Here is a 56,110-nt window from a genome sequence, read left to right as displayed (position 1 = left end):
CTGGATCTGCAAGCTCGCTACCGTTACATGTGGGACGTGGCTGACCTGCACGCCGACAACGGTGCCAACTACAAGTCCAACCAAAGCATCGCCACCGTGGAAGCCGTATGGCACCCGTTCCGTTCTTCCTACGTAGCTCCGGCTCCGGCTCCGGTTGTTGAAGAAGCTCCGGCTCCTGCTCCGCAAGTCGTTGAGAAGAACTTCGCCCTGAACTCCGACGTGCTGTTTGCCTTTGGCAAAGACAGCCTGAAGCCGGAAGGCACCGCTGCCCTGAACGCTCTGTACCAACAGATCGTTGAGTTCCAGCCGAAAGACGGCAACGCCGTAGTTGTTGGTTACAGCGACCGTATCGGTTCTGACGCTTACAACCAGAAGCTGTCCGAAGCCCGTGCCCGCACCGTTGCCAACTTCCTGGTCAGCAAGGGTATGGCTGCCAGCAAGGTTGCCATCGAAGGTCGTGGCGAAGCCAACCCTGTCACCGGCACCAAGTGCAACGGCGTCAAGGCCAAGAACGAGCTGATCTCCTGCCTGTCCCCGGACCGTCGCGTAGAAGTTCGCATCTCCGGCGTTCAAGAAGTTCAGCAATAATCTGACCCGGTTCAGATAATGCGAAAAGGGGGATGCCACGGCATCCCCCTTTTGTTGTCTGCACTTTGCTGACTGATAGCCCCGCTGGCGTCACCTTCTGTCTCAACGCCTCATTCTCATCGTCTCATTCCCGCCAGCCTCTCCCCCACGCCTCGGGCCCATCGCTGCTTATCTGTGCAGAAACTTGATCAAGCCGAGTCAAAAGAATACAGTAACCCCGCTTGTAAGACATTGGATGAACTATTAAAAGTGCTTAATTGCCCGGTTAGTTGTCCATGAAGCAACGGCTTCATGAGAATCCAGGTTACCATCCATTTTTTATTCAGGCCGCCCGTGATCCGTTCACGGAATCGCAGCATGAAATGTCATCTGCGATCGGTATAACAAGAGAGTGCAGTACGCCCATAGCACGGCAACTCAACGAGGATAAAATGATGAAAATGAAAATGGCACCAACCCTGATTGCTCTGGCTATTGCAGCCATGGGAACTTCCACCGCCCAGGCGGCCGACGATTGGTACACAGGTATGGGTGCCGGTTGGGCATATGGCCATGATCTGGATTCCTTCGGTCTGGATGCCGACAAGGATGCCACCGCGCTGTCCCTGTTCGGTGGTTACAACTTCACCGAAAACTTCGCCGCAGAACTCGGCTACCTCTACGCCGGCAAAGCAGGCGTCGACGGCGTCGACTTCAAGACTCAAGGCGCGACGCTGTCCGGTATCGCCCGCCTGCCGCTGAATGACATCTTCTCGGTGTTTGCCGAAGGTGGCGCCTACTTCAACCACGTCAACGGCAACGGCGAAAGCGACAACAGCACCTCGCCGCTGGCTGGCCTGGGTCTGAGCGCCAAGCTCTCCGACCTGCTCGATCTGCAAGCCCGCTACCGCTACATGTGGGATCTGGGTGACGAGCAGAAAACCTGGCAAACCGACATGAGCGTCGCGACCCTGGAACTGGTGATGCACCCGAATCGCACCTCCTATGTCGCACCGGTTCCGGCCCCGGCACCCGAGCCGGTACCTGAGCCCGTCATGGTCGACAAGAACTTCTCCCTGAGCTCTGACGTGCTGTTTGCCTTTGGCAAATCCACCCTGAAGCCGGAAGGAACCGCCGCCCTCAACACCCTGTATCAGCAGATTGTTGATGTTCAGCCCAAAGACGGCAGCGCCGTGGTGGTGGGTTACACCGACCGCATCGGCTCCGATGCCTACAACCTGAAGCTGTCCGAAGCGCGCGCCCGCACCGTGGCCGACTTCCTGGTCGGCAAGGGCCTGCCGGCTGGCAAGGTCGCCATCGAGGGTCGTGGCGAAGCCAACCCGGTCACCGGTACCCAGTGTGACGGCGTCAAGGGCAAGACTCAGCTGATCTCCTGCCTGGCCCCGGATCGCCGCGTCGAAGTCCGCGTCACCGGCGTACAGGAAGTCCAGCAATAAGCTGATCGACTCGCATCCAGCAAAGGGGCCACACGGCCCCTTTTTTTATTGCCCTTTTTCCCCGCCATCCGCGCAGGCCGGCGCTGCCATCTTTGCCTGCTTCCTCACAAATTCCCTATATGCCCGCGTCACTTAAGTGGTTAAACCTCTTATATCGCCTATACATAATGGTGGCTATACATAGCAAAGGGCTGGGAGCCCTATAACACCCAACATCGACGAGGAAACGCGATGAACATAAGACTGAAACCGGTATGGATTGCATTGGCATTGGCGACCACGGCGGCGCAGGCGGCCCCCGTTCACGACTGGTATGTCGGGGCTGGCGCAGGCTGGGCATGGGCCCATGACCTCGATGATTTCAGCAAGGACATCAGCAACGATGACACTGCCTACAACGCCTTCGCCGGCTACAACTTCACCGAAAATCTGGGGGCCGAGCTGGGTTATCTGTCGGGGGGTAGCTGGGATATCAACGGGAACAAATTCAGCAATCAGGGGGCAACCCTGTCGGTCCTGGGCCGGCTGCCCTTGAATGACATCTTCTCGGTATTCGCCGAGGGTGGTGGCTACATCTACCACGTCAAATCCATCAACGGCAGCGAGGACAACCTGGCGCCGCTGGCGGGGCTCGGCATGACCGCCAGACTGAGCGACTGGATCGACATCCAGGCACGCTATCGCTACATGGTGCGGGTGGGTGATGACTCAGACAATGACAAGCTGGGCAGCGGCACCCAGCGCTGGGTCAGCGACATCAGTACCGCCACCCTGGAGCTGGTATTGCACCCGAACCGCACCGTGCACATGGCGCCTGTGGCAGCCCCCATGGTGGCTGCGCCGCCGCCCGAGCCGGTGGACCAGACCTTCAACCTGAGTTCGGATGTGCTGTTTGCCTTCGGCAAGGCGGAGCTCAAACCGGAGGGCATGACCGCGCTGGAGGATCTGTATCAGCAGATCGCCGACGTCAAACCCAAGGATGGCAACGCCGTGGTGATGGGCTACACCGACCGCATCGGCTCGGATACCAACAACCAGGCGCTGTCTGAAGATCGGGCTCGCACCGTGGCCGACTTCCTGATCGGCAAGGGGCTGCCCGCCGACAAGGTCAGCATCGAGGGCCATGGCGAGAGCAACCCGATCACGGGCAACCAGTGTGACGCCGTCAAGGCGAGGGCCGCCCTCATCGACTGCCTGGCCCCGGATCGCCGGGTCGAGGTGCGGGTCACGGGTGTACACGCCCCCGCCGCCGCACCCGCTGCCAGTACCGAGCCCGCGGCCATGGAGCCAGCAGCCGAACAACCGGCACAATAAGAGCAAGATCCACACCGGCCTCACCCACCGCTGCCGTGCACAAAAAAGGGATGCCTGCGCATCCCTTCTGCTTTTTTGTTCCTGCCCTCTTAGAAGGAGGTGCGGCGATAGCGCCGGTATTCCGGCCGCCAGAAGTTCGCCTCTATGGCCTGGTCGATCACCTCATCCGGTGTCTGCACCGCCTTGCCCTGCAGCATGGCGGTCTTGGCCACCATCCTGGCGATGTAGCGGGAGACCTGGTGGATGTCCGCCAGATCCGGCAGCAAGGAACCCTCCTCCCCCTTCACCAGCGGCGAGCACTCGGCAAGCGCCCGGCTGGCCGCCATCAACATGGCATCGGTCACCCGGGTGGCCCCTGCGGCGATGACACCGAGCCCGATCCCCGGGAAGATGAAGGAGTTGTTGCACTGGGCGATGACATAGCGCTTGCCCTTGTGCTCCACCGGCGCGAACGGGCTGCCGGTCGCGACCAACACCTGGCCATCGGTCCAGCGAATGAGATCCGCCGGAGTGGCCTCCACCCGCGAAGTGGGGTTGGAGAGCGGGAAGATGATGGGGCGGCTGCAGTGCTTGTGCATGGTCTTGACCACCTCTTCGGTGAACAGACCCGGCTGACCGGAGACCCCGATCAGGATGTCGGGACGGCCGTGCTCCATCACCTCCAGCAGGGAGATGTTGTCCCCCACCGGCCAGTCGGCGATGCGCTCCACCGGCTGGGACAGCTTGCGCTGGAACGGCAGCTGGTTCGGGATCTTGTCGGTGATGAGACCGAATCGATCGACCATGAACACCCGGCCTCGTGCCTCGGCGTCGGTCAGCCCTTCGGCCTTCATCTGCGCCACTATCTGTTCGGCGATGCCGCAACCGGCGCTACCGGCACCGAGGAAGGCGACCCGTTTCTCGGAGAGTTTGGCGCCAGAGGCCTTGCAGGCGGCGATGAGGCTGCCGAGGGTGACGGCGGCCGTGCCCTGAATATCATCGTTGAAGCAGCACAGCTCATCCTTGTAGCGGTTGAGCAGCGGGGTGGCATTGCCCTGGGCGAAGTCCTCGAACTGCAACAGGATCTCGGGCCAGCGGCGTTTGACCGCCTGGATGAAAGCATCGACGAAGTCGTCGTACTCCTCGCCGGAGATGCGCGGGTGGCGCCAACCCATGTAGAAGGGGTCGTTGAGCAGTTGCTGGTTGTTGGTACCCACATCCAGCACCACCGGCAGGCAGTAGGCGGGAGAGATGCCGCCACAGGCGGTATAGAGCGACAGCTTGCCGATGGGGATGCCCATGCCGCCGATGCCCTGATCGCCGAGACCCAGGATCCGCTCGCCGTCGGTGACCACTATCACCTTGACGTTTTGCTTGGTGGCGTTTTGCAGCATGTCATCGATCCTGTCCTTGTCCGGATAGGAGATGAACAGACCGCGGGCGCGGCGATAGATGTTGGAGAACTCCTCACAGGCCTTGCCCACGGTCGGGGTGTAGATGACCGGCAGCATCTCGGTCAGATGGTTGGTCAGCAGGCGGTAGAACAGGGTCTCGTTGGTATCCTGGATGTTGCGCAGATAGATGTGCTTGTCCATGTCGTTGCCAAACGCCATGAATTGGCGGTAGGCCCGCACGGCCTGCTCTTCGATGGTTTCGATGTTCTGGGGCAGCAGGCCTTCGAGGTTGAAGCTGCTGCGCTCCTCGCTGGTGAAGGCACTGCCCTTGTTGAGCAATGGCGTCTCCAGCAGGGCCGGACCGGCGTAGGGGATGTAGAGAGGACGTTTCTGATTATTATCTTCTTCAAACATGGATCTGTACCTTGACTGTGTGGCCCGCCGATCCTATGGGCTTGGGCCAATAATTTCAAAGAGTTTGCACATCCGTTGCAAAAGGTTTGCGACCCAGTCGACGAAAGGCCCCCGGGGTCTGACCAGTGAGGCGGCGAAAGCGGTTCGCAAAATTCGCGCCGTCACTGTAACCGACCCGGCTGGCAAGCTCGGAAAGGGGCCAGTTGGTGTAGAGCAGCAACTGGCGTGCCTTGTTCATGCGCAGCTGGGTGAGCCAGGCCATGGGACCCATGCCAAACAGCTGCCGGCAGAGCCGATGCAGGTGCGGCACCGAGCAGGCCATCTGGCTGGCGAGCATGGCCACGCTCCAGGGCTCGTCGAGGCGCGCCTCCACCCGCCGAAACAGCGCCTGCAGCCTGAGCTCGGGGGTACCGCGCACCTCCCCTTGCAAGGCTCTGTCCAGCAGCGCCAGCAGCAAGCTGAGCAGCTGGGGCTGCAAGGGCGATCGCACCCCCTCCCCCTGCATCAGGCTGAGCAGATGATAGAGCTGCTCCCCCTCCTCCCCCTGCCAGATGCGGTGGCCGAGCCGGTGCAGATGACGCCAGCGTGGCACGTCGTCCAGCAGGATCCAGCTGGTCCGCCACTGTTCGCCCACGAGCCGCAAGCCCCCCGGCACCGCCGCAGGCAGGAACACCAACGACGCCGCCGGTATCGGCTGTTCACCCGTCCCGGTCAGCAGCACGCCGCCCTCGTCATGGCTCACCATCAGGATGTGGAACTCAGGCCGGTTGCGGCGGATGAGGTAGTGCTCCCGGATGTGGGAGAGACCGGTCAGGAAGATGCCCGCCTCGCCGAGCAGGGGCAGGCCCTCGCGCCCCAGCATCCGCTCATCGCAGCTGGGGGCTATCTCCAAACATTCGCTGGCAAAGCTCATGGCACCTCAACAGGATAGTTTTGCACAAGAAAACCGAGAGTCACTCACAGTGGGACTGGCCTCATGGTCCCCTATCATATCTCCGTAAAGTGTCATCTTTTACCTACCCGGTTAATTTATATGAATTATTGGCAAGCTATTTTAAAACAAACCACCGATCGCGAGTTCATGACCCGATTGTGGCGACTGGCCCTGCCAGTGTCGCTGCAATCCATGATGTTCTCCCTGCTGGGTCTCATCGACATCATGATGGTGAGTCAGCTTGGCACCACGGCCGTGGCGGCGGTCGGCTTGGGTAACCGGGTCTTCTTCTTCAACCTGCTGGTGATAGCGGGGCTCTCTGGCGGGGTCTCGGTGTTGGCGGCGCAGTATTACGGCCGGGGCGAGCTGGCCGGGGTACGCCGCTCCCTGGCGCTGGCGCTGGTGGGGGCCCTGTTGGTCAGCCTGCCCTTCGCACTCATCTATGTGCTCTCGCCGGGCAGCGTGCTGGGCTTTGCCAGCCAGGATCCGGTGCTGCGCCCCCTGGCCGACGAGTTCCTGATGATCACCGGGGCCACCATCCTCTGCACCGCCATAGTGGTGCCGCTGGAGGCGGCGCTGCGCTCGGTGGGCAACGCCGTGGCGCCGACCCGGATCGGCATCATTGCCATCATCGCCAATGTCATCCTCAACTACGCCCTCATCTTCGGCAACTTCGGCTTCGAGGCCATGGGGGTCGCAGGATCGGCCTGGGGCACGACCCTCTCCCGGCTGCTGCAGACCGCGCTCCTGCTGATCTATGTGCTGCGCCAGGAGCCCAGGCTGGTGCCGCGCAAACCGGACTGGCTGGCGGCCTTCCAGCGCAAGGAGGTGGTGCGCTTCACCCTGATCGCCCTGCCGCTGCTGCTGCACGACGGGCTCTGGGCCTTCGGCATGCTGCTCTATGGCTTCCTCTACGCCCATCTGGGTACCGACTCCCTGGCCATCATGACCACGCTCGGGACGCTGGAGAGCATCCTCATCTCCCTGTTCTTCGGACTGGCGGTGGCCTGCTCCACTCTGCTCGGCCACCGGCTCGGGGCCGAGGAATATGATGCCGCCTGGCAACACTCCCAGCTGTTCCTGCTGCTGGCTCCCGTCGGCGCCATGCTGGTGGGGCTGGTGGTCTGGCTGTTGCAGGCCAATCTGCTGCAATGGGTGGGCAACCTGCCGCCCGAGCTGATGGGGGAGGCGGGTCAGGTGCTCGGCATCATGTGCCTCGGCATGCTGCTCAAGGTGTTCAACATGGTGGGCATCATAGGGGTGCTGCGCTCGGGGGGAGACGTGAACTACAGCATCTTCATCGACATCGTCGGCATGTGGTGCATCGGCCTGCCGCTCGCCTGGACGGCGGTCAGCCTGCTCGGCTGGCCCCTCTCCTGGGTGGTGGCGGTGGTGTTGCTGGAGGAGTTGTGCAAGGTACTGCTGGTGCAACGCCGCATTCGCCAGCGCCGCTGGCTGAAAAACCTGGTGATGGGCTGACGGGAGGGGCAAAAAACGGGGTCATATCAATGACAGAAAATCCCCCTTTGCAGTATGCTTGGCCCCTCTTCAATCAGCGACAGGAGCCCTCCTGTCAGTAGTCGTTTAAGGAGACGAGCATGCAACCAGAAAAAGAGCTGATCACCGAGACTGCCCTGCTGGAGATGGCCAACGGTATCATCAAGGGCCACGAAGACTTCATCCACGGCATGCGCGCCGATTCGGTGGAGCAGAAGGGAGAGATCCTGGTGTTCAAGGGGGAATTCTTCCTGGCCGAGGATGGTACCCCCGACCGGCAAGACCATGGCGGTGTTCAACATGTTCAAGCTGCTGGCCCAGCAACTGTCAGGCAAATATCGCCTGGTCTAGGCGCCAGAGCCCCTTGCCAAGATGCCACCACCTTAGGTGGCATCTCTCTTTCTGACCGCGGGCGGTCAACGACGCTGACACCTGTCTCAACAAGCCTGTCGCTAGGCGTGGAAGGCTCTGCCCAGGTTCTCCAGCCGCGCCGCCAGCGGTGGCAGACATTGGCTGCTGCGAGTCAGGGCCGCGATGTTGCCTGCGTTGCACTCGGCAATCTTCTGGACGGTTTGCAGGCGATAACCGATGTCTACCGAGACCCGGGACTGCTCCTGAGTGGTGGCCGCGATCAGCGCGTTGAAGCGGTTGATGTTGGCGATGTCATCCGCCACCACGTGCAGCATCTGCGCCGCAGACTGGCTGGCGGACACGCAGCGCTGCACCCCCTCGCGACTGTCGTGCATAGCGCTGGCCGCCTGCCGGCTGCCTTGCTGAAGCCGCTCGATGATCTGCTGGATCTCGCTGGTGGAGACCGAGGTCTTCTGGGACAGGTTGCGCACCTCCTCGGCCACCACCGCAAAGCCGCGTCCCTGCTCACCCGCCCGCGCCGCCTCGATGGCCGCGTTGAGTGCCAGCAGGTTGGTCTGTTGGGCTATGTCATGGATAACCTCCAGCACCCTGCCAATCTGCTCGGTCTGATCGACCACTGACTGCACCGTCCTATCGGTGACATCGATGCTGCTCGCCAGCGCCAGTATGTCCTCCCGGGTCTGATCCACCGTCAGCCGCCCTTTCCCAACCTGATCGCTGGCCTCACCAGCGCACTGCAGGGTGTGGTCAACATGTCCGGCGATCTCCTCCATGGCCGTGAGCATCAAGCCCATGGCGCCGCTCATCCGCGACACCTCGTCCAACTGGTGCTGGGCGCCGTCCTCCAGGGTATGGCCCGCCCGGGACAGATCATGGCTCAGCTCCCCCAGGCTGCGACTATCCCGTGCCACACCGTCCACCAGGTTGGAGACCTGCTCGAGAAAGTGATCGAAGCGCTGCCCGGAAGAGAGCTTGAGGCCCGCCGCCTGCGCATCCGGGTTGACGCCCTGGTTGAGCTGATTGGCCGCCACCAGCACCTTGTTCAAGACCTCCTGATTTTCGGTGGCATCGATCAGGCTGAGCCGCGCCAGATAGATGAGGATCGCGCTCTCCACCACCACATAAAACGCATGCAGGAAGATCATTCCCCAGCCGCCATGAAACTGCATCACATAGACCGGAAAGCCCTGGTGTTGCAGCACATGAAACAGCACGTGATGCACCGCGATCACCGCCGCCGCCACCACGATCGGCAGCCAGTCGCGGTAAAAGGTCAGCACCGCCAGCAACACGAAGATGCCGAAGTGGATCTCGATGACCCCCCGTGCCTGATTGATGTGCAGCGCCGCCATCACCATCAGTCCGACCCCGATGAGGCAACGCATCCAGCGGGTACCCGCCAGCACCCGGTAGAGCGCGGTCAACAGCGCGCAGACCGAGCCGCCCACCAGCACGGTTTGCAGCCATGTATCATGCCAAAATGCTAATCCAGCCGAACAAAATAACGTAAACCAAAGCAAACCCAGCATGATGCGATCACCTTTACGGTAATGAGTGCTGAAGTCGACGGCTGATATCATTCATTTTCCCCTTGAAAGCCAGAAGTCTCATCCTTGTAGCGCTGACCGGCGTCATGCCGGCCAGCGCAGACCACCCAGTACCGGCGCTAGCCGGGCACTGTTGAGTTACACAATAGCAGCCAATTAACAACACTCTCATCATTAACATCGGCGTCCGCTCCCTCTCCTCCCAGCACCAGCGGGCAAGGACCAGCCGACCGGACGACCCGGCGAACAGCGCCCTGTGGCAAAGGGATCCATCCAAGGACAACTATTGAGGAGAGATGAATCGAAGGGGAGAAAAGAGAGGGAGGCTATTGAAGGGCAACAGAGTGCTGGCCAGGGGATCGGCCACTCACGCCACGACGCTGCTAAATGTTCAGCGGCTGGCCCGGCCTCAGTCAGGGGATCGCGGTTGCGACAGGCCTGTCATCAGGATGTAACCCTAGGCCACGTCCATGTCGGCCGGCTTGGACGGAAGATCGTTGTCCCCTGCCACGCAGTTGCGTCCCGCCATCTTGGCAAGATAGAGACACTCGTCTGCCCGATTGAGCAGATCCTCGATGCTCTCCCCGCGCCGGGCCAGGGTCAGGCCTATGCTCACCGTCACCTCCAGCAGTTCGTCCGAGGTGGGGCTCTTGACCAGCCGCGCCTCCACCGCGATGCGCAGCCGCTCGGCGACCCGCTTCGCCTTGTTCAACTCGCCGCAGTTGGGCAGCATGACGGCAAACTCTTCGCCGCCATAACGCCCGAGCACCATGCCGGGTTCCAGTTGTTCGGCCAGGGTCGCCGCCACTTCCTTGAGCACCGCATCCCCCGCCAGATGGCCGAAGTTATCGTTGATCCGCTTGAAACGGTCCAAGTCCAGCAACAACACGGCAAAGGGCGCCTGCTTGCGGATCATGGTGACCCTGGCCTTCTCCAGTCGCTTCATCAGCAGGCGGCGGTTCATCATGCCGGTCAGCTCGTCGGTGGTGGACTCCCGATAGAGTTGCAGCAACATGTTGAGCTGTCCGCACTGCACCCAGGCACTCGCTACGGTGAACAGCGCCAGCAGCCAGAGCTGATTGAGCGTTTGCAGGCTCCACAGCGGCTGATCGTGTATCCACCAGTTGCCCGCCAGCATGGTGATCAGGATGCCGCCCGCCAGTTGCAGGCTCAGTAAAAGCGGGATGGGGAAGATGGCAAACAGGCTGATCAGCAGGTAGGGGAACACCAGATAACCCGCCTGCGGCTCCTGCTCCGGGCCGAAGCTGCCAAGGCAGATGAGGGAGAACAGCATCATCACCGCCATCAGGTAGCCGAGCGCCAGCTTCATCCGTTCGCGCTTGAAATGGATGAGATAGGAGAAGGGAATGAGCGGGGAGAGGGCCAGCAGGCAGAAGACGCGCGCCTTGAGCAGGAGGTCAAACTGGATGCCGGGCAGGGTCAGCCAATCGATCAGCGCCCAAGCGGGGAGGCCTATCATCAGCAGACAGGTCAGCAGCCGCAGCCGCACCGTCATGAACCCCATGCGGGTCAGGGTAAAATCTTCGGAGTGAGCCCGGGCACTCCAAAACTCCGACAGCTTCAGCATCCAGCGCCTCCACATAACAACTGAGGGCTCATTCTACACCGTCACGACCAGGATGCATCTGCACTAGACCCATTAATAACGAGAACGGCCTCACACAAACCGGCGGATCATAATCGCCGCGCGCAAACGTTTCAACCCATCAAAAAATAAACCTTTTTCCGCTCAATTAGCGCTGGTCAGCCTCATTTCAGCCACTACAATAGCGCCCAATTTTCTCCCCCTCCCCACAAGATCCGAGGTATTTATGGAACAGGCAGCCGTCTCGCGCGCCCCCGTCGAGACTCATCCCCCCAGGCGACCCCACAGCGAGCTGGTCTACGGCATAGAGGATGTCCCGCCCCTGCCCCAGACCCTGTTCGCCGCCCTGCAGCATATGCTCGCCATGTTTGTCGCCATCATCACCCCGCCCCTCATCATCGCCAACGCCCTCGGCCTCCCCGCCGCCGACACCCGCTATATCGTCTCCATGTCGCTGGTCATGTCCGGCATCGCCTCCTTCATCCAGACCCGCCGCTTCGGCCCCCTCGGCTCCGGCCTGCTGTCGGTGCAGGGCACCAGCTTCAACTTCCTCGGCCCCATCATCGCCTCCGGCCTCGCCCTCAAGCAGGCGGCCATGCCCACCGAGGATCTGCTGGGCACCCTGTTCGGCACCATGCTGGCGGCCGCCCTCACCATCGTCGTGATGAGCCGCTTCCTGCATCTGGTCAAACGGATCATCACCCCGCTGGTGACCGGCATAGTGGTGCTGCTCATCGGTCTGACCCTGATCAAGGTAGGTCTCATCAGCATGGGCGGCGGCTACGGGGCGCTGGCCGATGGCAGCTTCGCGAGCCACAGCAACCTCTTCCTCTCCCTGCTGGTGCTCGGCCTCATCGTGCTGCTGCAGCGCAGTCGCAACCCCTGGCTGCGCCTCTCCGCCATCATGCTCGCCATGCTGGTGGGCTACGCCGCCGCCCTGTTGCTCGGCAAGGTGAGCGCGCCAACCTTCGAGGGGCCACTGGTGATGGTGCCCATTCCGCTGCACTACGGCCTCGGTTTCGACTGGCAGCTGTTCGTGCCGCTCGCCATCATCTTCGTGGTGACGGCACTGGAGGCCATCGGCGACATGACCGCCACCTCCGACATCTCCGGCGAGCCGCTGGACGGGCCGGTCTACATGGCGCGGATCAAGGGCGGCGTGCTGGCCGATGGCGCCAATTCCATGCTGGCGGCGGTCTTCTCCACCTTCCCCATGTCCACCTTCGCCCAGAATAACGGCGTCATCCAGCTGACCGGGGTGGCCAGCCGCCACGTCGGCCTCTTCATCGCCGCCATGCTGGCCCTGCTCGGCCTGTTCCCGGCGGTGGCAAGCCTGGTGCAGCAGATCCCCGAGCCCGTACTGGGCGGCGCCACCATCGTCATGTTCGGCACCATCGCCGCCGCCGGGGTGCGCATCATCTCCCGCGAGGAGCTGGACCGCCGCGCCCTGATGATACTGGCGGTGTCGCTGGCCATGGGGCTGGGCGTCGCCCAGGTGCCCGAGGTGCTGCAACACCTGCCGGAGCTGGCCAGGAGCGTGCTCTCCTACGGCGTCGCCACCGGCGGCCTCACCGCCATCATCCTGAACCTGTTGCTGCCCATCCGCGCCAAGACTCAGCCCTGAGTCACCTCCCGCAGAACGCGCTAGCAACATGACAAAGCCCCGCCGTGCGGGGCTTTACCTTGTCCCTGCTGGCGGGTACTGTGCTGGCACCCATTGCCGCCGGATGCCGTCATGCCTTACTCCCTGCTGCCTGCCCTGCCCGCCAACCATACACCCGACCAGATATTGGCCCAGGAGCAGCAGTGGCTGCGGGACTGCGCCCGCGACGGTCTGGCCCGCGCCCACCTCTGGCAGGCCCCCCAATGCCTCATCGTCACCCGCAAGGATGTGCGGCTGCCCCGTTATCAAGCAGCCCGCAAGCAGCTCGCGGGCGAGGGCTGGCCGGTTTATGTGCGCGACAGCGGCGGCACCGCGGTGCCCCACGGCGCCGGCATCCTCAATCTGTCGCTGTTCTTGCCCCGCACCACCACGGATCTGGCCCACTATTACCGGCTGCTGGGGGCGCCGTTGCTGGGTTTGCTGGGGGAATATGGCCTCAAGGGCAACTACGACTTCGTGCCCGGCTCCTTCTGCGACGGTCAGTACAATCTGGTGATCGGGGGCCGCAAGGTCACCGGCACCGCCCAGCGCTGGCTGGCGCCGGGGCAGGATCATCAAGGCGCCGTGCTGGCTCAGGCCATGCTGCTGGTAGCGGGAGATATCGATGAAGGCACCCGCATGGCGAGCCGCCTCTATGAGCTGGCGGGCGGGGAGCTGCGCTTTTTACCTGGCACCTCCACCACACTGGCGCAAGTCATCCATTGGCAGGGCAGCGATGAGGTGTTGGTGGAACAAGTTCAAACCCGGTTGAAGAGTCTGCTGACCGACGACTGACGCCGCAGCGACCCAAGCCAACCGGATAAAAAAAGCCACGACCCAAGGTCGTGGCTTTTTTCTGACGTAGTGCCGATACAGATTCAGGCGGTCTGCGGCTCGGGTTCGACTTCGCCATCGCTATCCCGCTTGAAATAGGCGCGGGTCTCGGCGATCACCACGTGGCGCAGGCCGATGAGGCCGATGAGGTTGGGCACCGCCATCAGGCCGTTGACGATGTCCGCCAAGAGCCAAATCATGTCCAGATGGAGGAAAGCACCGCTCGCCACCAGCACCAGATAGATGAGGCGGTAAGGCTTGATGGCCTTGACCCCGAACAGGTACTCGGTGCAGCGCTCGCCGTAGTAGTTCCAGCCGAGAATGGTGGTGAAGGCAAAGAACAGCAGCCCTATGCTCACCAGATACTGGCCGATGTGGGCATCCAGCCCCTGGGCGAAGGCCTGGCTGGTCATGGCGGCGCCGCTGAGATCCCCGCTCCAGACGCCGGTCACCACCAGGGTCAGGCCGGTCATGGTGCAGATGATGATGGTGTCGATGAAGGTGCCGGTCATGGAGACCAGCCCCTGCTCCACGCAGGAATTCGTCTTGGCCGCCGCCGCCGCGATGGGGGCCGACCCCAGACCTGACTCGTTGGAGAAGACTCCCCGCGCCACCCCGGACTGGATTGCCAGCATGATGCCGGCACCGACGAAGCCACCGGTGGCCGCATGGCCGGTGAAGGCGCTGTTGATCACCAGAAGCACCGCCTCCGGCAGGACGCCGGCGTTGTTCACCAGCACCCCGGCGCAGGCCAGGATGTAGAAGATGGCCATGAAGGGCACCACCTTGCTCGACACGCTGGAGATGGACTTGATGCCCCCCAGGGTCACCAGCGCCACTATCAGGGTCAGCACCACGGCGGTCGCCTCGCGGGGCACCGCGAAGGAGAGGCTCATGGCGTCAGAGATGGCGTTGACCTGGGGGAAGGTGCCGATGCCGAAAAACGCCACGCCAATGCCAAACAGGGCGAACAGCTTGGCGAGCATTTTGGAGCCGAGCCCCTTCTCCAGATAGTACATGGGGCCGCCCGCCATCTGGCCGTTGGCATCCTGCTGGCGATATTTCACCGCCAGCAGACACTCCGCGTACTTGGTGGCCATGCCGAACAGGGCCGCCATCCACATCCAGAACAGGGCACCAGGGCCGCCGAGCTTGATGGCGGTAGCGACCCCGACGATGTTGCCGGTGCCTATGGTAGCGGAGAGTGCGGTGCAGAGGGCAGCGAAGCTGGACACGTCCCCCTGCTTGCCCTGGCCCTGATCGCGACCAAACACCAGTCGCAGGGCGAGCGGCAGGCGCACAATCTGAAGCAGACCCAATCGCCAGGTGAGGTAGACACCGGTCCCGACCAGCAGGATCAGCAGGGGTGGACCCCAGATAAAAGTATCGATGGCGCCGAGCGCCGATTGAATTGATGACATGCATCCTCCTTAAAAAACAACGATTAAGGAGGAGAAGGATGATCTTCCCATAGGTGTCGCGATCCCCAAAGGCGATCGGATGCAGGCCAAGAACTTGTTCACGCTCTTACTGCGAGGCCGTGATCAAGGCTCATGTGCTGCTAGGAATCCTCACGTATATCTATACGCTCCGGTTCCTGCGCTGCTCTTTACCTTGCTGACGACCTTTCGTTACAGATCGTGAACAGTTCTAAGCTCAGGTACAACCATCCCATCCCCTCTGTCCTTTTGCCTGAGAGTTTCCGACACCCGCCTGCGATGCAGTCATGGTGCCTTGCTCCTTCGGCGCCCGATCTAACGGGTCTCTCCAGAGTATCGTCCAGTAGCAGTCCACACCGGTTGCCCGGTACCTGAAAGATTCACTTCTTCGGTGGATGGTCCCCCATCGCTCTCCTGCTACCTTCATCCGAACTAGTTTGGATTAGGAAGCTGGCATATTAATCAAAAAACTGTGAGCTGTCTCGCACTCGCCTCTCGGCGATCGGATTTTTTTCCACTCTGCCCCTGCCCCGACAAAATGTTAAATGTTCGTTATCTGTCAATGAGTTAGCCTATCTTCCCTAGCTCATCCCAATCAGCGCCTCGATCGCGAGTTTTATATCGACAGCACCTTTCGTCTCGACCAGAAATACTTGCCAACATATCCACTCAAAATACTTGCACAGAAACACAATAAGTCGATAATTCCGCGCATAACTAAGCACTTTGCACTTAAGTTATGCACTGTGTCTGGTTGGTCCCTCCGGACCACTCGCCTGAGCCGGCCGTCGCCGGTTCAATCGCATATGGCTTGGGCCTATCACGCCCCCTAAGGATTTTCAAAAGAGAATGAACGAGACTCTGGTCGCACAAGATTACCGTCAGCTGGTTGAACAATTTGGCTCTCCCCTGCTGCTGCTCGACAAGGCAGCCGTCCGCAAACAGTATCGGGCCCTGGCAGCCGCCCTGCCCGATGTGCGCTTGCACTATGCACTCAAGCCCCTGCCCCACGAGGCGGTGGTCTCTGTCTTGAAGGAAGAGGGGGCCTGTTTCGACTTGGCCACCAATGGCGAAGTGGATCTGGTGCGCAGCCAAGGGGTTCGCCCGGGGCGCTGTATTCACACTCATCCCATCAAACGCGACAGCGACATTCGCTATGCGCTGGAGTTCGGCTGCACCGTGTTCGTCTACGACAACCCGCTGGAGCTGGAGAAGTTCATTCCCTACAAGGACGAGGTGAAGCTGCTGCTGCGCGTCAGCTTCCCGAACCCGGAGACCAAGGTCGATCTCTCCAAGAAGTTCGGCTGCACCCCGGAGCAGGCGCTGCCGCTGCTGCAACTGGCCCAGGCCAAGGGCATCAAGGTGATGGGGCTGTCGTTCCACGTCGGCTCCCAGGTGCCCCACTCCCGTCGTCACGTGCAGGCTATCGACGCCTGCCGCGAGATCATGGAGCAGGCATGGGAACTCGGCCTCAAGCCCTGGGTGCTGGACATCGGCGGCGGTTTCCCGGTGGATTATGACGGTGGAGAGTTCGACATCGACGGCTTCTGCGCCCCGATCCGCGAAGCGCTCGCCAAGCTGCCAGCCACGGTGCAGAAGATCGCCGAGCCGGGCCGCTTCATCAGCGCACCGGCCATGACCTCGGTCGCCAGCGTGATGGGCAAGGCCCACCGCGGCGACAAGATCTGGTACTACCTGGATGACGGTCTCTACGGCAGCTACAACGGCCAGCTCTATGACCACGTCACCTACCCGGTGAGCACCCCCTATGCCGGTGGCGAGCTGCACAATGCGGTACTCTCCGGCCCCACCTGCGACAGCGTGGACGTGATCCGCGACGGCATCATGCTGCCGGATCTGGCCATCGGCGAGCTGGTCATCGGGCGGGTGATGGGGGCCTACACCTGGGCCTCCGCCTCCACCTTCAACTTCTTCCCCAAGGCCAGCATCCTGATTCTGGACAGCGCCCAGAAGCAGAAACTGGTGGCGGTGGCCTGATACCAGGGCCGTACCAAAAACAAGAGGGGGAAGCCGATGCTTCCCCCTCTTTCGTTGTGCCGTGCTCCCCTGTCTAGAGGAACTGGCTACCCAGCAACCAGGAGGTGTAGGCCACGAAGATGGCGAGCAACAGGCCCCCTTCCCAGCGGTTGATCCGGCCCTGCCCCTTGCGGCCCAGACACATCACCAGCAGCAACAGGGTCAGCCCCATCATCACCGACCAGTCGCGAGACAGCACCATGGAGTCCACCTCCAGCGGCGCTATGCCCGCGGCGATGCCCACCACCGCCAGGGTGTTGAACAGGTTGGAGCCGAGCACGTTGCCGAGGGCCAGATCATGCTCCTTCTTGCGAATGGCGATGAGGGAGGAGGCGAGTTCCGGCAGAGAGGTGCCCACCGCCACTATGGTCAGGCCAATCACCAGATCGCTGATGCCGAGCGCCTGGGCTATGGTGACGGCGCCCCACACCAGCAGACGGGAGGCCAGCACCAGCAGCACCAGACCGACCACCAGCCAGATCAGCGCCCGCTTGCGTGACATGCCCTCGCTGCTGATGTCGTCGTCGGTGTCCGCGTCGAGCGCATCCCCCTTGCCGCGCATGCCCGCCCAGATGGACCAGCCCATCAGCCCCAGGAACACGACTCCCAGGATCAGGGCATCGGTGCCCCCCAGGTGACCGTCGATCAGCAGGGCGCCGGACAGCAAGGTGATGCCGAGCAGGATGGGGATCTCCTTGCGCACCACCTGGGAGGAGACGGCGATGGGGCTGATGAGAGCGGTCAACCCCAGGATCAGGGCGATGTTGGTGATGTTGGAGCCGTAGGCGTTGCCGAGCGCCAGACCGGGATTGCCCTGGGCGGCCGCCAGCGCGGAGACCACCATCTCGGGGGCCGAGGTGCCAAAACCGATGATCACCATGCCGATGAGCAGCGGCGGCATGCCGGCATAACGGGCGGTTGCGGCGGCGCCATCCACAAATTTATCCGCACTCCAGACCAGCAGCGCCAGTCCGGCAATCAGGGCAACAAAAGCCAGGGTCATAGTCGTCAATCCCATCCACTCAAACACGAGAGCCAGGCTGCAAACCTGGCTCCATCCAAAACGGGCCCAGTTTAGCGAGCCCCCTTGCTATTTCAAGCGGCAATCAAACAATGATTAACATTTCAGAGCGCCGCCAGCAGACTCTCGGCATCCGAGACCTCGAACTTGCCGGGAGCCTCCACGAACAGCTGCTGCACCACACCATCCTGGGCTATCAGGGCGAAGCGCTGGGCACGCAGGCCGCCGAAGGCGCCGGTCTCCTTGGCGAGGCCAAGGGCACGAGTCCAGCTGCCATCGCCATCCGCCAGCAGGGTGAGCGCCTCGGCATTGTGCGCCTCGCCCCAGGCTTTCATCACGAAGGCATCGTTGACCGACAGGCAATAAATCGCATCGACCCCCTTGGCCTTGAAGCGATCGGCCAGCACCACATAACCCGGCAAGTGGGCGTTGGAACAGGTGGGCGTGAAGGCGCCGGGCACCGCGAACAGCACCACTTTTTTGCCCGCAAACAGGGTATGCGTGTCCAGCGTCTTCTTGCCCTCGGCGGTCAGCAGGGTAAATTCGCCCGCAGGCAGGGATTGGCCAACTGTGATCATGATGTCTCGTCCTGAGTAATAAATGAAAGGAGCCCCAGTCTAGCGCGGCGCGAAGAGGGGTAACAGCGGCTTAGCCACCCCGTCGCGCCTGCCAAGTGGCAATCGCGAGCAGGGAGTCCGGGGTAAATTCGCTGGCCCGTGCCGCGATGTCGGTCAGACTCATCCAGTGCACCTCGCTCACCTCTTCCGCCTGCAGTTGCAACGGGCCCTGATAGTGACAACTGAACAGGCCACCCCAGACTCGGTACCCCTTTCCATCCATCTCTCCTTCGGCGTAGAAGGTACCAAAGCCTTGCAGGGGCACATCAACGATCCCCAGCTCCTCCGCCAGCTCGCGCCGGGCGGAAGGCTCCATCACCTCGCCCCGGGTCACCACACCGCCGGCGCAGGCATCCAGCATGCCGGGGCAGAAGTCCTTGCCGAGGGTGCGCCGCTGCACCAGGATGCGCTCGGCCTCATCGAGCACCAGGATATAGCTGGCACGATGGCGCAAGTTCTCCCGCCGCACCCTGGCCCGCTCGGCGACCCCGACTACGCGGTCCTGCTCATCCACTACGTCAACCCACTCCACGCGCGCTACCCTGTTGCAATCCTCGATGAGCAGCAGTATATCGAGGCCGGGCCCCAGCACGGCACTACTTTTTCAATGCCTTTTTCAACGCCGGGCAGAAGGTTTTCAGCACCCGGGGGAAGGTCGCGCCAAGCCGAGATGCAACGAACAAATGGATTCATACAACCCTTGATGAAATGTCACATCAGTGTCACGGAAGGACGGCATAGTGTGCCCTGTCCAAGCAACAGGGTGTTTTGCCATGAAGGTGTTCAAGCAGTTGTCTCCTCGCCAGATTGCCCGCCATATCAAGAGCTTTCATCACGGTAGCTTCATGGTAGAGGCGCTGGGGCGATTCGAATTTCAGGGTGGGGCCATCGACGTGAAGACTCTGAGCTGCCGTCAGGCACTGCACCTGGCCCGGCAGATCAACCTGGCGGTGCGCGATCTGCGCACCGGCGCCCTGTTGCCGGGCTGACATACTCCGTCTGTAGTCTGCTTCCATGCACGTCTTTGCCCGCCGCTCATCGAGCGAGCGGGCTATTTTCATCGCACGGGCTCCGGGTTCAATGCTGCAGGATCTGGGAAAGGAACAGCTTGGTGCGCTCCGACTGGGGATGGTCGAAGAACTGATCCGGCACGTTCTCCTCGATGATCTGGCCGCGGTCCATGAAGATCACCCGATCCGCCACCTGCTTGGCAAAGCCCATCTCGTGGGTGACGCAGAGCATGGTCATCCCCTCGTGAGCCAACTCCACCATGACATCCAGCACCTCGCGCACCATCTCGGGATCCAGCGCCGAAGTCGGCTCGTCAAACAACATTACCTGCGGGTTCATACACAGGCTGCGGGCGATGGCCACCCGCTGCTGCTGGCCGCCGGAGAGCTGGCCCGGGTACTTGAGGGCCTGCTCCGGGATCCTGACCCGGCGCAGGAAGTTCATGGCGATCTCCTCGGCCTCCTTGCGTGGCAACTGCTTGACCCAGATGGGGGCCAGACAGCAATTCTCCAGCACCGTCAGGTGAGGAAAAAGATTGAAGTGCTGAAACACCATGCCCACTTCCCGGCGTACCAGCTCGATGTTCTTGAGATCCGAGGTGAGCGCCGTGCCCTTGACCAGAATGTCGCCGCTCTGGTGTTCTTCCAGCCGGTTGATGCAGCGGATCATGGTGGACTTGCCCGAGCCGGAGGGCCCGCAGATGACGATTTTCTCGCCCTTGCCCACCTGCAGATTGATGTTACGCAGCACATGAAACTCGCCGTACCACTTATTGACAGATTTAAGCTCTACTACAGCGTCTGTTTTCATATCGAAACAACTCCCGCTCTCTTGCTCACCCGCACATTGATGTTGTGCAACTCACAACACCCGCTACATCTTGCATTCACTGACCTGAGTGCCATCACCGGGTCTCTTTTCATCTCGAACTACTCCTACTGTTTGTGACCCGTGTTGAGTTTGCGCTCCAGATAGATGGAGTAGCGGGACATGCCAAAACAGAACATCCAGAAAATCATGGCGATAAACACATAAGCCTCGGTGGAGAAGCCGAGCCAGGCCGGATCCGCCAGCGCCACCTTGGAGATGGCTAACAAGTCGAACAGGCCGATGATCAACACCAGGCTGGTGTCTTTGAACAGGGAGATAAAGGTGTTCACCAGCGAAGGGATGGTGATCTTGAGGGCTTGCGGCATGATGATGAGCCCCATCACCTTCCAGTAGGAGAGCCCCAGCGCCTCCCCCGCCTCGTACTGTCCCTTGGGGATCGCCTGCAAGCCACCGCGCACCACTTCCGCCACGTAGGCAGCCTGGAACAAGATGATGCCGATCAGCGCTCGCAGCAGCTTGTCGAGCTCCACCTCGCTGGTCATGAACAGCGGCAACATGACGGAGGCCATGAACAGCACGGTAATGAGCGGCACCGCACGCCAGAACTCGATGTAGACGGTGGAGAGGCTGGAGATCACCGGCATGTGGGAGCGACGCCCCAACGCCAGCAGGATCCCGAATGGCAGGGCGACCGCTATCCCCACCACCGCCAACACCAGGGTCAGCATCAGCCCGCCCCAGCGGTTGGTATCCACCACCTCGAGGCCAGCACCACCGTGGATCAGCAGAAAGGCGATGACCGGAAAGACCAGCAGGGTAAATAACGCCAGCCAGCCCTTGCGCGGTGTGCGTGGCCAGATGAGCAATGCCAGCAGCACGGCCAGTCCGATGAAGACCAGGTTGATGCGCCAATACTGATCGGCCGGGTAGAAACCGTAGAGATATTGCCCCAGCCGGCTCTCGATAAAGATCCAGCAGGCCCCGCCCTGCACGCAGTCCGCACGGCCGCTCCCCTGCCAGGTGGCCGAAAACAACGCCCAGTCCAGGGCCGACCAGATAAGGGGCAACAGCAGGTAAGCCAACACCAGGGTCAGCAGCGTGCTCCACCAGTTGGAAAACAGATTCTGCCTGAACCAGGCCAGCACGCCGCGTCTGTTGTCGGGAGGGGGCAGCGCTTCTTGTAGATCGTTCACAAACATGAAAGCTCCCTAGCGCTCAACCAGCGTCATCTTGCGGTTGTAGATGTTCATCAGGACTGAGGTGGTGATACTGATGAGAAGGTAGACACCCATGGTCATGGCGATGACCTCGATCGCCTGTCCGGTCTGGTTGAGGGTGGTGCCCATGAACACCGAGACCAGATCCGGGTAGCCGATGGCGGTGGCCAGCGACGAGTTCTTGGTGAGGTTCAGGTACTGACTGGTCAGCGGCGGGATGATGACCCGCATCGCCTGTGGAATGACCACCAGCCGCAGGGTCTTGGTGGGTGACAACCCCAGTGCGGAGGCTGCTTCCGTCTGGCCCTTGCTGATGGCGAGAATGCCGGAGCGCACTATCTCGGCGATGAAGGCCGCCGTATAGATGGTCAACGCCAGCAGCAGTGCCGCAAGTTCGGGCAACACGGTCAACCCGCCCCGGAAGTTGAAGCCCTGTAGGGTCGGGACGCTCCAGGAGAGCGGACTCCCCGCCAGCAAAAAGGTGATGAAGGGCAGCAGGACAATGAGGCCCGTCGAGCTGAGCCAGACCGGGAAGATCCGGCCGGTCAGCTCCTGGCGACGGCGAGCCCAGCGGCGCAGCCCCCAGCTGACCAGCACCGCCAGCAGCAAGGCCCAGAGCACATAGCCAAAACCATCCTCAAACAATGGCTTGGGCATATAGAAGCCCCGCACGTTGAGGAAGGCGAGCCCCCCCAGCTCCACGCTCTGACGCGGGGACGGCAGGGTGCGCAGCACCGAGAAGTACCAGAAGAAGATCTGCAGCAGCAGCGGGATATTGCGAAAGGTCTCGATATAGACGGTCGCAATCTTGGCCACCAGCCAGTTACTCGACAGCCGTGCTATGCCGAGCACGAAGCCCAGCAGGGTGGCAAACAGGATGCCGAGCACGGAGACCAGCAGGGTGTTGAGCAGCCCCACTACGAAGGTGCGGCCAAAGGTATAGGTCTCGTCGTAGGGGATCAGGCTCTGCAGAATACCGAACCCGGCAGCATTACCCAGAAAATCGAAACCTGTGGTGATACCACGGGTCGCCAGATTGGTCAGGGCATTGTTGATGATGTAGAACAGAAACGCGATAACGGCCGCGACGGCCAGGCACTGGAAGATCAGGGCCCGCACCTTAGCGTCATACCACCAGCGGCCCTGTTGTTTCCTATGGTTTGATGCATGTAACGCCATCAGGATGACTCCGACAAAGCCAAGGCAAGGGGAAAATGGGGGGCCAGGCCCCCCAACGGCTCATCGACTCAACGGATGGGCGGTGCGTACATCAGACCGCCCTTGTTCCAGAGTGCGTTGATGCCGCGATCGATCTTGAGCGGAGAACCGGCTCCCACGTTGCGATCGAAGGATTCGCCATAGTTGCCGACCTGCTTGACGATGTTGTAGGCCCACTTGTCATCCAGCCCCAGCACGCTGCCCTTGGGCTCTTCCAGCCCCAGCAGACGACGGATATCCGGGTTGGTGGACTTGAGCATCTCGTCCACGTTGGCGCTGGTCACCCCAGCCTCTTCAGCGTTGAGCATGGCGTACAGGCTCCAGCGCACCACCTTGAACCACTGCTCATCCCCCTGGCGTACGGCCGGGCCCAGCGGTTCCTTGGAGATCACCTCCGGCAGCACCAGAGCCTCTTCCGGCTTGGTCAGCTTGATCTTGAGGGAGTAGAGTTGGGATTGATCCGAGGTCAGCACGTCGCAGCGACCGGCCTCGAAGCCCTTGACGGTCTGATCCGAGGTATCGAACACCACAGGGGTGTATTTCATGCCGCCGTTGGCACGGAAGTAATCCGCCAGGTTGAGTTCAGTGGTGGTACCGGACTGGATGCAGACTGCCGCGCCATCCAGCTCCTTGGCGCTCTTGACCCCAAGGGATTGTTTGACCAGGAAGCCCTGGCCGTCGTAGTAGTTCACCCCGGCGAAGGTCAGGCCCAGGGATCCATCACGAGTGAGCGTCCAAGTGGTGTTGCGAGAAAGCAGGTCCACTTCGCCCGACTGCAAGGCGGTGAAGCGCTCCTTGGCGGTGAGAGAGACGTATTTGACCTTGGTGGCATCCCCCAACACGGCAGCGGCCACGGCGCGGCACACGTCCACATCGAGACCAGTCCAGGTGCCTTTGGCATCCGGGTTGGAGAAACCGGGCAGGCCATCACCGACCCCGCACTGCACGAATCCCTTCTTCTTCACCGCATCCAGGGTGCCGTCTGCCCAGGCATTTGCTGCCGCCAGCGACAGCACTACCACCATACCCGCCTTGTGTATCTGCTTCATGTCACTCTTCCCTGTGGTTTGCTTCGAGTTGGCACCCCAAACCTTGCAAGATGCCAGCGTTTTCCCTGCTTTTTTGCAGCTTATCCAGCCAGTCAAAAACCTGTCAATCGGTGCAACCGAGCCCAACTCTGGTGCAGCAGCACAAAATGTCTGAGTGGACCGATATACGCCTTATGAATAAAAAATAGACCCTTATCGACAAAATAGCATACTGAATTGTCCCCTCCGGCCAGGGGGATTATTTTTTCAGCAAAGTGGCCATGCACAATCCTGGTGCAATGCCGTAATTGTTAACTGACTCATTAATATCGGGTTTTAATGCGGCCGTCCATACCTGGACAAGCTGCGCCGAGCACAGGCGTCATCGCCAGCAGCCTTGTTCGAGGGCCTGCTGAGTGGCGGGAGAGAGGTGAGGTGGGAGCGAATTCAGCCGCCGCGCGGGCCGTCTTCGATCTCGGTGATGACGCCGTTTTCGACGGTCACAAATTGCATGAACGCATTCTTGCCGAAGTTGTAGGTCCAGCGCTCGGCATACTTGACCGTCATCCGGGCGCCGAAGCCGTTCTCCTCGTAACGGGTCAGGTCTTCCTTGAGCATCGGCTGACCACAGCGGATCAGCAGCTCGGCCGATGTGTCCCCCTCGGTCAACAGCGCACTCTTGCAACGCAGGGTACCGGCACAGAGCGGCAGCGAGGCCAGCAGCAACAACCACAGAATTGATTTCATTTGGCGCTCCATTTGAACAACATGGCCCCCAGGGCGACACACACCAGCGCGAACAGCATCACCTGAGCCAGCGACCCCGCCACCTCCTGCCAACCCGCCCCCTCCAGCATCACGGCCCGGGCCGCCTCGATGATCTGGCTCAGTGGCAAGCGGGCAGCCACCGTCTGCAACCAGGGGGGAGAGCCTTCCAGCGAAAACCAGACGCCGGATAAGAACATCATGGGCAGGCTGATGAGATTGAGCAAACCGCTCGCCAGCTCTTCATTCTGGAGGCGGGCGGCGATGAGCAGTCCGAGGGACGCCATGGCGGTGCCACCGGCCAGGGCGATCAGCAACAACAACCAGCCCGAGCCGAGCAACGGCACTCCCAGCAGCCAATAAGCCACCAGAAACACCAGCAGGCTCACCACCAAGGTTATAAGTACTCGTGACAACAGTTGGGCACAGAGAAACTCGGCGGCAGAGAGCGGCGTGGCTCGCAGCCGCTTGAGCACCCCGTTCTTTCGATAGCGGACGATGACAAAACCCACCCCGAACAGGCCGGAGAACATCAGGTTCATGCCGATGACGCCGGGCAGCAGCCAGTCGCCATAGCGGATGGCCTGGCCGCTCAGGGTCTCCTTGTGCAGTGGCACGGCGACGGCCTGGCGCAGCAAATATTCCGCCATGGCGCCCTGGGGTGCATCCGGGTTGACCCAGTAGTAGCCGCGTGCCGGTACGAGCAACAAGTCCAGTTGATGATGACGCACCTTGAGCTGGCCCCTTCCTTCATCGTCGTAGGGGATGAGCTTGAGCAGCGGAATGCTCTGCAGGGGTTGATAGGGGGCTGGCAGCTCACCCAGTACCCCGATCTGCACCAGGGGTTTGGGGGGACCGGAGAAGATGAGGGAGAAGCCGATCACCAGCAACAGCGGAAAGGCCAGGTTCCAGACCAGTGCCGCCCGATCGCGTACAAATTCGAGGTTGCGGGCATAAAAGAGCGCGCCTATACGCTTGATGGATCCGCTGGCACGCGGGAAGGCATCGCTCATGCGCCACTCCTCAGGCTGTGGCCGGTCAGGTACAAGAAGAGATCCTCCAGATTGGGGGAGCGCACCTGCATGCCGGTCAAAGGCACCCCCAAGGCGAGCAACTGCGGCAGCAGGGCGGCCACGTCGGGGCAGCTCAGCTCCACCAGATCCCCGTGGCGCTGCAGCGGATGCCCCAGACTCGCGAGGGCCGGGTGATCCATCAGCCGTACCAGCACACCGTCAAAGTGCTGGGCCAGCAGGGCCGCCGGCGTATCCAGGCTGAGCAGGTGACCGTGATCGACGATGGCGATGCGATCGCACAGCTGCTGTGCCTCGTCCATGTAGTGGGTGGTGAGCACCACCGTCTTGCCCTGCGCCTTGATGGCCTCGATACGCTGCCAGAAGTGGTGGCGTGCCTGGGGATCCAGCCCGGTGGTGGGCTCATCCAGAAACAGCAGCTCGGGGTCGCCGAGCAGGGCCAGCGCCAGCAGCAGCCGCTGACGCTGACCACCGGAGAGCTTGCGACTGTCCCTATCGATGAACTCGCCGAGGGCGCACAACTCGATCAGCAGCTCCCGTGGCAAGGGGTTGGGATAGAGGCTGGCAAACAGGCGCAGGGTATCGCGCACCGTCAGAAAATCCTGCAGCGCCGTGTGCTGGAACTGGATGCCGATGCGGGAACGGTAATCGGGGCCACGGGGGGCACCGTGAAACAGGATCTGGCCGCCATCCGGGCTGAGGATCCCCTCCAGCAGCTCTATGGTGGTGGTCTTGCCCGCCCCGTTCGGTCCGAGCAGGCCGAAACAACTGCCGGCGGGGATGGCAAAGCTGAGCCCGTCCACCGCCTTCACGCCGGGGAAGTGCTTGATAAGGTCGACGACTTCGAGGATGGGCGTCATGATCTCTCTCCCTGGCGCTGACCTGACTATATCCAAAACCCCCTCATCTGCCCATTGCTCGCCCTGGTCTGCCAAAAAGAAACGGCGCCCCTGAGGTCGCCGTTTTCATTTCGTGGTCAAGCCAGCCGGATCACAGGATGTCCAGCAGCTCCACTTCGAAGACCAGCGCGGAGTACGGCGGGATGGAGCCGGCACCACGGGCACCGTAGGCCAGATCATGGGGAATGTAGAGCTTCCACTTGGAGCCAACCGGCATCAGTTGCAGCGCTTCAACCCAGCCGGCGATGACGCCAGTCACCGGGAATTCGGCCGGCTCGCCACGGGCGACCGAGCTGTCGAACACGCCACCGTGGGTGAAAGTACCGTGGTAGTGCACGCGCACGGACTGACCGGCAACCGGCACGGCGCCATCGCCTTCGACCATGACTTCGTATTGCAGACCGGACTCGGTGGTCTTCACTTCGGCACGCTTGGCGTTGTCGGCCAGGAAGACTTCGCCGTCGGCGGCAGCGGCCTTGGCAACAGTTTCCTGCTCTTCTTGCATGCGAGCGGTGATGACCTGGAAGGCATCGTTGATATCGTCACGGCTGACCGCGAACTCCAGACCATTCAGGGCATCAGCCAGACCTTGTTGCAGGGCCGGGATATCCAGACCGGCGAAGGCTTGCTGCGCCAGTTGATCACCCATGTTGCGGCCGATGCCATAGCTGGCCTTCTGTTCGATAGAGTCGTATTGGGACATTGAGATGTTGCTCCGGGTCCAGATGTAAAAAGAGACGGGATGATATCAGACTTTTTTGTGGGGTGCTGCCGGTGGCAGCCCTGATTTCCCCACGGGTGAGAGAGAGTTCACACAAGTCGGGTGTGAACGCCGCCCATCGACGGCGATCTGCTCAGAGGTCATCCGATAGCCCGCACGGCCATGATCTTGACGTCATCGGTGATATGACCCCTCTCCCACGCCTTCTCCCGCAGGGGGAGAAAGAAGACGACAGGGCATGGCAACCGTGTCCGTGTTTTATCAGGCGCGATCCAGCAGGGCTCGCACCGCGGCAACCTTGGCACCGTCGGTGATGTTGACCCGGCCATCGTCCGAGGTGCCCATGTTGACACCGTGGGGCACCATGCCGCCACGCCAACCCATGCCGGACATGTGCACCTCGCTCACCCCGGTGAACTCGAGGATGGTGCGCACGTTGTCGGCATTGACGCCGGCGCCCGGCATCAGGCTGGCCCGCCCCGCCAGGGTCTGCTGCATGGCTTGCAGGGTCTCCAGACCCGCCAGGGCGGTCGGCGCATGGCCGGAGCTCAGGATCCGCTCACAACCGGCCGCCACTATGGTCTCCAGATCGGCGCGCCAGTTGGAAGAGAGATCGATGGCACGATGGAAGGTGACGCCAAGGGGGCCGGCCGCCTCGACCAACTGCTGGAGCTGCGCGGCAGGGACACGCCCGGTCTCGTCAAGCAGGCCGATCACCACCCCTTGCAGGCCGGCGGCGCGGGCGGCGGCGATGTCCAGTAGCATCAGCTCGAACTCGGCCTCACTGAAGCAGAAATCCCCGGCGCGGGGGCGGATCATGGCGTAGACGGGGATGGTCGCATGGCGCGCCACCTGCTGCATGAAGCCATAGGAAGGCGTCAGACCGCCGAGGCCCAGTGCAGAGCAGAGCTCGATGCGATCCGCGCCGGCTTGTTGGGCGGTAAACAGGGATTCCAGGTTGTCGATACAGATTTCAAGACGGGTCATGATGACTCCTTATTCCGGGAGATCAGACCCTGTGTCTGATCTCATAAATTGAGCAGAGCCGCGCCGCGCACGCCGCCGGCACCGCCGAAACGGGCCTGACGAACGGCAGGCAGGGCGACCCCGGGCAGCAGATGGCCGGGCAGACGCCGGGGCAGCTCTTCGTACAGAACGGGCAGACCGCTGAGTCCCCCGCCCAGCACCACCACCTCGGGATCGAGCACCGAAATGGCGGTGGCGAGCCCGGCGGCCAGGATCTCCAGCCAACAATCCAGGGTGACCAATGCGCTGGGCTCTTGGGCTTCAACGCGGGCGATTATCTGGTGGCCGCTGGCGCGCTCGCCGTGGAAGTGGTGATAGAGCCGCTCCAGGCCGGTGCCGGACGCATAGGTTTCAAAACAGACCAGCCGGCCACAACCACAGCGGGGGCGAGGCAGGTCGGGATATTGCATCAGGATGGTGGCCGGCAGCGGGTAATGACCTATCTCGCCCGCCAGCCAGTTGCGTCCCTGGATCAGCTTGCCCGCCAGATAGACGGCGCCGCCGATGCCGGTGCCTATGGTCATCCCCAGCGCGCTCTCGGCGCCGGCCGCGGCGCCCTGATGCACCTCGGACCAGAGGAAGCAGTTCGCATCGTTGTCGACGCTGACCGCGCGGCCCAGCAACTCGGCCAGATCGGCCCCAAGATGGCGACCGTGAATGGCGGGCAGGTTCGCCGCGACTATGCTGCGGTCGTCGCGATTGAGAATGCCGGGAAAGCCGATACCGACCGCCCCTCTCGTACCAAAGCGGGCGTCCGCCTCCAAAACCCGGCTGTGAATGAGTTGCTGCAACCCCGGGTAGTCATCACCCGGGGTACTCATGCGCTCCTCGTGACAGAGGTTCAGGGCGCCGTCATAGACCGCAAACGCAATCTTGGTGCCGCCAATATCAAAGCCGTAATACATGCCACACTCCCTTGCCGGTGAACCGGTCCACCTCAGTCTGTCCAGAAGGGGCACATTGTATTAATTCGCAAAAAAAATAAAGTAACCATGGGTGAAAAACGGGAGCCAGCTCAAAGCAAACGGAACATTTGCCGCTGCAGACAGGGTTGGCCGAGGCTCTGCAGAATGCGCACCTGGCCATCGAACACGAAGCCGCGGCGCTGGTAGAAGCCCTCGCCGATCCGGTTGCCATCCTGCAGCCACAACTTGACGCATTCGCAGCCCGCCCGGCGCATCTGCATCGCCACCGCCTGCCACAACCGCTTGCCATGGCCCTGGCGCCAATGGCCGGGATGCAGATAGAGGGCGCGGATACGTGCCGTCATCAGCTCGTCCTCCGGGGCCGGCTGCCAATAGAGCAGACCGATGACGACCTCATCTTGGCAGATCAGCATGGGCCTTGGGCCCGCATCGGCGAGCCGGCGATGCCAGATCTGCAGGTGATCGGTGACGGCCAACTGGGCCAGCAGATCCTCTCCCAGCATCTCGCCATAGGCCGCCAGCCAGCTGGCCCGCTGCATCACCGTCATGGCGGCGGCATCGGCGGGACGTGCCAGACGCAGGGTTATGCCTTGCACTGAGGCGTCAACCCCGCGGCCCGCGCCTGCTGATACAGGGGCTGCACCTCGGCCTGCTGGGCCTGCAGCTCGGCGATACGGCTCTCGTCACTCGGGTGAGTGGAGAGCAGCTGGGGCGGCGCCTTGCCACCGGAGGCGGCACTCATGTTCTGCCACAGCGGAACGGCTTGCGCCGGATCGAAGCCAGCACGGGCCATCAGCTCCAGTCCGAGCCGGTCAGCCTCGCTCTCCTGCTCACGACCATAGGGCAGCGTAATGCCGACCTGCACCCCGAGGCCGAGCGCGGCCATGGTGGCGCCGCCCCCCTGGCTGCTGCCGATGGCGGCATCGGCCACCGCCAGCCCGATGCCGGTCAGCTGATCGCGGGAGAGGCGCTCATTGGAGTGCTGGGCCAGCACGTGGGTCAGCTCGTGGCCGATGACGGTGGCGAGCTGATCCTGATTCTTGGCGACCTTGAGCAGGCCGCTGTAGACCCCGATCTTGCCGCCGGGCAGGGCGAAGGCGTTCACCTCCTTGGAGTCGAACACCACCACCTCCCAGCTGGTGATGCCGTAGCTGGCCGGCACCTGGGCGGTGACCGCCTTGGCCACGCAGGAGACATAGGCATTCATCTTGGCATCTGTGCTGACCTTCTCCTGCTTCTTCATCTCTTCAAACGAGTCAGCACCCAGCTGATTCATCTGCTGGGGGGAGAAGAGCAGCATCTGGCTGCGGCCGGTCGGAGACTGGGCACAGCCGGCCAGCAGGGCGCTGCACAGGGCAGCCAGGCCTAATTTGGACAGGGAAGAGGCACGCATGAAGGGATCCTTTACCATGAAGTTGCCCCTATTCTCGGAAATGCGGCCCTCCGGCGCAAGCAGGCAGCCATGGGCTGCGACCAAAAAGGTCCCGCAGCCCCAATAAAAACGAGCCCACCAGGGGCTCGTTTGTCTGTCATGGGAAGACGGGGGATTACATCACGCCCAGCTTCTTCAGGTCGGCCTGAACCACCTTGGCCGGCACCGGTACATAACCGTCCTTGGCCACGATGTTCTGACCGGCCTTGGACAGGATCATCTTCACGAACTCTTGCTCCATCGGGGAGAGCGGCTTGTTCGGGTGCTTGTTCACGTAAACGTACAGGAAGCGCGACAGCGGGTACTTGCCGGTGATGGCGTTGTCAGAGGTGGCTTCGATGAAGGTCTTGCCATCCTTGGAGAGCGGTACGGCGCGCACGCCGGAGGTGACATAACCGATACCGGAGTAGCCGATGCCGTTCAGGGAGGAAGAGACGGACTGTACCACGGAAGCCGAACCCGGCTGCTCGTTCACGCCGCTCTTGAAGTCGCCGTTACACAGGGCGTGCTCCTTGAAGTAACCGTAGGTACCGGATACCGAGTTGCGACCGAACAGTTGCAAGTCCTTGGCGGACCAGCTGCCATCCAGACCCAGATCAGACCACTTGGTCGCCGCCTTGGCTTCGCCGCACTTGAGGGTGCTGGAGAAGATGGCATCGATCTGCGGCATGGTCAGCCCCTTGATGGGGTTGTCCTTGTTGACGAACACGGCCAGGGCATCGACCGCGACGCGGATGGCGGTCGGCTTGTAGCCGTAGCGCTTCTCGAATGCCTCTTCTTCACCGGCCTTCATGGCACGGCTCATCGGGCCAAACTGGGCGACACCTTCGGTCAGCGCGGTCGGGGCGGTAGAAGAACCGGCGGCCTGGATCTGCACGTTGACGTTGGGGTACATGCGCTTAAATTCTTCGGCCCACAGGGTCATCATGTTGGCCAGGGTGTCCGAGCCGACAGAGGACAGGTTGCCCGAGATGCCGCTGGTCGGAGTGTAATCCGGCAGATTTTTATCCACACCGGCAGCCAGCGCGCTGACAGAAAACAGGGTTGCTGCGGTAAATCCGATTACACCAGCCAGTTTGTTGAGTTTCATCCAATCTCTCCAAAATTACAGAAGGCTATTGCCAATACATGGCGCCGATTAACACTGTCTTGCGGTGGTCAACCCGACTGCATCAGTCAGATTGCTGAGTTTCATTCCGTCCCCTCCTCTCCAACATGACAGAAGGTCAGTTCTTAAGACGGCGCCAGTATCTGACCTGGCAGTGACAAATTTATGGATTTAATGTGACACTTTAATGACATGGCGCAGGATTATGACAAATGCAAAAAGGGCCGCGTAAGCGGCCCTGACATTGAGACTAACTAATTGACTCAAATGATTATTTAACCACCACCATGCGACCTGGGATAAGGAAACTGAAGCGGCTGCCGGCGCCAACCCGGCTCTCTATCTCGAGCTGGGCATCGTGATGACTCAGGGCGTGCTTGACGATGGCAAGGCCGAGCCCGGAGCCACCGGTGTGACGGGAGCGCGCCTTGTCGACCCGGTAGAAGCGCTCGGTGAGCCGCGCCAGGTGCTCGGGGGCTATCCCTTCTCCCTCGTCCTGCACCACGAACAACGCCATCGCCCCCTGCTTGCGCCACTCCACCAGGATCTTGCGACCCTCCGGGGTGTAATGAATGGCGTTGTAGACCAGGTTGGAGACGGCGCTGCGCAGTTGATCCCGGTCACCGCGCACGAACAGATTGGGCTGCACTCTGAATTCCAGCAGATGCTTCCCCTCCCCTGACAGCGCCCGCGCTTCCTGCTCCAACAGCCCCAGCATGGCGGGCATGTCCACCAGATGGGAGAGATCCACCGACGGCGCCGCCTCGATGCGCGACAGGGTGAGCAGCTGATTGACCAGATTATCCATGCGGATGGTCTGCTCCATCATCACCCGGTGCGCCTTGGCCCACATGGCAGGCGGTGGCGGCTCCTCGGTCATCTCCAGATAGCCCTTGAGCACGGTGAGCGGGGTACGCAATTCGTGGGAGACGTTGGAGACGAAGTGCTTGCGGGTCTTCTCCAGACTGCGCAGCCGGGTCACGTCCCGCACCACCAGCATCGCCTGATCCTCGGCGTAGGGCATGATCCGAAACTCGAGAAACTTCTCCTCGTTGATGGGGGAGTTCATCTCGAAGGGTTCGTCATACAGCCCCTTGTTCAGGTAGGCAACGAAAGCGGGATGGCGGATGAGGTTGCCGATGTGCTGGCCGGCATCCTCCGGCCAGCGAAAGCCGAGCAACTGCTCCGCCAGCCGGTTGCACCAGAGGATGCTGCCATCGGTGCGAAACACCACGGCGGCATCGGGCAGGGCCTCGGCCCCCTCTCGAAAGCGACGGATGAGGCCCGCCAGCTCGCGGCGACGGGCCCGGTGGCGCTGTTGCAGCTTGTAGATACCGTTGAAGATGTATTCCCAGCTGCCGCTGCCATTGGGGGGGACCAGGCTGCGATCGTGCCATAGCCAGTCCGACAACCGCTTCTGGAAGCGGTAGTGCCAGCCCAGATGCAGCAGGGTCGCCACCAGCAGACACAAGGTGAGGTGATCCACCAACCAGCCGACCAGGACGAAGGGCGCGTAGAAGAACGCCATTCGCCACAACTGTCGCCGCCAGGCGTAAGGTTGCAACATATCGTCCCCTAGAGGCGGATTGAGAAGCGGTATCCGGCTCCACGCACCGTCTGGATCAACTTGTCGTGCCCCGTCTCTTCGATGGCCTTGCGCAGGCGACGGATGTGCACGTCCACGGTTCTGTCTTCCACATAGACATTGGTGCCCCAGACGTTGTTGAGCAGTTGCTCACGGCTGTAGACCCGCTCGGGGTGCGTCATGAAGAAGTGCAGCAGCTTGAACTCGGTCGGCCCCATCTCCAGCGCCTTGTCCTCGGCGCTGACGCGATGGGACACCGGATCCAGTTTGAGCCCCTGCACCTCGATCACCTCGTCCACCGAGGTCGGGGAGACCCGGCGCATCACGGCGTGCAGTCGGGCAGTCAACTCCTTGGGAGAGAACGGCTTGGTGATGTAGTCATCGGCTCCCGCCTCCAGACCACGGACCTTGTCCTCCTCTTCACCACGGGCGGTCAGCATCACCACCGGGATCTGGCGGGTCAGCTCATCCTGCTTGAGCTGTTTGATGAACTGGATGCCACTGCCACCCGGCATCATCCAGTCCAGCACAATGAGTTCCGGGTAGGGCTCGCGCACCTTCGCCAGTCCATCGGCATAATCTTCCGCTTCCACCGTCTCATATCCTTTTTGCTCGAGCACGAAGCAGAGCATTTCGCGGATTGGTGCCTCGTCCTCGACCACCAGAATTCGCTTAGCCATATCCCTTCTCTCTCCTCTGTGAAGATGGGTGCGCCAATTATTAGAACTTTCTGTGACACTTTTATGACTTTATGACAGGCAGGATGATAAACGTTTTCAGTTTCAGTTGGCAGCGGTGCGTTGCAGCAGGTCCCAGCGATTGCCACTGATGTCCTCGAACACCACCACGGTGCCGTAAGGCTCTAGCCTGGGCTGTTCACAAAAATGCACACCATGGGCCAGCATCCGCTGGTGATCCCCCCAGAAGTCGTCGGTCTCGAGGAACAGAAAGACCCGGCCGCCCCCCTGCCGGCCGATGGCGGCCTCCTGCTCGGGATTGGCGGCGCGTGCCAGCAACAGCGCCGAACCGGCAGCGCCCTTCGGGGCGACCCGCACCCAGCGCTTGCCCGGTTTACCCGGCTCGTCGAGGATGCTGTCTTCGAGCAGCTCGAAACCCAGTCCCCGGGTGAAGAAGGCAATGGCCGCGTCGTAGTCGGCCACCAGCAGGGTCAGGGCGCCAAGGTGTTGTGGCATGGTGAAGTTCCTCGTCAGATGAGTCACGGGCGCGAGGCGCCGGGCTGGCGCAGCATAACGGCAACCCGGTCAGGCCGCCAGCCCGATGGGCACGGCATCGTGGCTCATTCCACCTCGACCCGATTGCGGCCCCGCTTCTTGGCCTGATAGAGCGCCTCGTCGGCTCGTTTCAGCACTCTTTCCAGGGGGTCGCCGCGCCGCTCCGCCACCCCGAACGAGGCGGTGACTTGAAGCCCGAGCGGCCAGCCAGAATAGGCTTCCAGCCCCGCTCTGATCCGCTCTGCCAGCGCTTCTGCTCTGGCTTGCTCGTAGTGCAGACAGACCAGCACGAACTCCTCTCCCCCCCAACGCACTAGGCGGCACAGGCTGTCACAATGGCTCAGCACCTCGCTCACCATGTGCTTGAGCACCTCGTCCCCCATGGGGTGACCGTGATTGTCGTTGACCTGTTTGAAGTGATCGATGTCGATATAGATGAAGGAGAGCGGCATCTCGCCGAGTTCGCCGAGCAACTTCTCGCCGCCGAGCCGGTTGAGGGCCCCGGTCAGGGGATCGTAGCGGGACTCCTCCTCGGTGCGGCGGTTCTGCTCGCTCAGACTCTGGCTGAGCGCCTCGGCCTCCGCCTTGGCCGCCCTCGCCTTGCGCAGCTTGTCCCCCACCAGCAGGTGCTGGATCAGAAACAGCAGCACCCCGTACGCCAGCCAGCTCAACAGCAGGCCGCGATAGAAGTCTCCCGGCCGTACCCAGCGGCCATAGAACTCCAGCTGCTCAAGGGTCAGCCGATAGGCGCCCGGCTGCATGCCGACGGTGGCGATCTCGATGGCATAGACCCGGTGCAGATCCGGTCCCTGCTGGGCGAGCGGGATCCCGTATTGCTGCACCCACCAGGCGGCCGGGGTGAACACGCTGAGGGACATATCCTGCAACCGGCCGTAGTCGTTGGGGCGAAAGATCACCTCGTTGAACTTGTGGGAGACGCCATCCCCGGCCTTCGAGTAGCTGGGATCATAGTTGCGCAGATAGAGGTGCCAAAATTGCGGCCCCTCCCCCTCGACCCGCAGCTTGACCCGCATGCCGCTGAAATAGGAGAGATCGAGCCCCTTCTCGGGCTCGGTCAGGGTCAGGATCAGCTCGCAGAAAGGGGTGCTGCCACCGGCGCGCAGTTGGCAGTCGATGGCCGGTTTGCCTCCCTCCTGCGCCAGCGTCGCAACCGAGTGGCCATCCTGGACGCGATCGTCCTGCGCCTTGGTGGAGAGTACGGTATTGGCCAGGATGTCCAGCCGGCGCTCTGGCCCAAACTCAAACAGCAAGATCGCCAGCAGGCTGATGGCCAGCAGCAGCCAGAACAGCAGGTTGGTCACACGAAAATAGGATGGGGGCATGGGTATAACACCTACAACAGAACCTTGACTAGACACCCCGGGCTCCGGCGCAGTCCGGTACCTGAGGCGTTATTACACGCGCCGCGGGGCGACTGGCTCAGTCTGCCGCAAAAAGCCTGGGATTTTTCACGATGAAGCACTCCATGCCATGGAAAAATAACGAAAAACAGGTATTCGACCTGCCCATACTACACAAGGAGATGCGGCCTGACAGCCCCTCGGCCCCCTTCTTTCAGCCTTCTTCCCTGAGCGCCCGGTACAGGGTGGTGCGGCTGATGCCAAGCCGGCGCGCCGCCTCGCTCACGTTGCCATCGCAGGCCGCCAGGGTCTGCTGCACCCGCCGCCGGCTCTGCTCGCGCAGCGTCGCCTCCCCTGCCTCTGGCGGCAAGGAGACAGGCGCAGTGGCGGGCAGATGCAGGTGCTCGGGCGCTATCCAGCCCTGCCCCTCCGCCAGCACGCAGGCCACCTCCAGCACCTGCTTGAGCTGGCGCACGTTGCCGGGCAACGGATGGGCAAGCAGCAAGGGCAGCGCCTCGGCGGACAGCTGCAACCTTGGATCCATCTCGGCAAGCAGGCGCCGGATCAGCCCCTGCCGCTCGCTCGCCTGCCATTGCCGCAGCGGAGCCAGCGTCTGGCGCCAGCCGCAGATCCGGTAGTAGAGATCGTCGCGAAACGACCCGGCCTGCACCATGGCGGCCAGATCCCGATGGCTGGCGCTGACCAGCCAGAAGTCCACCGGTTCGGGCTTGTGGCTGCCGACCGGGGTGACGGCGCGCTCCTGCAACACCCGCAGCAAGCGGGTCTGGGCCGCCAACGGCAACTCCCCCACCTCGTCCAGCATCAGGATGCCGCCGTGGGCCGCCCGCAGATAACCCTGACTGCCCTGGCTGCGGGCACCGCTGAAGGCGCCCCCCACATAGCCAAACAGTTCGGCCTCCACCAGATCCGCCGGCAGGGCGCCGCAGTTGACGCACACCAGCGGCTGCCCCTGCCGGCTCGAGCGCCGATGCAGCACCCGCACCAGGTGCTCCTTGCCGCTGCCGGTCTCCCCCTCTATGAGCAGAGAGATACCGCGTTCCAGCATCCTGAGGGGCACCGATGCCGGATCCACCGGTGCGGGCTCTGGGCCTTGGGTGGGGGCCAGCCACAGACCGCGCCGCTCGCGTAGCAGTTGCCGGCCATCGAAGGGGTACTGGTCGAGCCAGAGTCGTCCGGCCCGGTTGGCACCGAGCAATTCCCCCGACTCCCCCAGCAACAGGCGTGCGGACCAGAGACTCTGGGGATCGAGATCCACCAGCCAGCCCGGCTGACGCGCCAGCAGCGCATTCTCGAGCGTCATGGCCAACAGCCGCACCGTGCCCAGCATGTCACCGCCGTGATGGGCCGCCTCGGTGGAGATGTCGAGCACCCCCAGCAATTGTCCGTCCGGCCCGAGCAGGGGACAGGCGCTGCAACTGAGGAAGCTGTGCTGGGCGAAGAAGTGCTGGGCGCCGAGCACTTGCACCTCGCTCTGTTCGGCGAGCGCGGTACCGATGGCGTTGGTGCCCTTGCTGCCCTCCCCCCAGCGGGCGCCGCTACGCAGGAAGATGCGCTCGGCGTGGCGAGCGAAGCCGTCGTCACCGCTGGCGGCCAGGATGGCCCCCTCGGCGTCGCACAGCAACAGGCAACAGGGTCTGCCCGCCAGCAACTGGGCAAACAGCGGCAACACGAAACGCTGGAAACAGGCGATGAGTTCCCTGTGCTCCTCCTGTCTCGCCGTGAGCTCCCCCTGGGGCAGCAGATCCAGCTCGGCACTCTGCTGGCGACTGAGCCCCTGATGCAGGCAGCGCTGCCATGAGCGCTGGATGGGGCTGGATTGGGGAAGTTCGCTCATCGGGCCTCCTGTTCACAAAGGGCACAGTGTCGCGGCCACTGTCCAGAAACGGCACAGTCTCATCGCCACGACCGGGGTCATTGGTTAATCAAGATACGCCGCCACGCCCTTTTTGATAACGTTTTTGTAACTTTTGCGCGCTGGTCAGACCCTCTGGCACGGCCCTTGCGATAACGGATCGCAACCGGCCTCCTTGATGGGCCGGCCAGGACCACATACATAAGGATGATGCGATGATCTACACAGCACCCGGCCAGGCAGGCGCCCTGGTCAGCTTCAAGTCCCGTTACGACAACTTCATCGGTGGCGACTGGGTGGCTCCCCGTGCCGGGCGCTATTTCGAGAACATCTCACCCGTGGATGGCCGGGTGTTCTGCGAGGTGGCCCGCTCCGATGCCGCCGACATCGATCTCGCGCTGGATGCGGCCCACAAGGCCTTCGCCAGCTGGAGCAAGACCAGCGTCACCGAGCGCAGCAACCTGCTGCTGCGCATCGCCGATCGCATCGAGCAAAACATCGAGCGGCTCGCCGTCGCCGAGAGCTGGGAGAACGGCAAGGCGGTGCGCGAGACCCTGGCCGCCGACCTTCCCTTGGTGGTGGATCACTTCCGCTACTTCGCCGGCTGCATCCGCGCCCAGGAGGGGTCGGCCGCCGAGCTGGATCAGCATGCCGTCAGCTACCACTTCAAGGAGCCCATCGGGGTGGTCGGCCAGATCATTCCCTGGAACTTCCCGCTGCTGATGGCGGCCTGGAAACTGGCCCCGGTGCTGGCGGCCGGTTGCTGCAGCGTGCTCAAGCCCGCCGAGCAGACCCCGGTCACCATCATGCTGCTGATGGATCTCATCAAGGACATACTGCCCCCCGGCGTGGTCAACGTGGTCAACGGCTTCGGCGCCGAGGCGGGCCAGGCGCTGGCCACCAGCGACCGGCTCCAGAAGCTCGCCTTCACCGGTTCAACTGAAATTGGCGCCCATATACTGCGCTGCGCCGCCGACAAGATGATCCCCTCCACCGTGGAGCTGGGCGGCAAGTCCCCCAACATCTACTTCAGCGATGTGATGGACCACGAGAGCCAGTACATCGACAAGGCGGTGGAGGGCATGCTGATGACCTTCTTCAACCAGGGCGAGGTGTGCACCTGCCCCTCGCGCGCGCTGGTGCAGGAGAGTATTTATGATGACTTCATGGACAGGGTGCTGGCCCGCGCCCGCACCATAGTGCAGGGCAACCCCCTCGACACCGCCACCCAGGTCGGGGCGCAGGTCTCCCGCGAGCAGTACGACAAGATCCTGAGCTACATGGAGATCGGCCGTGGCGAGGGGGCCAGGATGCTGATCGGTGGCAATGCCGCCAGGGTGAGCGGGCTGGAGGGGGGCTTCTACATCCAGCCCACCATCTTCCACGGCCAGAACAAGATGCGGGTATTCCAGGAGGAGATCTTCGGCCCGGCGCTCGGGGTCACCACCTTCAAGCACGAAGCGGAGGCGCTGGCCATTGCCAACGACACCCAGTACGGGCTGGGAGCAGGCCTGTGGACCCGCGACAGCAACCTGGCCTGGCGCATGGGGCGCGGCATTCAGGCCGGCCGGGTCTGGATCAACTGCTACCACGCCTACCCGGCCCACGCGGCCTTCGGCGGTTACAAGAAGTCGGGGATCGGCCGCGAGACCCACAAGATGATGCTGGATCACTACCAGAACACCAAGAACCTGCTGGTGAGTCACGACATCAACCCTCTCGGCTTCTTCTAACCCGAGCCGGGACGGAGACCGAGTCTGAGGGTGCCTGCGGGCGCCCTCTCTTTATTCGCGGCAACCCGGCATCGGGATGTACGGCAGATAGGCTCTTGCCGCACGGCCAGCTCAGCTCCCCGGCTGGGCCAGCTGCTGGCGGTAGCGCTGGGGCGAGCAGCCGAGCTCCCGGTTGAACATGGCGATGAAGGCCGAAGTGGAACCATAACCGAGCCGCCAGCCTATCTCTTGAATGGGCAACTCCCCCTTGAGCCAGGCCAGCGCCTTGAGCAGCCGCAGCCGCGCCCGCCACTGGCCGAAGTTCATGCCGAGCTCGCGCACGCAGCGCCGGGCCAGGGTGCGCTCGGTGCTGTGCAGTTGCCCGGCCCACTGCGCCAGGGTGCGCGGATCCGCAGGATCGCTGCGCAGGGCCGCCAGCATGGGGGCCAGCAGCTTGTCCTGACTCATGGGCAGGTAGCTCTCCTGGCAGCGGGCGCGGCCGAGCTTCTCCACCAGCAGCTCGGCCTGGCGCCTGTCCCACTCGTCCGCCATGTGCCCCAGCCTGCGCTCGCAAAAATCCGCCAGCATGGCGCGGATCAGCGGCGTCATCTCCAGCAGCCGGGGCTCGGTGGGCAGTCTGGCGGCCAGGGCATGGCTGACGTAGATGGAGGTGTAGTCGAGGGCCTGCTGGTTGTAGGAGGCGTGCTCCAGGTTGGCCGGTACCCAGATGAGGTAATCCGCCGGCGCCACCAGCCGTTGCTCGTCCAGCACTATCTCCATCACGCCGAGGCTTATCATGCTGAGCTGGCCCCAGGGGTGGCTGTGGGACGCACAGGCACTGTCGGCCTGGATCTGCTGGTAGCGCAAGTAAAGTGGATTGGGTTCGGACAGCTCGAGATCCTTGGGGTGATAGTGGTGTGTCGTCATTTTCTGCCCTGCTGGTGAGAGAGACGGCCATCAGCCCTGCCGAGGCCGCCAGCCAGCCTCTGCGGATGACGCCGACAGAGCGGATTGGGCTCGGTCAGTTCGGTATCCTGGCGCTGATACGGATTCGGCCCCATGGGTTGTCCTTTCTGCGGGATAGATTGTCAGTTTTACGTTACTTGATGACAGAAAGACAGGGGTAGACTGATGATCTGATATTAAGGAACCTTCCATGCGACTCTTCTCCCCCCTCCTGTTCCCCCTGCTGGCGGTGCTGATCTGGGCCACCAACACCGTGGTCTCCAAGGCCGCGGCTGGCGTTGTCGATCCCGCCGCCATCTCCTTCTACCGCTGGGTACTCGCCGCCCTGACGCTCTCCCCCTTCTGCCTGCCACAGCTGTGGCGGCGCCGCGCCGAGATCCGGCCCTGGCTCGGCAAGCTGTTGATACTCTCCCTGCTCGGCATGGTGCTCTATCAGTGCCTCGCCTACTACGCCGCTCACAGCACCTCGGCCACCAACATGGGGGTGATAGGCTCACTGCTGCCGCTGCTGACCCTGCTGATCGGAGCCTGCTGCTTCGGTCAGAAACCCGGCAAGCAGGCGCTGCTCGGCATGAGCGTTTCCCTGTTCGGGGTGTTCTGGCTGCTGAGTCAGGGCCAGCCGCTGGCGCTGTTGCACAACGGCATCAATCCCGGCGATGGCATGATGCTGCTGGGGGCCGCCAGCTATGCGCTCTATGGCCTGCTGATCCGCCGCTGGCAGCTGCCGTTTGGCCCCTGGCTCAACCTCTATATGCAGATCCTGCTGGCAGTGCTGCTGCTGATCCCGGTCGCCCTCAGCGCCGAGTCGCTGGTGGTGCCGCAAGCAGGCTGGAGCATGGTACTGTTTGCCGGGCTCGCCTCCTCCCTGCTGGCGGCCTACAGCTGGATGCGCGGGCTGGCCAGTCTGGGGCCTGAGCGCACCTCGGTGTTCATGAACCTGATCCCGCTGCTGACCGCGCTGATCGCCGTCGTCAGCCTGGGGGAGCCCATCCACGGCTATCACCTGCTCGGCGGCGGCCTGATCCTCGGCGGCGTCATGTGCTCCCAGCTCAAGCCGAGGCAGCGTACTCCGCTACTGGAAGAGGCTTAAGCCGCAGGGGTCGCAAGAATTTCGGTAAAAACCGACAGGAAACTCGGCCAAAACTGCCCAAAAACAACGAGGGAGCCCAGGCTCCCTCGTTGTTTTCAGGTTTTGCTCTGTTTTCCTAACCGGCCCGGCGCCAGTGATAACGCCGCTCGGGGCGCCCCCGTTGGCCGCAATCGCTGAGATCCACGTCCAACTTGTCCCCTGCCCCAATCTTTTCGATTTCTCTAACCGGCCCGGCGCCAGTGATAACGCCGCTCTGGGCGCCCCCGTTGGCCGCAATCGCTGAGATCCACGTCCAACTTGTCCCCTGCTCCAATCTTTTCGATTTCTTAACCGGCCCGGCGCCAGTGATAACGCCGCTCGGGGCGCCCCCGTTGGCCGCAATCGCTGAGATCCACGTCCAACTTGTCCCCTGCTCCAATCTTTTCGATTTCTTAACCGGCCCGGCGCCAGTGATAACGCCGCTCGGGGCGCCCCCGCTGGCCGTAGTTGAGATCCACGTCCAGCTTGTCTTCGGACTCCAGAAATTCCAGGTAACGGCGCGCCGTGGTGCGGCTGAGGGACAGACGCAGCGCCACCGTGTCGGTGGAAAAGGCCGTGTCCGGCTCCCCCGCCAGCAACTCCAGCACCTGGCGCAAGGTGATGGCATCGATGCCCTTGGGGGTGTCGCGCACGTCCCTCGGCTGGATGCGCCCCTTGCCCATCAACCGATCGAGGTCGTTCTGCTCCAGGGAGCCGCGCTCGCACAGGCGCCGGTGCAGGGTCAGGATCTCGTCGAGACTCTGCTGGATGCGGAACAGCCGCAGCGGCTTGATGATGTAATCCTGCACCCCCAGGTTGAGGGCCTGCTGGATGGTCTCCACATCGCAAGAGGCGGTGACCATGACCACGAAGACCTCCCGGTTATGATTGCGCAGCCGGTTGACCCACTCCAGCCCGGAGCCGTCGGGCAGGGAAATATCCACCACCAGCAGTTGGGGTTCGGTGGCGCGCATCATGAGATCGGCCTGGGCCAGGCTCTCGGCCCGCCCCAGCAGGGAGTAGCCCGGAGTCGAGGAAACCAGCTCGGCCAGGATGGCCCCGATCCGCTCGTCGTCCTCGATAATAAGGGTGAAAATTGGCTTCATGGCTCACACCAATTGGTTTTTATTCAAATAGATACCGAACAGTGTCGTCTGCTCGGCGGTGCGTCGCCATTCTATCACACCGCCACGACGGGCCACGGTCTTCTTGACCAGAAAGAGACCTACGCCATGATCGCCGGTCTGGCGACTGACACCGTAATCGAACAGATGATCCGCCAGCGCCTCGTCCACCCCCTCGCCGCTGTCCTCCACCTCGATCACCAGCCGCCGGCCGAAGTCATCGATGGAGATCAGCACCCTCGGCGGAGTTGACTGGCGATTGGTCCAGGCGGCGCGAATGCCGTTGTCCAGCAGGTTGCCGATGCAGGTGATGAGATCCGCCGACACCTCGGCCGGGTACTCGCCAAGCGCCGAGCCCGGATCCAGCACCAGATCGACCCCGAGCTCCCGCGCCCGGCTGAACTTGCCGAGGATGAGTCCGGCCACCGGCTTGTTCTCGATGGAGCGCAGCAAGTCCTGCAACATGGTCTGGCAGGCCTCGTTCTCCTGCTGGATGAGCTCCACCGCCTCGTCCACATGACCGAGCTGCAGCAGGCCGGAGAGGCTGCTCAGCTTGTTGGCAAACTCGTGGGTCTGGATGCGCAGCATCTCGGCATACTGGCGCAGGTGAGTCACCTGCATCCCCAGGCTGCCGGTACCATCCGGGCGGCTGAAGATGAGCATGCGTCCCGGCTCACGGCCGCTCAGCTCCTGCCAGTGGCCGACGAACGCCTCCCCCTGTACCGTGAAGTTCACGCCGCCATCCTGGGTCAGGGCCGGCAGCAGGCTCGGAGCCAGCTCCGCCAGGGACTGCCCCAGCAGGGCGTGACGGCCGGTGCCCGGCAGCCGCAACTGGTAGAAGGCTGCGCTGTTGAGCATCTTGATCCTGTGCTGACCGTCGAGGGCGATGATCCCCTCCGAGATCCCCTCCAGCACCAGATCCTGCTGGGCGAAGCGATTGACTATGGTCTCCGGCTCCAGATCCAGCAGGGTGCGCTTCAGCCGGTGCTGCAGCCAGAACGCCAGCAGCAGGCCGCAGCCCAGCACCGCGCCGATGGCGCTGATGAGCAGGGCGATCCGCTCCAGGTAGATGCCCTCCACCGTCTGCATCAGGTAACCCACCGCCACCGCGCCGATGGCGCGCCCGTCCGCCCCTATCACCGGCGAGAAGCAGCGAATGGCCGGGCCAAGCGTGCCCTCGGCCTTGGAGCAGTAACTGCGCCTGTCCTGGATCACCGGCCAGATGTCCTGCCCGCGGAAGGTTCCGCCGACCAGCTCGGGGGAAGGATGGCTGAGGCGGCGGGCATGCTCGTCGGTCACCACCATGTAGGCGGCATCGGTACGCTTGCAGATCCTCTGCACGTAGTCACGCAGGCCGGGATCGCTGCCCCGTTGCAGGGCCTGCACCACCCGGGTATCCGCCGCCAGCACCCGCGCCAGATCGCTGCCCTTCTCCTGCAGGTTGCTCTCCAGCAAATGGCGGATGAAGAGGGCGAGCAAGCCGCCCAGGATCACGATCAGCAGCAGTGACAGCCCGAGGGAGAGGGTGACCAGTTGGTGGCGCAGTTTCATCGATTAGCCTTGGATTTCAGGAAGCGGACCAATAGTGCGGGCGCCACCAGGTCTGGTCAATAAGGGCGGCGGGATCGCCGACGAAATCGGCCAGTCCCTCGTCGCGGGCGCAGAGCGCCACCGCCCTGGCCACCGCGCGGGCCACCTCCCCTACCTGCTCGATGGGGGGCAACAGCCGCCCCTCGGCCAGCGGATAGGCACCCACCGCACGCACCGCCGCCTGCAGCATGCCATCGCTGATGCGGCGCGCCTTGACGGCGCAGGCGCCGAGGCCGATACCGGGGAACACATAGACGTTGTTGCACTGGGAGACCACCCGCGCTTCCCCCGCCACGGTCACGGGGGCAAAGGGGCTGCCGGTGGCGAGCAGGGCACGGCCATCGGTGGCCTGCCACACCTGTGCCGGGGTCGCCTCGGCGCTGCGGGTCGGGTTGGAGAGCGGCAGTATCACAGGCCGCTCGCACACCTCTCCCATGGCCGTCAGCACCGCCTCATCAAACAGCCCGCCCTGGCCGCTCACCCCGATCAGCACCCCGGGGCGCTGGCGCGAAATCAGCGCGGGCAGCTCGGCGCAGGCTTCCTGTGCCGAGCGGGCGAAGGGCTGCTGGGACGGCGTCAGATTGGCGCGATCCCGGCACACCAGACCGTCCTGATCGAACAGCCAGACCAGCTCGGCGCCGCCCGCCAGCTGGGCCAGCATGGCGGCGATGCCGCAACCTGCCGAGCCAGCCCCGACGATCAGCACCGGGGTGTCGGCAAGGGCGCTGCCCGCCTGCTGCAAGCCCGCCAGCACGCAGGCCGAGGCGACCGCCGCCGTCCCCTGAATGTCGTCGTTGAACATGCACAGCTCGTCTCTATAACGGGCCAAGAGGTTGGCGGCGTGCTTGCCGGCGAAATCCTCGAACTGCAGCACCACCTGGGGCCAACGGCGACGGATGGCCGCCACCACCTTGTCCATGAAGTGGTAATAGGGCTCGCCGTCCACCCGTGGCGCCTGCCAGCCGAGGTAGGAGTCATCCTCCAAGAGCTCAGGGTTGTTGGTGCCGACATCCACACACAGCGGCAGGGTCCGCGCCGGGTTGATGCCGCCGGCGGCGGAGTAGAGCGCCAGCTTGCCGATGCAGATCCCCATGCCGCCGATGCCGAGATCGCCGAGCCCCAGCACCCGCTCACCGTCGGAGATGACGATCACATCCACCTCCTGCTCCACCGTCGCGAAGATGTCGTCCAGATCGTCCCTGTCATGCCAAGAGAGATAGAGACCGTGGCTGCGCAGGTAGAGATCGCTGTGGCGCTGGCAGGCCTCCCCCACCACCGGGGTGTAGATGATGGGCAGCAGCTCCGGCAGGTGGTGGCGCACCAGATCGTAAAACAGCACCGGGTTGTCCTCCTGCAGCTGGCGCAGCAGCAGGTGCTGATCAAACGGGCTCTGCATGGCACTGACCAACCGGTAGATGCGGCGGCGTTGCTGGGACAGCGACTCCTCCTTGTGGGGCATGCGCCCCATCAGGCCCTGACGCTTGCGCTCGGCATAGGGCAAGCTGGTGCCCATCATGATGTCGTTCATATTCGATTCCTTATGCCAGCAGCGAGATGAGCAGGGTGGCCAGGATCAACATGACGGCCCCCCCGAGACGGGAAGAGATCTGGGCGAACGGCATCAGCTTCATGCGCTGGGCCGCCGACAGCACGGCCACGTCGCCGGTGCCGCCCATGTTGGCCATGCACAGGCCGCCGGTGATGGCCGCCTCGATGGGATAGAAGCCGATCATGCGCCCCACGACGGCCGCCCCCAGGGCGCCGCCAACCACAGTGGTCAGCACCATGATGAAGTAGTTGACCGAGAAGGCACCGATGAGCTCGGGGATGCTGGTGTAGGCGACCCCGATCCCCACCAGCAGGGAAGGCGTGAGGTTGCCGACCACGAACTGGTACCAGTCGGCGGCCGCCCGCTCGTAGCGACGGGGCAGCACGCCGCTCACCTTGATGATGGCCACCGCCAGGATCATCAGGGCGAAGGGGTGCATGGGGATGAAGTTGCCGAGCAAGGAGCCCAGCACGAACATGCTGGAGCTGATGAAGAGGCCGAGCCCCAGGCTCTCGAGAGTCGGTGCCTGGACCTGTTCGTCGGCCATGCTCTCGCCGCTCTCCTTGATCATCAGCTTGCCGTTGCCGGTCAGGGAGGGATAACGGCGGCCGAGGCGGGCCAGCATGGTCCCCACCAGAATCGCCAGGGTATTGGCGATCACCACCGCGGGCACCATGCGTGACAGCAAGTCGGCGCTGGACATCTGCAAGGGGCCGGAGAGGATCTCCACCAGCGGCACGGCGCCGGCGCCCATGCCACCGCCCATGATCGGCAGACCGATGAGCAGCACCGCGTTCTTGAAGCCGTAACCCAGCAGGGAACCGACCAGACCGACGCTGAGCAGCGCCAAAGCCACCCCTCCCAGGATCACCGGCAAGTAGCGCATGGCGGCGTTTTTCAGCAGGGCGCCGCTCATGCCAAACACAGAGCCGGTCACCAGGCTGGCGATGAAGAAGTTGAGAAAGCCCCCCTCCTTCATGAAGCCGATGATCACCTGACCCGCCTCGACCGGCAGGACCCGATATTCGAACAGGGCGGCGCCGCCGAAGATGGCGAGTATGGTGCCGCCCCCCAGGTATTCACGGATGGGGGTGATGCGCTCGCCGAGCTCGGTCAGCAGGGTGCCGAGCACGAACATCAGCGCCAGGGCGCCGACCATGCCGAGCGGCAAGGATCCGTTCCAGCCGGAGAACAGGACGCAAGTAGCCAGCCCGAGGAAGATCATCATGGGCATGCCGGCAATCTGTTGGTCGCTCCAGGCGACCTTGGCTTGTGCTTGGGGGGTAGAGAGGTTTTTCATTGTTATGCTCCAGCGTGTGGTGTGGCGCTACTCTAGTGATCCTCCCCGGCGCTGTCGGTTAGCGGCCTTGCAAAGCAATATAAAAACATTGAAACCTTAAGCACCATTCCCCCGCCACGCCTGGCCTGGTCGGCAACCCTCCCTGATCACTTTCCCGTTCGCAGCGGGACCCTTTCACGCCTCCTTACCCCCAGAAAGCTGAACGTGAGCTGTATCACAGTATTTACTTAGCCTGCGAAATAAATATAATGCTTAGCAGGCTAAGTATATGAGGCGTCTGTCATGGGAAAAGATCTGGAAATGCTGCGGGAATTGTCGCTCCCCGAGCGCCTCGGGCGACTGCATCGCTTGTGGCGTACCGTGGCCGACCTCGCACTCGCGCCCCTTGGCCTGACGCACCCGCGCTGGACCGCGCTGTGGAAACTCAGCCGACTCGGCGGCCATCTCAGCCAGAAGACCCTGGCCGAGGCGCTGGAGATAGAACTGCCCTCCCTGATGCGCACCCTGGGCCAGCTGGAAGAGCAGGCTCTGATCGAACGCCACTGCTGCAGCCAGGACAAGCGGGCCCGCATCGTCACCCTGACCCCGGCCGGCAAGGCGCTGCTCGACCAGATCGAGGATCACATCCTGGACATACGCCAGGACCTGCTCGCCGGCATCAGCCAGCAAGAGCTGACGCAATTTGAAGACATAGTGCACCGCATCAGCGCCAACGCCCTTGGCAAGATCGGCACCCAGCATAAAGAGAGAGAATAAGATGACCCCGGATCAACAATTCAAGCGCTGGATCAAGTGGGCCATTGCATGCTTCACCCTGGTGTTCGGCTACTTCCTGCTGGCCGACCTCAAGATGCCGCTCACCCCGCAAGCCATGGCCACCCGGGTCGTCACCAAGATGGCCCCCCAGGTCAGCGGCAAGGTGATCTCGGTCGCGGTGGACAACAACCAGCACGTCAAGCAGGGTGATCTGTTGTTCGTGCTCGATCCCGTTCCCTTCGAGCTCGCGGTCGAACAGGCTAGGCTCGCCCTGGCCCAGGCCGAGCAACAGAATCGCCAACTCGATGCGACCTTGAGCGCCTCACTCGCCGAATACAGCGCGTTGCAAACCCTGAGCGCCCAGAAACAGCGGGAGGCGGCGCGCATCGATGCGCTCTATCGCCGCCACATGGTGGCCGAGCAGCAAAAGGACGATGCGGACAGCGCCGCCCGCACCGCCCACGCCAATCTGCTAGCAAGCCAGGCCCGCATGGAGCAGATCAAGGTCAACCGGGGCCTGCCCGGTGACGACAACCTGCTGCTGCGCCAGGCCAGCAACCGCCTCGCCCAGGCCGAGCTCAACCTCGCCTACAGCCAGGTCCACGCCAGCCAGGATGGCATCATCACCAACCTGCAGCTCAAGCCGGGCAGCGTCGCCACGGCAGGCGCCCCCCTGCTGGCGCTGGTGTCGGAGCAGGTGGATGTGATCGCCGATTTTCGCGAGAAGAGCCTGCGCCATGTCAGCCCCGGCAGCCAGGCCCTGATCGCCTTCGACGGCGAGCCCGGTCGCCTCTATCCAGCCCGGGTCGCCAGCCTGGATGCCGGGGTCAGTGCCGGTCAGTTCGATGCCAACGGTCTCCTGGCCAACCCCGTCGAATCGGATCGCTGGGTGCGCGATGCCCAGCGCCTGCGCCTGCACCTGACGCTCGAGCAGTTGCCCGAGCATCTGCCGGCCGGCGCCCGAGCCACCGTCCAGCTGCTGCCAGACAACGCGCTAACCGCTCTGTTCGCCCGCGGCCAGATCCGCCTGCTCAGCCTGCTGCACTACATCTACTGAGATGACGACCATGAACCTGTGGCACAGGCCCCTCACCGCCAACGAGCTGCGCCAGTGCCTGCGCATCGCCTTTGGCTGCACCCTGGGGTTCCTGCTCTGCAAGACCTTCGGCTGGAGCAACGGGGTCTTCTTCACCGTGACCCCGGTGCTGCTGCTGGGGATGATCCCGGTGATGAACGGCCATGCCGCCCGCCAGCTCATCGCGTCCGCCGTGATGTGCGGGCTGGAGGTGGGTCTGCTGGGGGGCTTGTTCGGCAGCCACCCAGGGCTGATGCTGCCCATCGTCTTCCTGCTGTTTCTCTATCGCTTCGCCGCCATGTCCCGTGGCAGCCTGTTCCTGTTTGGCGCCAACGGGGTGCTGAGCCTCAGCATCATGCTGCACTTTGCCAGCTACCCCGGAACAGATCTGAATGACCTCATCTTCGCCAACATCTGGGCCAGCATGTTGTCGGTATTGATCGCCTACCTGATGACGGCCCTGATCCCGGACGTGGAGGCAAGGCCCAAGCCCACCGCCTCCCCCAAGGCACCGCACCGGATGCGGCATGAGGCGCTGCTTGGCGCCAGCATCGCCACCCTGTCGTTCCTGGTGTTCCAGCTGTTCGACTTGCGCGACTCCATGTCCGCCCAGGCCACCACCCTGCTGCTGCTGTTCCCCATGCACTGGAACGGGGCCCTCGACTACGCCCGCAAGCGGGCCATGGGCACCCTGCTGGGGGTAACTTTCGGCATCTTAGGCCAGCTGGTGCTCTACGACTGGTCCGGTTTGCTGGTGCTGGTCACCCCGCTGCTCTGGCTCGGTGCCATGCTGTTCAGCTATGCCCACGTGAAGGAGGCGAGCGGCTCCGGGGTTGGGTTCGGTGCTCTCACCACCCTCGGCATCCTGTTTGGTCAGTACCTGACCCCGGGCAACGATCTGGTGTTCAGCGCCCTCTACCGGGTGAGCAGCATACTGTTTGCCATCGTCGTCACCCTGCTGGCCTGTTATCTCATCCACCGTCTGCTCAACCGCTTCGAGGCGACTCGATTCGGCTATTGAACCCTTTTCCAATGGCAAAGGATCTGCTGCCTTTTCGCCCCGCTATCTCTGCGGGGCGTTTTTTTGTCCGCCCGCTGACGCATCCCGACGCAGTGGCGCCACAGCGCCATTGCAGCCCGCCCTCAAGCTGTTAGGATCAAACCCATATGACACCGAAGGAGGAATCAACATGAAACACGCCAAGCTCTCTCTACTGGGGATAGGGGCCCTGGCCCTGCTCAGCGGCTGCGAAGCGGGGGCCGGCAAGCTGGCGGTGACCGGCGGCGATCCGACAAGCTACCTGTGCGAGCAGAACCAGAAGGTACAGGTGCGCTACTTCTCCCTCTCGGACGACAGCCTGAACTTCATCAAGCTGGCCCTGCCCGATGGCAAGGACTACACCCTGCCGCAGGCAGTCTCGGCCTCGGGGGCCCGCTATACCGACGATCATGAGGTTGTCTGGTGGAACAAGGGGAAGGAAGGCTTCGTGGAGATGCGCGATCAGAACGGTGAGTGGCAGAGCCTCTACAACGACTGCAAAGAGCAGTGATCGGCCGCCAGCAGCGCTGGCTCTTCCCCTAAACGAAACACCCCGGCCAGGCCGGGGTGTTGGTTATTGAACGTTGGCCTCTTTGAGTATCGGATGACTCAGGCGCGCTTGTCGGTGACCACCAGCCAGAGCGCATGCACCATGCCGGGCAGACCGCCGAGCAGGGTCAGCACTATGTTGATAAAGAAATGGAGGCTCAACCCCACCTGGATAAAGGCACACACGGGGGGCAGGAAGATGGCCAGCAGTATCTTGAGCAGATTGTTCATCTCGTCTCTCCTCGTCAAAAATGTTTCGGGGTTGGGCTAACCATAAACAGCCTTGGCCTCAACTGCAAACCAGACAGGGGATAAGCTCCGCCTTTTTTCGCCAGGCGTTGAGATCGTGGATCAGCTGGTTGCTGCTGCCGCGCCACAGCAGACCGGGATCCGCCAGCCCCTTCTCGAACTTGCCGTCCACCAGCACATCCAGCAAGGCCACCAGCTCGCGCTGGGCCGGGTTCAGCTCTGCCAGCAGATAGCCGGTCCAGCACCAGATGTCCTTGCCGGGGCACTCGGCCCGCACCCGTTTCACCAGTGCCAGCACCTGGGGCACGTTGGCGGGATGCAGCGGATCGCCGCCGGAGAGCGACAGACCGCGGCGTTTGATGCGAGTGTCGTTGAGATCGCTGACGATGCGATCGCTCATGGCCTGATCGAACGGCTTGCCACCGTCGAGCCGCCAGGTGCTCTGGTTGTAGCAGCCGGGGCACTGATGCTCGCAGCCGGAGACAAACAGGGTGGCACGGGTGCCGGGTCCGTTGATCACATCGACCGGGTAGTACTGGTGGTAATGCATCCTCTCTCTCCTGCCTTGCTCAGCGGACAACGCTCATACCGGCGCCATGAAAATGGCCCCTTGGATCAGGGGCCAGCCATTCATCTCGCGCCGTTTACATATGCTTGACCCGGCGCTTCACCTCTTCCTGCTTGCCCGCGTTGAAGGGACGCGCATCCGGGCTGCCGAGGTAGCCGCACACCCGGCGGGTCACCGACACCCTGGCCGGTTCGTGGTTGCCGCAACGCGGGCAGGTGAAGCCCTTGGAGGTGCACTCGAACTCGCCGGTGAAGCCGCAGTCGTAGCACTCGTCGATGGGGGTGTTGGTGCCGTAATAGGGCACCTTGTCATAGCTGTAGTCCCAGACGTTCTCCAGCGCCTCCAGGTTGTGCTGGATGTTGGGGTACTCGCCGTAACAGATGAAGCCGCCGCTGGCGATGGGCGGATAGGGCGCCTCGAAGTCCAGCTTGTCGTAAGGGTTCACCTGCTTCTCCACGTCGAGGTGGAAGCTGTTGGTGTAGTAACCCTTGTCAGTCACCCCGGGCACCACGCCGAACTCCTTGGCGTCGATGCGGCAGAAACGGGTGCAGAGGTTCTCGCTCGGGGTGGAGTAGAGGCTGAAACCGTAGCCGGTCTCGTCCCGCCAGGCGTCGGTGGCCGCCTTGAGGCGGGCGATGATCTCAATGGCCTTCTGGCGCAGCACGGCGCTGTCGAACAGGTGAGTCTCGGCACCGAACAGCGCGTTGATGGTCTCGTGCACGCCGATATAACCCAGCGAAATGGATGCGCGGCCGTGCTTGAAGATCTCGCTGACGTTGTCGTCGGCCTTGAGCCGCACCCCGCAGGCACCCTCCATGTAGAGGATGGGAGCGACCCGCGCCTTGACGCCGTCGAGCCGCTCGATGCGATACATGAGCGCGGCCTTGGCGACCGCCAGCGCGGCATCCAGCCGGACCCAGAAGTCAGCCTCGTCCACAGATTTCAGTGCGATGCGCGGCAGGTTGAGGCTCACCACCCCGATGTTGTTGCGTCCCTCGTGCACCAGCTCGCCGTTTTCCTCGTAAGCGCCGAGGAAGGATCGGCAGCCCATGGGGGTCTTGAAGGAGCCGGTCACCTTGACCACCTGGTCGTAGTTGAGGATGTCCGGGTACATCCGCTTGGAGGCACACTCCAGCGCCAGCTGCTTGATGTCGTAGTTCGGATCGCCGACCTTGTGGTTGAGGCCGTCTTTGATGGCGAACACCAGTTTCGGGAATACCGCGGTCTTCCTGTTCTTGCCAAGGCCGGCGATACGGTTGCCGAGGATGGCGCGCTGGATCAGGCGGGACTCCCAGCTTTTCCCCAGACCGAAGCCGAAGGTGACGAAGGGGGTCTGACCGTTGGCGGTGTGCAGGGTGTTCACCTCGTACTCCAGCGACTGGAAGGCGTCGTGACACTCCTTCTCGGTGCGGGCCATGGCATAGGCGTCCACGTCCGCTATGCCCCACTCCTCGGCCACTTCCCGGTGTTTCTGCCAGCTGATGGTCACATAAGGCGCCAGCACCTCGTCGATGCGATTGATGGTGGTGCCGCCATAGATGTGGCTCGCCACCTGGGCGATGATCTGAGCGGTCACCGCGGTGGCGGTGCTGATGGATTTCGGGGTATCGATCTCCGCATTGCCCATCTTGAAACCGTGGGTCAGCATGCCCTGCAAGTCGATCAGCATGCAGTTGAACATGGGGAAGAAGGGGGAATAGTCGAGATCGTGGAAGTGCAGATCGCCGCTCTCGTGAGCCTGTACCACGTCACGCGGCAGCATGTGGCTGGTGGCGTAGTGCTTGGCGACGATACCCGCCAGCAGGTCGCGCTGGGTCGGGATCACCTTGGAATCTTTGTTCGCATTCTCGTTGAGCAGGGCCGCGTTGGTCTGCTCCACCAGGCCGCGGATCTCCTGGGCCAGGCGGCCGCGCGCCTCGCGGGCCTGATCCCGGTCGTGTCGGTATTCGATGTAGGCACGGGCGATGGCCTTGTCGTCGGATGCCATCAGATGGTTCTCGACCCGGTTCTGGATCTCGTGGATGTCCACCTCACCGCGTTCTTCCAGCTCCTGACTGACGGCGGTGGCAACCCGCTCACCCAGCGCCGGATTGGCCTGGCCGACCGCCTCTGCCGCCCGGCCCACTGCCTCGGCAATCAGCTGGGCATTGAATGGTGCGCGACATCCATCACGTTTGATCACAACCGGTTTCATGCGTTTTCCCCGTTTTAAAGGCCAGGCTGTCGCCCTCGGCTTACCCTTGTTTGGTCCCCTCCTCCGCGCTCGGTCCCCGGCGCAAATAAATTCAGCCGAGGCTTGACAAGCCAGGGCTGACGGTGAGAAGGAAACAGCTTATACACAGCTTAACAACACAATATATGGGTGTTTTCTTTGAATGCACCCCTATATGTGGTGTCTATTAGGCACCAAAGCGATGTCGCCTTTCTTGATCCAGAACAGGTTTTGAGAGGAGTGGAACAGTTCACGACCAGTCAAAAAAGCCCCCCTTCGAGGCGATCCCAGACGGGGTGCGGGCTGGCGTCCGATCGGGTTGCCGGTGTCACAACGTTGTCATCCGACAGCAATTGACGAAGGCAGATTTGGCACAAAACACACATAATGGGGGCAGTGTTCTGCCAGCGGGGAATGAATGTGACCAAGGTGTGGCTACTGCTAATACTTCTGCTGCCTGTCCAGCTCCGGGCTGCCCAGATCCTGGTGATCAGCAGCTACCACCCTGCCAATCTGTGGGATCAGAGCTATAGCGCCAGCCTGAAGGAGCACCTCAAGGGGGATCATCGGCTCAGTTACTTTTACATGGACACCAAGCGCCAACCCAGCCAGGAGCTGGCCCAGATCGCCGAGCGGGCGATGGACACCTACCGGCAGATCAAGCCGGATCTGGTGGTGCTCGGTGACGACAATGCCATCAACGCCCTCGCCCGCCGGATCGCGGTCCAGGGCACCCCGGTGGTGTTTCTCGGCATGAACGAGAACCCTCGCCACAAGGGGCTGGTCGGCCACCCCAACATCACCGGCGTGCTGGAGCGACCGCTGCTCAAACGCAACATCAGCGAGATGAGTCAGATGATGGGCGGGCTCGACAAGGCGCTGGTGCTGTTCGACAACAGCGAGGTCTCGCGCACCGCCATCGAAGATGAGTTCAGCAGCAGCACGGATCAACGGGTGGGCCATACCCTGGTCAGCAACCAGCAGATCGACGACTACAAACGCTGGCAAGAGATAGTGCTCACCAGCCGGGAGCGCGGCTACGGGGCGCTCTTCATCGGCCTCTACCACACCCTGGTGGACGAGCAGGGGGCCCATGTGAGCGAGCAGCAGGTGATCGAATGGACCAACCAGCACAGCCCGGTCCCGCTGTTCTCCTTCTGGGCGTTCTCCGTTGGCAAGGGCAGGGCCATCGGCGGCCTGGTACTCAACGGCCACGCGCAGGGGGAGAAGGCGGCGGAGCTGGTCAACACCATACTGGCGGGCACCACCCCCGGCGCACTGTCCCCCCGAGCCGCCCTGCGCGGTGAATACGTGTTCAGCCGAAACGAGCTGGCACACTGGCAGCTCGAGGTGCCGACCAAGTGGCAAACGAAGATCCTGTGGCACGACTGAACCTTTAAAACGACAAACCCGGCCTGATGGCCGGGTTTGTTTTTGACGCCATGCACCGCCCATCAGGGCTGGATTGCCGCCTGCAACTGCTCTTCGGTCCAGATGGTGATCCCCAGCTCCTGGGCCTTGGCCAGCTTGGAGCCCGCTGCCTCGCCGGCCACCAGCACATCGGTCTTGGCGGAGACGGAACCCGCCACCTTGGCACCGAGCGCCTGCAGCGCCGCCTTGGCGTCGTTGCGAGAGAGCTGGGTGAGGGTGCCGGTCAACACGAAGGTCTTGCCGGCAAACGGCTGCTCGGCGGCTTCCTTCTTCTCGATGGCGGGCCAGTGGATGCCGGCGGCCAGCAAGGCCTCGAGCACCTCGACGTTGTGGGGCTGACGCAGGAAGTAGTAGACGTGCTTGGCCACCACCTCTCCCACATCCGCCACCGCCAGCAGTTGCTCCACGCTGGCGGCACGCAGGGCATCCAGGGTCAGGAAGTGGCTGGCGAGGTTGAGCGCGGTTGCCTCCCCCACTTCGCGAATGCCGAGGGCAAACAGGAAGCGCGGCAAGGTGGTGCTGCGCGCCGCATCGATGGCCGCCACCAGATTGAGCGCGGACTTTGGCCCCATCCGCTCGAGCCCGGCCAGCTGGATGGCGTTGAGGCTGAACAGATCCGCCGGCGTCTTCACCAGCCCCTTGTCCACCAGTTGCTCCACTATCTTGTCGCCGAGGCCGTCCACGTCCATGGCACGGCGGGCGGCGAAGTGCTTGATAGCCTCCTTGCGCTGAGCCTCGCAGAACAGGCCACCGGAGCAGCGGGTCACCACTTCCCCCTCCAGCCGCTCCAGGGCGGAGCCGCACACCGGGCACTGGCTGGGGAACAGGATCTCCCGCGCGTCCACCGGCCGCCTGGCCTCCACCACCGCGACGATCTGCGGGATCACGTCCCCCGCCCGGCGCACGATCACGGTATCGCCGATCATGACGCCGAGGCGCGCTATCTC

51 protein-coding genes, 1 pseudogene and 1 riboswitch (2 of these 53 running past the window's edge) are annotated in these 56,110 nt (G+C 62.8%); of the genes and pseudogenes, 16 read left to right on the top strand and 36 right to left on the bottom strand.

The genetic code is table 11. The features are described 5' to 3' along the window. The 3 genes from ompA to ACZ9IL_RS01800 form a co-directional block, all read left to right on the top strand. On the top strand, positions 1-588 hold the 3' portion of the coding sequence (gene ompA, locus ACZ9IL_RS01810; RefSeq protein ID WP_476001954.1) for a porin OmpA. It extends 435 nt beyond the left edge of the window; only the last 588 of its 1,023 coding nucleotides appear in the window; its start codon lies beyond the left edge, outside the window; it ends in the stop codon at positions 586-588. 434 nt (positions 589-1,022) lie between these two features. Beyond that, positions 1,023-2,024: an OmpA family protein gene (locus ACZ9IL_RS01805; protein ID WP_476005290.1), complete on the top strand. Its 1,002-nt coding sequence runs from the start codon at positions 1,023-1,025 to the stop codon at positions 2,022-2,024. A 231-nt stretch (positions 2,025-2,255) separates the two neighbouring features. Continuing rightward, positions 2,256-3,338, top strand: a complete 1,083-nt coding sequence (locus ACZ9IL_RS01800; RefSeq protein WP_476001953.1) for an OmpA family protein — start codon at positions 2,256-2,258, stop codon at positions 3,336-3,338. Between the two features lie 89 nt (positions 3,339-3,427). Here ACZ9IL_RS01800 and ACZ9IL_RS01795 read toward each other — a convergent pair whose 3' ends face one another. Then, positions 3,428-5,125, bottom strand: a complete 1,698-nt coding sequence (locus ACZ9IL_RS01795) for an NAD-dependent malic enzyme (RefSeq protein ID WP_476001952.1) — start codon at positions 5,123-5,125, stop codon at positions 3,428-3,430. Positions 5,126-5,180: 55 nt separating this feature from the next. Then, positions 5,181-6,038: a helix-turn-helix transcriptional regulator gene (locus tag ACZ9IL_RS01790; RefSeq protein WP_476001951.1), complete on the bottom strand. Its 858-nt coding sequence runs from the start codon at positions 6,036-6,038 to the stop codon at positions 5,181-5,183. Between the two features lie 120 nt (positions 6,039-6,158). Between ACZ9IL_RS01790 and ACZ9IL_RS01785 the strand changes: the two genes are divergently transcribed. Together ACZ9IL_RS01785 and ACZ9IL_RS01780 are read left to right on the top strand one after the other, a co-directional pair. After that, positions 6,159-7,538 (top strand): MATE family efflux transporter, encoded by a 1,380-nt coding sequence (locus ACZ9IL_RS01785; RefSeq protein WP_476001950.1) that lies wholly within the window; start codon positions 6,159-6,161, stop codon positions 7,536-7,538. Positions 7,539-7,657: 119 nt separating this feature from the next. Beyond that, positions 7,658-7,907, top strand: a pseudogene (locus ACZ9IL_RS01780) (DUF2498 family protein). 101 nt (positions 7,908-8,008) lie between these two features. On the opposite strand, the gene ACZ9IL_RS01775 reads toward ACZ9IL_RS01780, so the two are convergent. Together ACZ9IL_RS01775 and ACZ9IL_RS01770 are read right to left on the bottom strand one after the other, a co-directional pair. Beyond that, positions 8,009-9,382 carry a methyl-accepting chemotaxis protein gene (locus ACZ9IL_RS01775; protein ID WP_476001949.1) on the bottom strand — a complete coding sequence of 458 codons (1,374 nt, stop codon included), beginning with the start codon at positions 9,380-9,382 and terminating at the stop codon, positions 8,009-8,011. Between the two features lie 550 nt (positions 9,383-9,932). Continuing rightward, positions 9,933-11,063: a GGDEF domain-containing protein gene (locus ACZ9IL_RS01770; protein ID WP_476001948.1), complete on the bottom strand. Its 1,131-nt coding sequence runs from the start codon at positions 11,061-11,063 to the stop codon at positions 9,933-9,935. A 244-nt stretch (positions 11,064-11,307) separates the two neighbouring features. Between ACZ9IL_RS01770 and ACZ9IL_RS01765 the strand changes: the two genes are divergently transcribed. Continuing rightward, complete coding sequence (locus ACZ9IL_RS01765; RefSeq protein WP_476001947.1) at positions 11,308-12,705, top strand: nucleobase:cation symporter-2 family protein; 1,398 nt, start codon at positions 11,308-11,310, stop codon at positions 12,703-12,705. Between the two features lie 111 nt (positions 12,706-12,816). After that, the gene (locus tag ACZ9IL_RS01760) at positions 12,817-13,518 is read left to right on the top strand and encodes a lipoyl protein ligase domain-containing protein (protein WP_476001946.1); all 702 of its coding nucleotides are present in this window, start codon (positions 12,817-12,819) and stop codon (positions 13,516-13,518) included. Positions 13,519-13,601: 83 nt separating this feature from the next. Here ACZ9IL_RS01760 and ACZ9IL_RS01755 read toward each other — a convergent pair whose 3' ends face one another. Further along, positions 13,602-14,978 carry an alanine/glycine:cation symporter family protein gene (locus tag ACZ9IL_RS01755; protein WP_476001945.1) on the bottom strand — a complete coding sequence of 459 codons (1,377 nt, stop codon included), beginning with the start codon at positions 14,976-14,978 and terminating at the stop codon, positions 13,602-13,604. 249 nt (positions 14,979-15,227) lie between these two features. Beyond that, a riboswitch (glycine riboswitch) is annotated at positions 15,228-15,338 on the bottom strand. A 507-nt stretch (positions 15,339-15,845) separates the two neighbouring features. On the opposite strand from ACZ9IL_RS01755, the gene ACZ9IL_RS01750 reads away from it, so the two are divergent. Further along, positions 15,846-16,994: a type III PLP-dependent enzyme gene (locus ACZ9IL_RS01750; protein ID WP_476001944.1), complete on the top strand. Its 1,149-nt coding sequence runs from the start codon at positions 15,846-15,848 to the stop codon at positions 16,992-16,994. Between the two features lie 73 nt (positions 16,995-17,067). Here ACZ9IL_RS01750 and ACZ9IL_RS01745 read toward each other — a convergent pair whose 3' ends face one another. The 3 genes from ACZ9IL_RS01745 to yfcD all read right to left on the bottom strand — a co-directional run bounded on the left by ACZ9IL_RS01745 (position 17,068) and on the right by yfcD (position 19,203). After that, complete coding sequence (locus tag ACZ9IL_RS01745) at positions 17,068-18,036, bottom strand: calcium/sodium antiporter (RefSeq protein WP_476001943.1); 969 nt, start codon at positions 18,034-18,036, stop codon at positions 17,068-17,070. Between the two features lie 122 nt (positions 18,037-18,158). Next, a complete protein-coding gene (locus tag ACZ9IL_RS01740) occupies positions 18,159-18,632 on the bottom strand; it encodes a redoxin family protein (protein ID WP_476001942.1) in 474 nt (157 codons plus the stop codon). Positions 18,633-18,702: 70 nt separating this feature from the next. Next, complete coding sequence (yfcD, locus tag ACZ9IL_RS01735) at positions 18,703-19,203, bottom strand: NUDIX hydrolase YfcD (RefSeq protein ID WP_476005289.1); 501 nt, start codon at positions 19,201-19,203, stop codon at positions 18,703-18,705. Positions 19,204-19,444: 241 nt separating this feature from the next. Here yfcD and ACZ9IL_RS01730 point away from each other — a divergent pair, with 241 nt between their 5' ends. Continuing rightward, positions 19,445-19,660 carry a DUF1107 family protein gene (locus ACZ9IL_RS01730; protein ID WP_476001941.1) on the top strand — a complete coding sequence of 72 codons (216 nt, stop codon included), beginning with the start codon at positions 19,445-19,447 and terminating at the stop codon, positions 19,658-19,660. Positions 19,661-19,748: 88 nt separating this feature from the next. Here the strand turns inward: ACZ9IL_RS01730 and ACZ9IL_RS01725 are convergent, their stop codons facing one another. The 18 genes from ACZ9IL_RS01725 to ACZ9IL_RS01640 form a co-directional block, all read right to left on the bottom strand. Continuing rightward, entirely contained in the window at positions 19,749-20,492 is a 744-nt protein-coding gene (locus ACZ9IL_RS01725; RefSeq protein ID WP_476001940.1) for an amino acid ABC transporter ATP-binding protein, read from the bottom strand. Positions 20,493-20,617: 125 nt separating this feature from the next. Further along, positions 20,618-21,712 carry an amino acid ABC transporter permease gene (locus tag ACZ9IL_RS01720; protein ID WP_476001939.1) on the bottom strand — a complete coding sequence of 365 codons (1,095 nt, stop codon included), beginning with the start codon at positions 21,710-21,712 and terminating at the stop codon, positions 20,618-20,620. A gap of 9 nt (positions 21,713-21,721) precedes the next feature. Continuing rightward, positions 21,722-22,909 carry an amino acid ABC transporter permease gene (locus ACZ9IL_RS01715; RefSeq protein WP_476001938.1) on the bottom strand — a complete coding sequence of 396 codons (1,188 nt, stop codon included), beginning with the start codon at positions 22,907-22,909 and terminating at the stop codon, positions 21,722-21,724. Between the two features lie 68 nt (positions 22,910-22,977). After that, positions 22,978-23,997 carry an amino acid ABC transporter substrate-binding protein gene (locus ACZ9IL_RS01710; RefSeq protein WP_476001937.1) on the bottom strand — a complete coding sequence of 340 codons (1,020 nt, stop codon included), beginning with the start codon at positions 23,995-23,997 and terminating at the stop codon, positions 22,978-22,980. A gap of 426 nt (positions 23,998-24,423) precedes the next feature. After that, the gene (locus tag ACZ9IL_RS01705) at positions 24,424-24,735 is read right to left on the bottom strand and encodes a DUF2845 domain-containing protein (RefSeq protein WP_476001936.1); all 312 of its coding nucleotides are present in this window, start codon (positions 24,733-24,735) and stop codon (positions 24,424-24,426) included. Next, positions 24,720-25,754, bottom strand: a complete 1,035-nt coding sequence (locus tag ACZ9IL_RS01700) for an ABC transporter permease (protein ID WP_476001935.1) — start codon at positions 25,752-25,754, stop codon at positions 24,720-24,722. Before ACZ9IL_RS01700 ends, ACZ9IL_RS01705 begins: the two co-directional genes overlap by 16 nt. Continuing rightward, complete coding sequence (locus tag ACZ9IL_RS01695; protein WP_476001934.1) at positions 25,751-26,632, bottom strand: ABC transporter ATP-binding protein; 882 nt, start codon at positions 26,630-26,632, stop codon at positions 25,751-25,753. Before ACZ9IL_RS01695 ends, ACZ9IL_RS01700 begins: the two co-directional genes overlap by 4 nt. A 130-nt stretch (positions 26,633-26,762) precedes the next feature. Beyond that, the gene (locus ACZ9IL_RS01690) at positions 26,763-27,374 is read right to left on the bottom strand and encodes an FKBP-type peptidyl-prolyl cis-trans isomerase (RefSeq protein ID WP_476001933.1); all 612 of its coding nucleotides are present in this window, start codon (positions 27,372-27,374) and stop codon (positions 26,763-26,765) included. Between the two features lie 279 nt (positions 27,375-27,653). Beyond that, entirely contained in the window at positions 27,654-28,379 is a 726-nt protein-coding gene (locus ACZ9IL_RS01685; protein ID WP_476001932.1) for a copper homeostasis protein CutC, read from the bottom strand. 41 nt (positions 28,380-28,420) lie between these two features. Continuing rightward, a complete protein-coding gene (locus ACZ9IL_RS01680) occupies positions 28,421-29,323 on the bottom strand; it encodes an ROK family protein (protein WP_476001931.1) in 903 nt (300 codons plus the stop codon). 110 nt (positions 29,324-29,433) lie between these two features. Further along, positions 29,434-29,940, bottom strand: a complete 507-nt coding sequence (locus ACZ9IL_RS01675) for a GNAT family N-acetyltransferase (RefSeq protein WP_476001930.1) — start codon at positions 29,938-29,940, stop codon at positions 29,434-29,436. Further along, complete coding sequence (locus tag ACZ9IL_RS01670; RefSeq protein ID WP_476001929.1) at positions 29,928-30,737, bottom strand: M48 family metallopeptidase; 810 nt, start codon at positions 30,735-30,737, stop codon at positions 29,928-29,930. The genes ACZ9IL_RS01675 and ACZ9IL_RS01670 overlap by 13 nt, the downstream gene beginning before the upstream one ends. Positions 30,738-30,891: 154 nt before the next feature. Beyond that, positions 30,892-31,866 carry a PstS family phosphate ABC transporter substrate-binding protein gene (locus ACZ9IL_RS01665; protein ID WP_476001928.1) on the bottom strand — a complete coding sequence of 325 codons (975 nt, stop codon included), beginning with the start codon at positions 31,864-31,866 and terminating at the stop codon, positions 30,892-30,894. 289 nt (positions 31,867-32,155) lie between these two features. Then, the gene (gene phoR / locus ACZ9IL_RS01660) at positions 32,156-33,451 is read right to left on the bottom strand and encodes a phosphate regulon sensor histidine kinase PhoR (RefSeq protein ID WP_476001927.1); all 1,296 of its coding nucleotides are present in this window, start codon (positions 33,449-33,451) and stop codon (positions 32,156-32,158) included. 8 nt (positions 33,452-33,459) lie between these two features. Then, positions 33,460-34,149: a phosphate regulon transcriptional regulator PhoB gene (phoB, locus tag ACZ9IL_RS01655; protein WP_476001926.1), complete on the bottom strand. Its 690-nt coding sequence runs from the start codon at positions 34,147-34,149 to the stop codon at positions 33,460-33,462. Positions 34,150-34,251: 102 nt separating this feature from the next. Continuing rightward, positions 34,252-34,662 (bottom strand): VOC family protein, encoded by a 411-nt coding sequence (locus ACZ9IL_RS01650; protein WP_476001925.1) that lies wholly within the window; start codon positions 34,660-34,662, stop codon positions 34,252-34,254. A gap of 104 nt (positions 34,663-34,766) precedes the next feature. Further along, the gene (locus ACZ9IL_RS01645) at positions 34,767-36,044 is read right to left on the bottom strand and encodes a GGDEF domain-containing protein (RefSeq protein ID WP_476001924.1); all 1,278 of its coding nucleotides are present in this window, start codon (positions 36,042-36,044) and stop codon (positions 34,767-34,769) included. Between the two features lie 232 nt (positions 36,045-36,276). Beyond that, the gene (locus ACZ9IL_RS01640; RefSeq protein WP_476001923.1) at positions 36,277-37,917 is read right to left on the bottom strand and encodes a sigma-54-dependent Fis family transcriptional regulator; all 1,641 of its coding nucleotides are present in this window, start codon (positions 37,915-37,917) and stop codon (positions 36,277-36,279) included. A 233-nt stretch (positions 37,918-38,150) separates the two neighbouring features. Here ACZ9IL_RS01640 and exaC point away from each other — a divergent pair, with 233 nt between their 5' ends. Next, entirely contained in the window at positions 38,151-39,668 is a 1,518-nt protein-coding gene (exaC, locus tag ACZ9IL_RS01635; protein ID WP_476001922.1) for an acetaldehyde dehydrogenase ExaC, read from the top strand. Between the two features lie 111 nt (positions 39,669-39,779). Here the strand turns inward: exaC and ACZ9IL_RS01630 are convergent, their stop codons facing one another. Continuing rightward, positions 39,780-40,574, bottom strand: coding sequence for an AraC family transcriptional regulator (locus tag ACZ9IL_RS01630; RefSeq protein ID WP_476001921.1), 795 nt, complete (start codon positions 40,572-40,574; stop codon positions 39,780-39,782). Further along, positions 40,571-40,708: a hypothetical protein gene (locus tag ACZ9IL_RS01625; protein ID WP_476001920.1), complete on the bottom strand. Its 138-nt coding sequence runs from the start codon at positions 40,706-40,708 to the stop codon at positions 40,571-40,573. The genes ACZ9IL_RS01630 and ACZ9IL_RS01625 overlap by 4 nt, the downstream gene beginning before the upstream one ends. A 95-nt stretch (positions 40,709-40,803) precedes the next feature. Here ACZ9IL_RS01625 and ACZ9IL_RS01620 point away from each other — a divergent pair, with 95 nt between their 5' ends. Beyond that, positions 40,804-41,703 (top strand): DMT family transporter, encoded by a 900-nt coding sequence (locus ACZ9IL_RS01620; protein WP_476001919.1) that lies wholly within the window; start codon positions 40,804-40,806, stop codon positions 41,701-41,703. A gap of 431 nt (positions 41,704-42,134) precedes the next feature. On the opposite strand, the gene ACZ9IL_RS01615 is transcribed toward ACZ9IL_RS01620, so the two are convergent. From ACZ9IL_RS01615 to ACZ9IL_RS01600, 4 genes are read right to left on the bottom strand one after another with little or no spacing between them, the layout of a single operon-like run. Next, positions 42,135-42,827 carry a response regulator gene (locus ACZ9IL_RS01615; RefSeq protein ID WP_476001918.1) on the bottom strand — a complete coding sequence of 231 codons (693 nt, stop codon included), beginning with the start codon at positions 42,825-42,827 and terminating at the stop codon, positions 42,135-42,137. A 3-nt stretch (positions 42,828-42,830) separates the two neighbouring features. Next, a complete protein-coding gene (locus ACZ9IL_RS01610; RefSeq protein ID WP_476001917.1) occupies positions 42,831-44,396 on the bottom strand; it encodes an ATP-binding protein in 1,566 nt (521 codons plus the stop codon). A 16-nt stretch (positions 44,397-44,412) separates the two neighbouring features. Continuing rightward, positions 44,413-45,963 (bottom strand): NAD-dependent malic enzyme, encoded by a 1,551-nt coding sequence (locus ACZ9IL_RS01605; protein WP_476001916.1) that lies wholly within the window; start codon positions 45,961-45,963, stop codon positions 44,413-44,415. 10 nt (positions 45,964-45,973) lie between these two features. Next, a complete protein-coding gene (locus ACZ9IL_RS01600) occupies positions 45,974-47,284 on the bottom strand; it encodes a 2-hydroxycarboxylate transporter family protein (RefSeq protein ID WP_476001915.1) in 1,311 nt (436 codons plus the stop codon). A 282-nt stretch (positions 47,285-47,566) separates the two neighbouring features. On the opposite strand from ACZ9IL_RS01600, the gene slyA reads away from it, so the two are divergent. The 4 genes from slyA (at position 47,567) to ACZ9IL_RS01580 (ending at position 50,665) form a co-directional block, all read left to right on the top strand. After that, positions 47,567-48,040, top strand: a complete 474-nt coding sequence (slyA, locus tag ACZ9IL_RS01595) for a transcriptional regulator SlyA (RefSeq protein WP_476001914.1) — start codon at positions 47,567-47,569, stop codon at positions 48,038-48,040. A 1-nt stretch (position 48,041) separates the two neighbouring features. After that, complete coding sequence (locus ACZ9IL_RS01590) at positions 48,042-49,097, top strand: HlyD family secretion protein (protein ID WP_476001913.1); 1,056 nt, start codon at positions 48,042-48,044, stop codon at positions 49,095-49,097. A gap of 10 nt (positions 49,098-49,107) precedes the next feature. After that, entirely contained in the window at positions 49,108-50,136 is a 1,029-nt protein-coding gene (locus ACZ9IL_RS01585) for a DUF2955 domain-containing protein (protein ID WP_476001912.1), read from the top strand. Between the two features lie 169 nt (positions 50,137-50,305). Beyond that, positions 50,306-50,665: an MliC family protein gene (locus ACZ9IL_RS01580; protein WP_476001911.1), complete on the top strand. Its 360-nt coding sequence runs from the start codon at positions 50,306-50,308 to the stop codon at positions 50,663-50,665. Positions 50,666-50,763: 98 nt separating this feature from the next. On the opposite strand, the gene ACZ9IL_RS01575 is transcribed toward ACZ9IL_RS01580, so the two are convergent. The 3 genes from ACZ9IL_RS01575 to nrdD form a co-directional block, all read right to left on the bottom strand. Next, positions 50,764-50,934, bottom strand: a complete 171-nt coding sequence (locus tag ACZ9IL_RS01575) for a YqaE/Pmp3 family membrane protein (RefSeq protein WP_033128704.1) — start codon at positions 50,932-50,934, stop codon at positions 50,764-50,766. Between the two features lie 58 nt (positions 50,935-50,992). Next, complete coding sequence (nrdG, locus tag ACZ9IL_RS01570; RefSeq protein ID WP_476001910.1) at positions 50,993-51,502, bottom strand: anaerobic ribonucleoside-triphosphate reductase-activating protein; 510 nt, start codon at positions 51,500-51,502, stop codon at positions 50,993-50,995. 94 nt (positions 51,503-51,596) lie between these two features. Beyond that, positions 51,597-53,714 carry an anaerobic ribonucleoside-triphosphate reductase gene (gene nrdD, locus ACZ9IL_RS01565; protein ID WP_476001909.1) on the bottom strand — a complete coding sequence of 706 codons (2,118 nt, stop codon included), beginning with the start codon at positions 53,712-53,714 and terminating at the stop codon, positions 51,597-51,599. Positions 53,715-54,119: 405 nt separating this feature from the next. On the opposite strand from nrdD, the gene ACZ9IL_RS01560 reads away from it, so the two are divergent. Then, positions 54,120-55,124 carry an ABC transporter substrate-binding protein gene (locus ACZ9IL_RS01560; RefSeq protein WP_476001908.1) on the top strand — a complete coding sequence of 335 codons (1,005 nt, stop codon included), beginning with the start codon at positions 54,120-54,122 and terminating at the stop codon, positions 55,122-55,124. 62 nt (positions 55,125-55,186) lie between these two features. Here ACZ9IL_RS01560 and ligA read toward each other — a convergent pair whose 3' ends face one another. Next, positions 55,187-56,110, bottom strand: partial view of an NAD-dependent DNA ligase LigA gene (gene ligA, locus ACZ9IL_RS01555; protein WP_476001907.1) — the end only. 1,083 nt of this gene lie beyond the right edge of the window; 924 of the gene's 2,007 nt are visible here — the last part of the coding sequence; its start codon lies off the right edge, out of view; it ends in the stop codon at positions 55,187-55,189.

This window comes from Aeromonas sp. TECH754 (genome assembly GCF_056279295.1).
The sequence above is the reverse complement of the archived record's forward strand: the minus strand, read 5'-3'. Positions and strand labels throughout refer to the sequence as shown.

Excerpts from the sequence above, each read along its gene's own strand:
- ACZ9IL_RS01805 (WP_476005290.1), top strand. The coding sequence starts at position 1,023 with ATGAAAATGAAAATGGCACCAACCCTGATTGCTCTGGCTATTGCAGCC.
- ACZ9IL_RS01800 (WP_476001953.1), top strand. The coding sequence starts at position 2,256 with ATGAACATAAGACTGAAACCGGTATGGATTGCATTGGCATTGGCGACC.
- ACZ9IL_RS01795 (WP_476001952.1), bottom strand. The coding sequence starts at position 5,125 with ATGTTTGAAGAAGATAATAATCAGAAACGTCCTCTCTACATCCCCTAC.
- ACZ9IL_RS01790 (WP_476001951.1), bottom strand. The coding sequence starts at position 6,038 with ATGAGCTTTGCCAGCGAATGTTTGGAGATAGCCCCCAGCTGCGATGAG.
- ACZ9IL_RS01785 (WP_476001950.1), top strand. The coding sequence starts at position 6,159 with ATGAATTATTGGCAAGCTATTTTAAAACAAACCACCGATCGCGAGTTC.
- ACZ9IL_RS01770 (WP_476001948.1), bottom strand. The coding sequence starts at position 11,063 with ATGCTGAAGCTGTCGGAGTTTTGGAGTGCCCGGGCTCACTCCGAAGAT.
- ACZ9IL_RS01765 (WP_476001947.1), top strand. The coding sequence starts at position 11,308 with ATGGAACAGGCAGCCGTCTCGCGCGCCCCCGTCGAGACTCATCCCCCC.
- ACZ9IL_RS01760 (WP_476001946.1), top strand. The coding sequence starts at position 12,817 with ATGCCTTACTCCCTGCTGCCTGCCCTGCCCGCCAACCATACACCCGAC.
- ACZ9IL_RS01755 (WP_476001945.1), bottom strand. The coding sequence starts at position 14,978 with ATGTCATCAATTCAATCGGCGCTCGGCGCCATCGATACTTTTATCTGG.
- ACZ9IL_RS01750 (WP_476001944.1), top strand. The coding sequence starts at position 15,846 with ATGAACGAGACTCTGGTCGCACAAGATTACCGTCAGCTGGTTGAACAA.
- ACZ9IL_RS01745 (WP_476001943.1), bottom strand. The coding sequence starts at position 18,036 with ATGACCCTGGCTTTTGTTGCCCTGATTGCCGGACTGGCGCTGCTGGTC.
- ACZ9IL_RS01740 (WP_476001942.1), bottom strand. The coding sequence starts at position 18,632 with ATGATCACAGTTGGCCAATCCCTGCCTGCGGGCGAATTTACCCTGCTG.
- ACZ9IL_RS01730 (WP_476001941.1), top strand. The coding sequence starts at position 19,445 with ATGAAGGTGTTCAAGCAGTTGTCTCCTCGCCAGATTGCCCGCCATATC.
- ACZ9IL_RS01725 (WP_476001940.1), bottom strand. The coding sequence starts at position 20,492 with ATGAAAACAGACGCTGTAGTAGAGCTTAAATCTGTCAATAAGTGGTAC.
- ACZ9IL_RS01720 (WP_476001939.1), bottom strand. The coding sequence starts at position 21,712 with ATGTTTGTGAACGATCTACAAGAAGCGCTGCCCCCTCCCGACAACAGA.
- ACZ9IL_RS01715 (WP_476001938.1), bottom strand. The coding sequence starts at position 22,909 with ATGGCGTTACATGCATCAAACCATAGGAAACAACAGGGCCGCTGGTGG.
- ACZ9IL_RS01710 (WP_476001937.1), bottom strand. The coding sequence starts at position 23,997 with ATGAAGCAGATACACAAGGCGGGTATGGTGGTAGTGCTGTCGCTGGCG.
- ACZ9IL_RS01705 (WP_476001936.1), bottom strand. The coding sequence starts at position 24,735 with ATGGAGCGCCAAATGAAATCAATTCTGTGGTTGTTGCTGCTGGCCTCG.
- ACZ9IL_RS01700 (WP_476001935.1), bottom strand. The coding sequence starts at position 25,754 with ATGAGCGATGCCTTCCCGCGTGCCAGCGGATCCATCAAGCGTATAGGC.
- ACZ9IL_RS01695 (WP_476001934.1), bottom strand. The coding sequence starts at position 26,632 with ATGACGCCCATCCTCGAAGTCGTCGACCTTATCAAGCACTTCCCCGGC.
- ACZ9IL_RS01690 (WP_476001933.1), bottom strand. The coding sequence starts at position 27,374 with ATGTCCCAATACGACTCTATCGAACAGAAGGCCAGCTATGGCATCGGC.
- ACZ9IL_RS01685 (WP_476001932.1), bottom strand. The coding sequence starts at position 28,379 with ATGACCCGTCTTGAAATCTGTATCGACAACCTGGAATCCCTGTTTACC.
- ACZ9IL_RS01680 (WP_476001931.1), bottom strand. The coding sequence starts at position 29,323 with ATGTATTACGGCTTTGATATTGGCGGCACCAAGATTGCGTTTGCGGTC.
- ACZ9IL_RS01670 (WP_476001929.1), bottom strand. The coding sequence starts at position 30,737 with ATGCGTGCCTCTTCCCTGTCCAAATTAGGCCTGGCTGCCCTGTGCAGC.
- ACZ9IL_RS01665 (WP_476001928.1), bottom strand. The coding sequence starts at position 31,866 with ATGAAACTCAACAAACTGGCTGGTGTAATCGGATTTACCGCAGCAACC.
- phoR (WP_476001927.1), bottom strand. The coding sequence starts at position 33,451 with ATGTTGCAACCTTACGCCTGGCGGCGACAGTTGTGGCGAATGGCGTTC.
- phoB (WP_476001926.1), bottom strand. The coding sequence starts at position 34,149 with ATGGCTAAGCGAATTCTGGTGGTCGAGGACGAGGCACCAATCCGCGAA.
- ACZ9IL_RS01650 (WP_476001925.1), bottom strand. The coding sequence starts at position 34,662 with ATGCCACAACACCTTGGCGCCCTGACCCTGCTGGTGGCCGACTACGAC.
- ACZ9IL_RS01645 (WP_476001924.1), bottom strand. The coding sequence starts at position 36,044 with ATGCCCCCATCCTATTTTCGTGTGACCAACCTGCTGTTCTGGCTGCTG.
- ACZ9IL_RS01640 (WP_476001923.1), bottom strand. The coding sequence starts at position 37,917 with ATGAGCGAACTTCCCCAATCCAGCCCCATCCAGCGCTCATGGCAGCGC.
- exaC (WP_476001922.1), top strand. The coding sequence starts at position 38,151 with ATGATCTACACAGCACCCGGCCAGGCAGGCGCCCTGGTCAGCTTCAAG.
- ACZ9IL_RS01630 (WP_476001921.1), bottom strand. The coding sequence starts at position 40,574 with ATGACGACACACCACTATCACCCCAAGGATCTCGAGCTGTCCGAACCC.
- ACZ9IL_RS01625 (WP_476001920.1), bottom strand. The coding sequence starts at position 40,708 with ATGGGGCCGAATCCGTATCAGCGCCAGGATACCGAACTGACCGAGCCC.
- ACZ9IL_RS01620 (WP_476001919.1), top strand. The coding sequence starts at position 40,804 with ATGCGACTCTTCTCCCCCCTCCTGTTCCCCCTGCTGGCGGTGCTGATC.
- ACZ9IL_RS01615 (WP_476001918.1), bottom strand. The coding sequence starts at position 42,827 with ATGAAGCCAATTTTCACCCTTATTATCGAGGACGACGAGCGGATCGGG.
- ACZ9IL_RS01610 (WP_476001917.1), bottom strand. The coding sequence starts at position 44,396 with ATGAAACTGCGCCACCAACTGGTCACCCTCTCCCTCGGGCTGTCACTG.
- ACZ9IL_RS01605 (WP_476001916.1), bottom strand. The coding sequence starts at position 45,963 with ATGAACGACATCATGATGGGCACCAGCTTGCCCTATGCCGAGCGCAAG.
- ACZ9IL_RS01600 (WP_476001915.1), bottom strand. The coding sequence starts at position 47,284 with ATGAAAAACCTCTCTACCCCCCAAGCACAAGCCAAGGTCGCCTGGAGC.
- slyA (WP_476001914.1), top strand. The coding sequence starts at position 47,567 with ATGGGAAAAGATCTGGAAATGCTGCGGGAATTGTCGCTCCCCGAGCGC.
- ACZ9IL_RS01590 (WP_476001913.1), top strand. The coding sequence starts at position 48,042 with ATGACCCCGGATCAACAATTCAAGCGCTGGATCAAGTGGGCCATTGCA.
- ACZ9IL_RS01585 (WP_476001912.1), top strand. The coding sequence starts at position 49,108 with ATGAACCTGTGGCACAGGCCCCTCACCGCCAACGAGCTGCGCCAGTGC.
- ACZ9IL_RS01580 (WP_476001911.1), top strand. The coding sequence starts at position 50,306 with ATGAAACACGCCAAGCTCTCTCTACTGGGGATAGGGGCCCTGGCCCTG.
- ACZ9IL_RS01575 (WP_033128704.1), bottom strand. The coding sequence starts at position 50,934 with ATGAACAATCTGCTCAAGATACTGCTGGCCATCTTCCTGCCCCCCGTG.
- nrdG (WP_476001910.1), bottom strand. The coding sequence starts at position 51,502 with ATGCATTACCACCAGTACTACCCGGTCGATGTGATCAACGGACCCGGC.
- nrdD (WP_476001909.1), bottom strand. The coding sequence starts at position 53,714 with ATGAAACCGGTTGTGATCAAACGTGATGGATGTCGCGCACCATTCAAT.
- ACZ9IL_RS01560 (WP_476001908.1), top strand. The coding sequence starts at position 54,120 with ATGGGGGCAGTGTTCTGCCAGCGGGGAATGAATGTGACCAAGGTGTGG.